Annotated in this window: 44 protein-coding genes, 5 tRNA genes and 3 riboswitches (1 of these 52 cut by a window edge); of the genes, 23 read left to right on the forward strand and 26 right to left on the reverse strand. The window is 60.2% G+C overall.

The window, feature by feature from the left end; all coding sequences use genetic code 11:
• The first annotated feature begins 67 nt into the window (after positions 1-67).
• Positions 68-973, forward strand: a complete 906-nt coding sequence (locus AB5Y71_RS07635) for a TIGR01777 family oxidoreductase (RefSeq protein WP_201942380.1) — start codon at positions 68-70, stop codon at positions 971-973.
• A gap of 127 nt (positions 974-1,100) precedes the next feature.
• Here AB5Y71_RS07635 and AB5Y71_RS07640 read toward each other — a convergent pair whose 3' ends face one another.
• Both AB5Y71_RS07640 and AB5Y71_RS07645 read right to left on the reverse strand, forming a co-directional pair.
• The gene (locus AB5Y71_RS07640; RefSeq protein ID WP_368171313.1) at positions 1,101-3,548 is read right to left on the reverse strand and encodes an ABC transporter permease; all 2,448 of its coding nucleotides are present in this window, start codon (positions 3,546-3,548) and stop codon (positions 1,101-1,103) included.
• Between the two features lie 36 nt (positions 3,549-3,584).
• The gene (locus AB5Y71_RS07645; RefSeq protein WP_098970368.1) at positions 3,585-4,280 is read right to left on the reverse strand and encodes an ABC transporter ATP-binding protein; all 696 of its coding nucleotides are present in this window, start codon (positions 4,278-4,280) and stop codon (positions 3,585-3,587) included.
• A 56-nt stretch (positions 4,281-4,336) separates the two neighbouring features.
• On the opposite strand from AB5Y71_RS07645, the gene AB5Y71_RS07650 reads away from it, so the two are divergent.
• The gene (locus AB5Y71_RS07650) at positions 4,337-4,948 is read left to right on the forward strand and encodes an arylesterase (protein ID WP_118854665.1); all 612 of its coding nucleotides are present in this window, start codon (positions 4,337-4,339) and stop codon (positions 4,946-4,948) included.
• Between the two features lie 182 nt (positions 4,949-5,130).
• On the opposite strand, the gene AB5Y71_RS07655 is transcribed toward AB5Y71_RS07650, so the two are convergent.
• Entirely contained in the window at positions 5,131-6,075 is a 945-nt protein-coding gene (locus tag AB5Y71_RS07655) for a chemotaxis protein CheV (RefSeq protein WP_005335238.1), read from the reverse strand.
• A gap of 139 nt (positions 6,076-6,214) precedes the next feature.
• Entirely contained in the window at positions 6,215-9,211 is a 2,997-nt protein-coding gene (locus AB5Y71_RS07660; protein ID WP_201942604.1) for a glycosyl hydrolase family 18 protein, read from the reverse strand.
• Positions 9,212-9,360: 149 nt separating this feature from the next.
• Positions 9,361-9,443: riboswitch (cyclic di-GMP riboswitch) on the reverse strand.
• Between the two features lie 293 nt (positions 9,444-9,736).
• On the opposite strand from AB5Y71_RS07660, the gene AB5Y71_RS07665 reads away from it, so the two are divergent.
• Positions 9,737-11,926, forward strand: a complete 2,190-nt coding sequence (locus tag AB5Y71_RS07665) for an ExeM/NucH family extracellular endonuclease (protein ID WP_368171314.1) — start codon at positions 9,737-9,739, stop codon at positions 11,924-11,926.
• A gap of 171 nt (positions 11,927-12,097) precedes the next feature.
• Here the strand turns inward: AB5Y71_RS07665 and AB5Y71_RS07670 are convergent.
• The 8 genes from AB5Y71_RS07670 to AB5Y71_RS07705 all read right to left on the reverse strand — a co-directional run bounded on the left by AB5Y71_RS07670 (position 12,098) and on the right by AB5Y71_RS07705 (position 21,104).
• A tRNA-Ala gene (locus AB5Y71_RS07670) sits at positions 12,098-12,173 on the reverse strand.
• A 34-nt stretch (positions 12,174-12,207) separates the two neighbouring features.
• Positions 12,208-12,283, reverse strand: a tRNA-Ala gene (locus tag AB5Y71_RS07675).
• Positions 12,284-12,331: 48 nt separating this feature from the next.
• Positions 12,332-12,407 (reverse strand) — tRNA-Ala (locus AB5Y71_RS07680).
• 63 nt (positions 12,408-12,470) lie between these two features.
• A tRNA-Ala gene (locus AB5Y71_RS07685) sits at positions 12,471-12,546 on the reverse strand.
• A 28-nt stretch (positions 12,547-12,574) separates the two neighbouring features.
• Positions 12,575-12,650, reverse strand: a tRNA-Ala gene (locus tag AB5Y71_RS07690).
• Positions 12,651-13,440: 790 nt separating this feature from the next.
• Entirely contained in the window at positions 13,441-15,357 is a 1,917-nt protein-coding gene (locus AB5Y71_RS07695) for a glycoside hydrolase family 19 protein (protein ID WP_368171315.1), read from the reverse strand.
• Between the two features lie 79 nt (positions 15,358-15,436).
• Positions 15,437-18,418 (reverse strand): M66 family metalloprotease, encoded by a 2,982-nt coding sequence (locus AB5Y71_RS07700; RefSeq protein ID WP_368171316.1) that lies wholly within the window; start codon positions 18,416-18,418, stop codon positions 15,437-15,439.
• 73 nt (positions 18,419-18,491) lie between these two features.
• Entirely contained in the window at positions 18,492-21,104 is a 2,613-nt protein-coding gene (locus tag AB5Y71_RS07705; protein WP_368171317.1) for a glycosyl hydrolase family 18 protein, read from the reverse strand.
• 99 nt (positions 21,105-21,203) lie between these two features.
• Positions 21,204-21,291, reverse strand: a riboswitch (cyclic di-GMP riboswitch).
• Between the two features lie 314 nt (positions 21,292-21,605).
• Between AB5Y71_RS07705 and AB5Y71_RS07710 the strand changes: the two genes are divergently transcribed.
• A complete protein-coding gene (locus AB5Y71_RS07710; protein WP_368171318.1) occupies positions 21,606-22,841 on the forward strand; it encodes a diguanylate cyclase in 1,236 nt (411 codons plus the stop codon).
• A gap of 127 nt (positions 22,842-22,968) precedes the next feature.
• Here AB5Y71_RS07710 and AB5Y71_RS07715 read toward each other — a convergent pair whose 3' ends face one another.
• Together AB5Y71_RS07715 and AB5Y71_RS07720 are read right to left on the reverse strand one after the other, a co-directional pair.
• On the reverse strand, positions 22,969-25,563 hold the full coding sequence (locus tag AB5Y71_RS07715; protein ID WP_368171319.1) for a glycosyl hydrolase family 18 protein: 2,595 nt from the start codon (positions 25,561-25,563) through the stop codon (positions 22,969-22,971).
• A 102-nt stretch (positions 25,564-25,665) separates the two neighbouring features.
• Positions 25,666-25,753: riboswitch (cyclic di-GMP riboswitch) on the reverse strand.
• A gap of 234 nt (positions 25,754-25,987) precedes the next feature.
• A complete protein-coding gene (locus tag AB5Y71_RS07720; protein ID WP_368171320.1) occupies positions 25,988-29,443 on the reverse strand; it encodes a NahK/ErcS family hybrid sensor histidine kinase/response regulator in 3,456 nt (1,151 codons plus the stop codon).
• 215 nt (positions 29,444-29,658) lie between these two features.
• Here AB5Y71_RS07720 and AB5Y71_RS07725 point away from each other — a divergent pair, with 215 nt between their 5' ends.
• Genes AB5Y71_RS07725 through AB5Y71_RS07735 form a run of 3 tightly spaced genes read left to right on the forward strand, consistent with a single transcriptional unit; the run spans position 29,659 to position 31,649 of the window.
• Entirely contained in the window at positions 29,659-30,207 is a 549-nt protein-coding gene (locus AB5Y71_RS07725; RefSeq protein WP_368171321.1) for a DUF2975 domain-containing protein, read from the forward strand.
• Positions 30,208-30,214: 7 nt separating this feature from the next.
• A complete protein-coding gene (locus AB5Y71_RS07730) occupies positions 30,215-30,424 on the forward strand; it encodes a helix-turn-helix transcriptional regulator (protein ID WP_005348179.1) in 210 nt (69 codons plus the stop codon).
• A 7-nt stretch (positions 30,425-30,431) separates the two neighbouring features.
• Entirely contained in the window at positions 30,432-31,649 is a 1,218-nt protein-coding gene (locus tag AB5Y71_RS07735; protein WP_368171322.1) for a hypothetical protein, read from the forward strand.
• A gap of 76 nt (positions 31,650-31,725) precedes the next feature.
• Here the strand turns inward: AB5Y71_RS07735 and AB5Y71_RS07740 are convergent, their stop codons facing one another.
• Both AB5Y71_RS07740 and AB5Y71_RS07745 read right to left on the reverse strand, forming a co-directional pair.
• Positions 31,726-32,880, reverse strand: coding sequence for a 3-phenylpropionate MFS transporter (locus AB5Y71_RS07740; RefSeq protein ID WP_368171323.1), 1,155 nt, complete (start codon positions 32,878-32,880; stop codon positions 31,726-31,728).
• Between the two features lie 285 nt (positions 32,881-33,165).
• Positions 33,166-35,271: a TonB-dependent hemoglobin/transferrin/lactoferrin family receptor gene (locus AB5Y71_RS07745; RefSeq protein WP_368171324.1), complete on the reverse strand. Its 2,106-nt coding sequence runs from the start codon at positions 35,269-35,271 to the stop codon at positions 33,166-33,168.
• Positions 35,272-35,464: 193 nt separating this feature from the next.
• Here AB5Y71_RS07745 and AB5Y71_RS07750 point away from each other — a divergent pair, with 193 nt between their 5' ends.
• The 3 genes from AB5Y71_RS07750 to AB5Y71_RS07760 are packed head-to-tail and all read left to right on the forward strand — an operon-like array spanning position 35,465 to position 37,437.
• Positions 35,465-36,436 carry a ChaN family lipoprotein gene (locus AB5Y71_RS07750; RefSeq protein ID WP_368171325.1) on the forward strand — a complete coding sequence of 324 codons (972 nt, stop codon included), beginning with the start codon at positions 35,465-35,467 and terminating at the stop codon, positions 36,434-36,436.
• A 25-nt stretch (positions 36,437-36,461) separates the two neighbouring features.
• Positions 36,462-37,016: a cysteine hydrolase family protein gene (locus tag AB5Y71_RS07755; protein WP_005348211.1), complete on the forward strand. Its 555-nt coding sequence runs from the start codon at positions 36,462-36,464 to the stop codon at positions 37,014-37,016.
• Positions 37,017-37,053: 37 nt separating this feature from the next.
• Positions 37,054-37,437 (forward strand): hypothetical protein, encoded by a 384-nt coding sequence (locus AB5Y71_RS07760; protein WP_330125659.1) that lies wholly within the window; start codon positions 37,054-37,056, stop codon positions 37,435-37,437.
• An 86-nt stretch (positions 37,438-37,523) separates the two neighbouring features.
• Here the strand turns inward: AB5Y71_RS07760 and hutZ are convergent, their stop codons facing one another.
• Positions 37,524-38,081: a heme utilization protein HutZ gene (gene hutZ / locus AB5Y71_RS07765; RefSeq protein ID WP_005335257.1), complete on the reverse strand. Its 558-nt coding sequence runs from the start codon at positions 38,079-38,081 to the stop codon at positions 37,524-37,526.
• Positions 38,078-38,590, reverse strand: coding sequence for a heme utilization cystosolic carrier protein HutX (gene hutX / locus AB5Y71_RS07770; protein ID WP_005362516.1), 513 nt, complete (start codon positions 38,588-38,590; stop codon positions 38,078-38,080). Before hutX ends, hutZ begins: the two co-directional genes overlap by 4 nt.
• Before the next feature lie 170 nt (positions 38,591-38,760).
• On the opposite strand from hutX, the gene AB5Y71_RS07775 reads away from it, so the two are divergent.
• From AB5Y71_RS07775 to pepE, 5 genes are all read left to right on the forward strand, one after another.
• On the forward strand, positions 38,761-39,612 hold the full coding sequence (locus AB5Y71_RS07775) for a hemin ABC transporter substrate-binding protein (RefSeq protein ID WP_368171326.1): 852 nt from the start codon (positions 38,761-38,763) through the stop codon (positions 39,610-39,612).
• Complete coding sequence (locus tag AB5Y71_RS07780) at positions 39,609-40,640, forward strand: FecCD family ABC transporter permease (RefSeq protein ID WP_368171327.1); 1,032 nt, start codon at positions 39,609-39,611, stop codon at positions 40,638-40,640. Before AB5Y71_RS07775 ends, AB5Y71_RS07780 begins: the two co-directional genes overlap by 4 nt.
• 11 nt (positions 40,641-40,651) lie before the next feature.
• The gene (locus AB5Y71_RS07785) at positions 40,652-41,476 is read left to right on the forward strand and encodes a heme ABC transporter ATP-binding protein (protein ID WP_368171328.1); all 825 of its coding nucleotides are present in this window, start codon (positions 40,652-40,654) and stop codon (positions 41,474-41,476) included.
• A gap of 232 nt (positions 41,477-41,708) precedes the next feature.
• Complete coding sequence (locus tag AB5Y71_RS07790) at positions 41,709-43,070, forward strand: endonuclease/exonuclease/phosphatase family protein (RefSeq protein ID WP_368171329.1); 1,362 nt, start codon at positions 41,709-41,711, stop codon at positions 43,068-43,070.
• 244 nt (positions 43,071-43,314) lie between these two features.
• The gene (gene pepE / locus AB5Y71_RS07795) at positions 43,315-44,052 is read left to right on the forward strand and encodes a dipeptidase PepE (protein ID WP_368171330.1); all 738 of its coding nucleotides are present in this window, start codon (positions 43,315-43,317) and stop codon (positions 44,050-44,052) included.
• Between the two features lie 120 nt (positions 44,053-44,172).
• Here pepE and AB5Y71_RS07800 read toward each other — a convergent pair whose 3' ends face one another.
• The 3 genes from AB5Y71_RS07800 to dnaB form a co-directional block, all read right to left on the reverse strand.
• On the reverse strand, positions 44,173-44,592 hold the full coding sequence (locus AB5Y71_RS07800; RefSeq protein WP_244776604.1) for a secondary thiamine-phosphate synthase enzyme YjbQ: 420 nt from the start codon (positions 44,590-44,592) through the stop codon (positions 44,173-44,175).
• Positions 44,592-45,665: an alanine racemase gene (gene alr / locus AB5Y71_RS07805; RefSeq protein WP_064340761.1), complete on the reverse strand. Its 1,074-nt coding sequence runs from the start codon at positions 45,663-45,665 to the stop codon at positions 44,592-44,594. The genes AB5Y71_RS07800 and alr overlap by 1 nt, the downstream gene beginning before the upstream one ends.
• A 191-nt stretch (positions 45,666-45,856) precedes the next feature.
• Positions 45,857-47,251, reverse strand: a complete 1,395-nt coding sequence (gene dnaB / locus AB5Y71_RS07810) for a replicative DNA helicase (protein ID WP_026035132.1) — start codon at positions 47,249-47,251, stop codon at positions 45,857-45,859.
• A gap of 363 nt (positions 47,252-47,614) precedes the next feature.
• On the opposite strand from dnaB, the gene AB5Y71_RS07815 reads away from it, so the two are divergent.
• Positions 47,615-48,475 (forward strand): Tim44 domain-containing protein, encoded by an 861-nt coding sequence (locus tag AB5Y71_RS07815; RefSeq protein WP_368171331.1) that lies wholly within the window; start codon positions 47,615-47,617, stop codon positions 48,473-48,475.
• A 427-nt stretch (positions 48,476-48,902) separates the two neighbouring features.
• Here the strand turns inward: AB5Y71_RS07815 and slyD are convergent, their stop codons facing one another.
• Together slyD and AB5Y71_RS07825 are read right to left on the reverse strand one after the other, a co-directional pair.
• Positions 48,903-49,574, reverse strand: coding sequence for a peptidylprolyl isomerase (gene slyD, locus AB5Y71_RS07820; RefSeq protein ID WP_100645229.1), 672 nt, complete (start codon positions 49,572-49,574; stop codon positions 48,903-48,905).
• Positions 49,575-49,717: 143 nt separating this feature from the next.
• The gene (locus AB5Y71_RS07825; protein ID WP_005335287.1) at positions 49,718-49,921 is read right to left on the reverse strand and encodes a YheV family putative zinc ribbon protein; all 204 of its coding nucleotides are present in this window, start codon (positions 49,919-49,921) and stop codon (positions 49,718-49,720) included.
• A 39-nt stretch (positions 49,922-49,960) separates the two neighbouring features.
• Here AB5Y71_RS07825 and AB5Y71_RS07830 point away from each other — a divergent pair, with 39 nt between their 5' ends.
• The 3 genes from AB5Y71_RS07830 to AB5Y71_RS07840 all read left to right on the forward strand — a co-directional run bounded on the left by AB5Y71_RS07830 (position 49,961) and on the right by AB5Y71_RS07840 (position 52,726).
• Entirely contained in the window at positions 49,961-50,620 is a 660-nt protein-coding gene (locus tag AB5Y71_RS07830; RefSeq protein WP_368171332.1) for a hypothetical protein, read from the forward strand.
• A 153-nt stretch (positions 50,621-50,773) separates the two neighbouring features.
• The gene (locus AB5Y71_RS07835) at positions 50,774-51,673 is read left to right on the forward strand and encodes a chemotaxis protein (RefSeq protein ID WP_005335289.1); all 900 of its coding nucleotides are present in this window, start codon (positions 50,774-50,776) and stop codon (positions 51,671-51,673) included.
• Between the two features lie 66 nt (positions 51,674-51,739).
• Entirely contained in the window at positions 51,740-52,726 is a 987-nt protein-coding gene (locus tag AB5Y71_RS07840; protein ID WP_368171333.1) for a hydrolase, read from the forward strand.
• Here the strand turns inward: AB5Y71_RS07840 and AB5Y71_RS07845 are convergent.
• A complete protein-coding gene (locus tag AB5Y71_RS07845; protein WP_368171334.1) occupies positions 52,705-53,856 on the reverse strand; it encodes a membrane-associated sensor domain-containing protein in 1,152 nt (383 codons plus the stop codon). The two genes, AB5Y71_RS07840 and AB5Y71_RS07845, sit on opposite strands and share 22 nt — an antisense overlap.
• A 97-nt stretch (positions 53,857-53,953) precedes the next feature.
• Here AB5Y71_RS07845 and AB5Y71_RS07850 point away from each other — a divergent pair, with 97 nt between their 5' ends.
• The 3 genes from AB5Y71_RS07850 to AB5Y71_RS07860 are packed head-to-tail and all read left to right on the forward strand — an operon-like array spanning position 53,954 to position 55,650.
• On the forward strand, positions 53,954-54,178 hold the full coding sequence (locus AB5Y71_RS07850) for a YheU family protein (RefSeq protein ID WP_005335298.1): 225 nt from the start codon (positions 53,954-53,956) through the stop codon (positions 54,176-54,178).
• A 52-nt stretch (positions 54,179-54,230) separates the two neighbouring features.
• Positions 54,231-55,100, forward strand: coding sequence for a phosphoribulokinase (locus AB5Y71_RS07855; RefSeq protein WP_005335299.1), 870 nt, complete (start codon positions 54,231-54,233; stop codon positions 55,098-55,100).
• A 16-nt stretch (positions 55,101-55,116) separates the two neighbouring features.
• A complete protein-coding gene (locus AB5Y71_RS07860; RefSeq protein WP_255909555.1) occupies positions 55,117-55,650 on the forward strand; it encodes a DUF4136 domain-containing protein in 534 nt (177 codons plus the stop codon).
• Positions 55,651-55,791: 141 nt separating this feature from the next.
• Here the strand turns inward: AB5Y71_RS07860 and AB5Y71_RS07865 are convergent, their stop codons facing one another.
• Positions 55,792-56,088: an MliC family protein gene (locus tag AB5Y71_RS07865; RefSeq protein WP_005348285.1), complete on the reverse strand. Its 297-nt coding sequence runs from the start codon at positions 56,086-56,088 to the stop codon at positions 55,792-55,794.
• Between the two features lie 93 nt (positions 56,089-56,181).
• Positions 56,182-56,586 (reverse strand): OsmC family protein, encoded by a 405-nt coding sequence (locus tag AB5Y71_RS07870; protein WP_005362569.1) that lies wholly within the window; start codon positions 56,584-56,586, stop codon positions 56,182-56,184.
• A gap of 300 nt (positions 56,587-56,886) precedes the next feature.
• Between AB5Y71_RS07870 and crp the strand changes: the two genes are divergently transcribed.
• Positions 56,887-57,255: the 5' portion of a cAMP-activated global transcriptional regulator CRP gene (gene crp, locus AB5Y71_RS07875; protein WP_005335304.1), read on the forward strand. Its footprint extends 270 nt past the window's final position; only the first 369 of its 639 coding nucleotides appear in the window; it begins with the start codon at positions 56,887-56,889; its stop codon lies beyond the right edge, outside the window.

Here is a 57,255-nt window from a genome sequence, read left to right on the forward strand (position 1 = left end):
CTCGTCCACTTGTTGCAGGAGGACGACGCCATTAGAGTAGAGCAAACGGCAGCAGGAGCGTGCAGCGATGAAGATTCTTATAACCGGAGGGACCGGCTTTATCGGCCGCAAGCTGGTTGCCCATCTCAAGGTCAATCACGAGGTCGTGGTATTGAGCAGGCAGGGGAGCCGCGCTTACTCCCTGCTCGGCCACGATATCAAGGTATTGGATAACCTCGACCGGCTTGATGACCTCAATGACGTGGATGCGGTGATCAATCTGGCCGGTGAACCCATCGCTGCCGGACGCTGGAGCGAGTCGCGCAAACAGCTGCTCTGCGATAGCCGGTGGCTACTGACCGAGCAACTGGTCGATCTCATCAAGCTATCCAGCACGCCGCCCAAGGTGCTGATCAACGCCTCCGCCATCGGCTGGTATGGCAGACAGGGCACCGAAACCCTCGACGAGCAGTGCCGCTCTCCCAACGACGAATTCACCCACCAGCTCTGCCAGCAGTGGGAGACCCTGGCGCAGGAGGCCCAGAGCCGCCAGACACGGGTCTGTATCGTGCGGATCGGGCTGGTGCTTGGCATGGATGGCGGCGCCCTACCCAAAATGCTCCCCCCCTACCGACTCGGACTCGGCGGCCCCATGGGATCGGGCAGCCAAATGATGAGCTGGATCCATGTGCAGGATCTGGTACGCGCCATGCTGTTCTTGCTGGATCACGAAGAGTGCAGCGGCATCTTCAACGGTACTGCGCCCCATCCGGTCAGCAACCGGGAGTTCAGCCAGACCCTTGCCACCACGCTGCACCGTCCGCACATCTTCTTCGTCCCGGCGCCGCTGTTGCAACTGGTGATGGGGGAGGCGGCAGATCTGCTGCTGACCGGACAAAAGGTGATACCAGCGCGGCTGCAACAGGCCGGTTTTCACTTCAGCTATCCCGAACTGCCGAGCGCCCTCACCAATCTGCTGCGTGAGCCCCGCTAACTCACACCCGCTCGCTGCGTCTACTCGTCAGCACCTCACATAGCAAGCAGCCCGGCCAATGGCCGGGCTGCTTGTTTATTGTGGCTGCGCTATTGCACCTTGTGTGCATCGGCTCGCGCTGGCGGGATTACAACAGTCCCTGACCCAGCCCCCGCAGCCGATCGCTCAGGGTGCCAGCCAGCAGCTGGCGCTGCATCCCCTGCCCCGCCAGCGTCACCAGCAAGGCCCCCAGCGTCGGCAGGCCGAGCCAGATGGCCCAGTGGAACTGCCACTGCCCCTCGAACCACCACCACTGCAGGCCAAAGGAGCAGAGCTCCACCACCATGGCGGCACAGAGCCCCGCCAGCGCACCACTGGCCACCAGCTCCCAACGCAGCATCTTTTTCAGCAGTTCGCTGCTGGCACCCAGGGTGCGCATAAGCAGCAGTTCTCGTCGACGCTGGGCCATGCTGGCCTGGGTCTGGGTCAGCAGCACCAGCAGTGCGGCCACTGTCACCAGCCCCAGCATCAGCGCCAGCGCCCGGCTCACCTGCTCCGATACCTGAGTAAGCCGCGCAATCAGGTCATCCACATCGATAAGGCTCACCGTGGGGTGACGGCGGATCAACTCCACCTCGGCAGTGCGCCCCGCCTCGGGCAGCCGGTAGCTACCAAGCCAGGTTCGGGAGAAGGGTGCCAGCAGATCCTCGGAGAAGATCATGTAGAAGTTGGGACGCATATTGTCCCACTTGATGCTGCGCAGACTGGTGACCCTGGCGCCAAAGCTGCGCCCCTCGATGGTAAAGGCGAGCATATCCCCCAGCTTGATATCGAGTCGCTTGGCCAGCTCGCTATCCACCGATACCTCGCCGGGCCCGGCAAGCCACTTCCCGGCCACCAGCTTGTTGTCGATTGGCAGGGTTGCCGTGGTAGTGAAGTTGAGCTCCCGATCGACCCCCTCGCGGCCACTACTGGCCCCCTCGCCCACCGCCTCACCGGCGATATGGGTCAGCCTGCCGCGCACCATGGGGTAGAAGTCGGAAGTATTGGCCCCGGCTGCCGCCAGCTCGCTCAGGATCCCCTCCCGCTCGTTCTCGGCCACATTGACCAGAAAACGGTTGGGCGCATCAACCGGGAGACGGGCCGAAAACTCATCCAGCAGATCGACCCGGGCCGCCCAGAGCAAGCCAAAGAGCATCAATGCCAGCGCAAAGCCCGCCAGCTGAAACAGGCCACTGCTGCGCTCGCGCGACAGGTGGGCCAGAGCCAGCCGCAAGGCATGAGGCCCGCTCACTCTTGCCCCCAACCGCAACATCAGGGCTGCCAGCAGGGCCAACAGCCCCATCAGCAAGCCCATGCCACCCACCAGACCCAGCGCCAGCCGCACATCGGCGGTAAAGCCCCAGACCAGCGCAAACAGCCCGAGCAGGCCGACCGGCAGGGCCAGCCAGGGGGGAATACCCGCCTCCAGCTCCCGGCGCAATACCCGCAGCGGCGGCACTTTCAGCAGCCGCAAGAAGGGCACAAAAGCGAGCAGCAGGGTGATAAAGAGCGCCACCGCCACCCCCAGCGCAAAGGGGCGCCAGGAGGGGGGCGGCAGATCCGGCGGCAGCAGGTTCCCCAGCAGTTGCAAGGTGATCCACTGCATGGCTGTGCCCGCCACCAGACCCAGCAACGCACCAATCAGCGTCAGCGACAGCAGCAGGGTTCCCATCAGTTGCCAGAGCGAGCGACGAGATGCCCCCAGGGTCTTGAGCAGCGCTACCATATTGGTCTGGCGCTCGGCAAAGTGGCGCACCGCAATCCCCATCGCCAACGCCCCCAGCAACACCCCGCTTAGCGAGGCGAGCCGGAAGAAACGTTCGGCATTGGCCAACGAGCGGCCCACTTGGGATTCGCTGTCATCCGGTTTGATCCACTTCTGTCCGGCCTGCAATTGCGGCAGCAGCCATTGCTCGTAACGGGCCAGCGACTCTCGCGGCCCCTTGAACAGATAGAGCCACTGCTGGCGGCTGCCGGGGAGCAGGGCGCCGGTCGCCTCGATATCGGCACTGTGGATCAGCGCACGCGGCGCCAGCAGGAAGGGGCTGAAGCCCTGATCCGGCTCCTCGCCAAGCAGGCCTGCCACCTTGAGCACCGTATTGCCCACCTCCAGCTTATCCCCCGTTTTGGCCTTGAGCAGCTGCATCACCCGGGCGGAGAGCCAGACCTCGCCGGGAGCTGGGGCGCGGGCAGGTTCCAGAGTGAGCTTGCCGTAGAAGGGAAAACCATCGGGCACGGCCCGAATGGAGGCAAGCTGCAGCGCATCACCGTGAAACAGCATGCTGTTGAAGCTGACGGTGGTCTGCACCGCCAAGCCATCCTGTTTCGCTCGAGCAAGCCAGCCATCCGGCAGAGCGGCCGCGGTGCGCAGCACCCGATCCGCTCCGATAAAGTCGCGGCCCGACGCCTTGAGTCCGGCATCGAGCCGATCCGCCACCAATGCCACACTCAAGACACACGCCACGCTAAGCGCTAGCGCCAGCACAAACCAGCGCAGCTCGCCGCTGAAACCTTCCCGGCGAAGCAGTCGCCATCCCAATCGCCACTGCATCATCCCTTGCATCTCCCGCCTGATCCGCAGCTCACCCCGTTACACCACACCATGGGCCACCTCGCGATCCAGTCTGCCCGCCGTCATGACCACTTGCCGCTGGCAGCGTTCGGCCAGCTGATGGTCATGAGTCACGACCACTAGCGTAGTGCCGTGCTTGCGATTGAGTTCAAACAGCAGCTCGATAACCTTCTCGCCGGTCTTGCTGTCGAGGTTGCCGGTCGGCTCGTCCGCCAGCAGCAGGCTTGGACGGGTCATAAAGGCGCGGGCGATGGCCACCCGCTGCTGCTCACCGCCGGAGAGCCGTGGCGGCAGATGGTGCAACCGCTCGCCAAGCCCGACCGCGGCCAGCAGCTCGCGGGCTCTTGGTTCGCAATCCCGCTCCCCGCGCAGCTCAGCGGGCAGCATCACATTCTCGAGCGCCGTCATGGTCGGGAGCAGCAGGAACGACTGGAACACAAAGCCGATCTGCTCGGCGCGCAATCGGGCCCGCCCCTCCTCATCCAGCTCGCCAAGGGATTTGCCGAGGATTTCGATATCTCCCTGACTCGGCAGATCGAGCCCGGCCAGCAGCCCCAGCAGAGTGGACTTGCCGGAGCCGGAGGCGCCGACCAGCGCCACCGTCTCGCCGCTATTGACTTGCAGATCGATCCCTTCAAGGATGGTGAGGCTTTCCTGGCCGAGGCGAACCGATTTGCCGAGGCCCTTGACGACAATAATGGGGGTTGAACTCATGCTCTGTATCCTTTGTTCCAATCCCTTGATGACAATCCACAGCGGGAGTTGAATTGATGGTGCGTATTCTGTTTGCCTTGTTCGTTGGCCTCGGCAGCCTGCTCTCGTCGACTCAGGCCCAGACCCTGCTGGTGCTGGGAGACAGCCTGAGCGCCGGCTATCAAATGCAGGTTGAGCAGAGCTGGCCTGCCCTGCTCAACCAGAAATGGCAGGAAGAGGGGGGCAAACACACCCTGCTCAATGCCAGCATCAGCGGTGAAACGACCCAGGGGGCGCTGGCCCGTCTGCCCGCTCTGCTGAAGGAGCACAAGCCGGACTGGCTGCTGATCGAACTGGGAGGCAACGATGGCCTGCGCGGCTTCGCACCGACCATTACCCGCCAGAATCTGGCCAGCATGATCGCGCTAGCCAAGGAGCAGCAGACCCGTGTGGTGTTGACCCAAATCCAGCTGCCCCGCAACTACGGTGCCCGCTATCTGCGCCAGTTCGAACAGATCTTTCCCGAGTTGGCCCAAGCTAACGATCTGCCCCTGCTGCCCTTCTTTATGGATGATATTGCGCTGCGCCCTGAACTTATGATGAACGATGGTATTCATCCCACCCCGGCGGCCCAGCCCCAAATCCGCGATAAAGTCGCCCGCTTTATGGAGCCGCTGCTCAGCCAATAAGCCCGCCGTCTATCGCCAATATCCCATAACAAAATATCCCGCCAAAATCGGTTGTTTTGAGTGGTCGACGATCTCTGCGTGGCACCTTGATCCAACCAATCCATCGCCAATACCCAATAACAACACATCCCGCCGAAGCGGGATGTGTTGTTATTGATTTAGCATAACCGGCAGGCAACTTCTCAGCTTTCCAGCACCTGACGCAGCCGCTCCTGGGCCACGCCGACCAGCAAGTCGGGCTGGAATTTGGAGATAAAGCGGTCGCACCCCACCTTCTTGACCATGGCTTCGTTGAAGTTGCCGCTCAGGGAGGTATTGAGGGTGATAAAGAGGTCAGACATACGCGGATCGCTGCGTACCTCGTGGGTCAGGCGGTAGCCGTCCATCTCCGGCATTTCGGCATCGGTGATCATCAGCAGGATCTCATCGGTCACCTTCTTGCCAGCATCGCACCACCCCTTGAGCAGGGTCAGCGCCTGCAAACCATCCTGACACTCGATCACCTCAAGCCCAAGCTGGCCCAGGGTCTCGCGCACCAGATTGCGGGCGGTGCTGGAATCATCGACGATCAGCACCTTGCGGCCATGCATCTCGGGCAGGATCTCCCGATCCAGCACCTCCTCGGAGATGCGGATGTCATAGGTGATGATCTCCGCCAGCACCTTCTCCACATCGATGATCTCGACGATCTGATCCACTCCATCTTCGGGAATGCGGGTGATGGCGGTGAGGTAGTTGGCACGCCCGGCAGAGCGCGGTGGCGGCAGGATATCCTTCCAGGTCATGTTGACGATGTTGGCCACCTGCCCCACCAGAAAGCCCTGAATGGTGCGGTTGTACTCGGTGATGATGAGGTTGGATTCACTGTCGATGGGCATGGGGCGCATACCGATGGCGCTGCGCAGGTTGATCACCGGGATCGAGGTACCGCGGATATTGGCTACCCCGCTGATATTGTGATGGGAGCCCGGCATCTTGCTCAGATGGGGCAACTTGACCACTTCCCGTACCTTGAAGACGTTGATGGCGAACATCTGACGGGTGCCGAGACGAAACATCAACAACTCGAGGCGGTTTTCACCCACCAGTTGAGTTCGTTGATCAACGGAATCCAATATACTCGCCATACGCTGATATCCATCTGATTATTAATCGACTCTATTATAGAGGCTGCCCGCCAGGAAAGGCAGGCGCATTTTCAACCAGAGCGACCAACCAGACAAAAAAAGTGAGGCCGAAGCCTCACTTATCTCATTGATTTTAAAATCAATAGCTACAGACAGACTTCCAGCTGCCATCGGTTGCCTTGGGCTCGCTGCTGGTCCACCAGTTCGCCTGCCACACGGCCTTGTTATGGGTGATGCGATCGCCGCCATTGGCATGATCCCCCTGCGGCCAGCTCGGATAGGCCTTGTAGGCCGCCGGATTGACGTTCTGGCTGCTGCAGCTGGTGCCCGGATTCTCGCCGCCACCCGAACCCAGCACGGCCTCCGGCAGGGTCGGGAACTCGGCCTTGAGACCAATGGTCTGGCTGCCGCTGATGATGCGCATACCGCTCGGCACGCCAGCGGCGGGCAGGTAGTAGGTCATGGCGACTTCAATCTCGGCCCCCGGTGCCAGAGTCTGCCAACCCGGCAGGTTCATGGCGACCTTGTGGAAGTCCTTCTCATTGGCAATGCCTTCCGAATTGTCGTTGCCACCGCTCTCCACCACTTTCAGCCCCATGCCACTCTGATCCGTGATGGTGTCAGAGGTGGAAGTGGGCACCAGAAACTCGATGCGCGCGCCGCCCGGAATGGTCTGGGTCGACTTGTTGACCAGCTTGAGTTTCGGGTTGATCGGGTAGTTGGAGTCCCCTTCCTTGAAGCCGGAGAGGCTGACCTGGATGTCGAGCTGGGCGCTCGGCGCGGCCAGATCGTTTTGCTTGGTGTTGTACGGAGTTGCCTTGGCAAACTTCTCGTAAGCCAGGGTGGTCAGGGTGCTGCCCATGCCGTACTCGTTCTTGGCCGGATCGAAGGCGTAGTCACCCGCCATCTCCCAGAACATCACGCCACCCAGACCGCGCTTGATGATGTAGTCCAGCTTGTGGCCCATGGACTCTTCATCTTCGGTTGAGAGGAACACCTTCTTCTCTTCGTTCCACAGCCAGGGCGCGTGGGCCTTGTCATCGTAGTAACGCACATACTTGCCCTGCATCACGTGAGCCGGATTGTTGGGATCCAGACCCCAGGCAGTGCCATAACTTGGCAATGTGGTGATGCCGAGGCTGGCCGCATTCTCCAGGTTCTTGGCATGCCACATGGGCACGGCGCCACCGCCGATCTCCTTGCCGTTCTTGTCGAGATCATGCCAGATGTTGTCGATGCCGACCGCCCCGTTGCCGCACGGAATGGTGCTGCCACCTGTGCCCGGCTGGCACTCGTTCTGGCTCGGCAAGGCCGCCTTGCCGCCCAGGCCGTGGGTACCGCCGCTCACCCCCTGCCAACCGCGGGTGTAATAGGGCACACCCACGTTGATCTTGCCGGCCGCCAGGGCGCCGCGGAAGTAGTGAGCAGACCAGGCCGCATTCAGATAGCCGATGCCGCCAAACTGGGTCTGGGTATAGACGCCCCAGTGGGAGAGCTCGGGGTCGGCATTGTTGTCGAACAGGGCCGCGTTGTGACCGACAAAGTGGTTCCAGGCACCGTGGAAGTCATAGGTCATCAGGTTGACGTAATCGAGGTACTGGGTGACCTGGAAGTTCTCCATCCCGCGCAGCAGATAGGCAGAAGCCGGTGAGGCGATGGTCAGCATATACTTGCGGCCATCTTCGTTACCAGCGTTGTCGAGCCGCGCCCGCAAGGTCTTCATCAGCACCTCGTAATTGGCAAACAGCTTGGCCCGGCACTGGTTGGAGAGCGGGAAATCATTGGGGTTGCCCGCATCCTTCATCGAGGTGGGGTATTCGTAGTCGATATCGACCCCGTCAAAACCGTACTGGCGGATAAAGCTCACCGCCGAGTCAGCCAGGGTGTTGATACCTGCAGTATTGACCGAGCAGTCACCCTTGGTAGTGGCAGTGTAGAAACCGCGCGTATCGGCCCAGCCCCCGACCGAGATGAGGGTCTTCACGTCCGGATACTGCTTCTTGTACTTCGACAGCAGGTTGAAGTGGCCCTTGTAGGCAAATTCAGGATCCATCTCGGCACCCGGCACGCCATCCCAGGTCATCTTGGTGGCTGCATCGTCCACCTTGATGGTGTGGCTCTGCTCATCCACCGCCGCGAAGGCGTAGTTGATGTGGGTGATCTTGTTCCATGGAATATCGCTCACCAGATAGGCGGGCAGGCCGTTCTTGCCGGTGCGCCAGGAGGTGAAGTAGCCGATAACCCGACGGGCATGGTCATCCCCCATGCACTCGTAACCATCCGGACGATAGATCTGGCGAATGTCACAAGAGAGGTTGCCACCGGTGGGCGGCAGCGCGGCCTCCTCGACATTGACGGTCACCGCCGCCGACTCACCGCTCAGATTGCTCTTGTCAGTGGCCACCAGCTTGAGGGCGGCACTGCCTTTGGCATCCGGTGTCCAATTCACCTGCCAGGGGGCAGTGGTATCTTCGCCCACCTTCTTGCCGTCGACATAGAGCTCGACTTTGGTCACATCGTTGTTGGCATCTGTGACGTTGCCGCTCACCGCCACACTGCGACCCAGCGTCACCTTGACCCCATTGGCCGGGCTGCTGATGCTCGCCTTGGGCGCCTCTGGCGCGACCACGGCGGCGACGTTGAAGCTGGAATCCGCCTCGCTCAGCACCTTGCCGTCTTTATCCAGCGCCCGTGCCTTGAGGGTATGGCCTCCCACTCCGGCGGCGCTCCAGCTGGCACTCCAGGGCGAGGCGCTCGCCGTGGCAACCAGCTTGCCGTCGACAAGATATTCCACCCGGGCCAACGCCGTCACCGGGCCACTCAGGGTCACTGCCAGCGCCACGCTGGCTCCTTCATTAAAACTGGAACCGGTAGCCGGTGAGCTGACGGCTACGCCGAGTGCAGGAGGAGGCACCTCGCCACCATAGGGCTTCCAGGCATCTGCCCAGACCACACCGACACCCGGCTCATAGTGATAGGGGGATGCCCCGCACCAGCCTGAATAGGGAAATTCTTTGCACTCGTAGAGGGCACCGACGTTGCTGACGATATCGCCAGCCTTGTAGGCAGTACCGGATTTATAGGCAGGATAAGCGGCCTGAGCCCAGGCGGGCGCAGCCGCAAGGGCGACCAGCATGGCAAGCCTGCTGGGTCTGAAGAGCTGTTGCATATTGTTATCTTCCTTGTTTTGTCTTGGCATTGGTCACCAAGGCAAAGAACAATCGCAACCTGCATGATGGGCGCAGACAACTGGCAATGGACCTGCCACAAAAACCACCCCTCACCCAGGGAAACCCCGCTATCTGGATCCACGATCGAGACCGGAAGCATTGCGCCCCGGCATCACTGCCGGTTTGCCCTTTACCTGGGTTCCGTGAGGAACGAACCCAGTATAGGAAGGCGACAAGATCCCCTCAATCTTTATTCTCAAAGAGAATTATCCCCTGCCACGAAAGCGTCATGATCACAGGGTTAAAATTGATTGAATTATCAAAAAAATCATATCGTTATTGGGATCATAAAAACGCTTTCCCACACCTTCCCAGATTCGTTTAATGTGCGTTGGCTCACTGGTATGACATGCCAGAAATGTGACAATGCGCGCCCTTGGTCAACGAGCCAAGGCTATGGAATCACTGGCAAAAATAAAAAAGGAACACCTATGAAAGGTACTCGTACCCTGCTGTCGCTGGCCGTGGGGCTGGCACTTGCATCCTCAGGCGCCCATGCGGCATTTGTCTGCCCGTCCGATCCGGCTCAACTCACTCCCATCCCGACCATTCAGGGCACAGGCTCCGCCAGCGCGCTGGCCACCCAGACCGTGACCGACAAGAACGGCAATGTGACCGGTAAAATCAGCACGGGCACCTTCAACGTTCGCGGTATCGTGACGACGCTGGGCCAAAGCCTGACCAAGGGTTTCTATCTGACCGACCCGGTGGGCGATGGCAATCCGGCCACCTCTGATGGCATCTTTGTCTATCTGAACGACAAGGACTTCGCGACCAAATATAAAGACATCAAACCGGGGAGCGAAGTCTGTCTGGAAGCACAAGTGCAAGAGTTTTACGGCGGCACCCAGCTGACCCCGTTAGTCGACAAGGCCACCAAAAAAGCCCACTTGCAAGTCACCGCACAAGGGCTGAATGTGCCGACCAGCGTACTGCAGGTCAATGAAGGGGAGACGCTGGCGCAAGCGCTCAATCGCCACGAAGGGATGCGGGTACGTCTCGACAGCAGCAGTGACCTGCACCTGACCCGCAACTACGGCTTCGACTACAAGGTCTATCGCAACAACGTAGAGTTGGCCCACAAAACCCCGCTGATCAAACCGACCCAACTTCATGTTGCCAGCAGTGCGGACGCTGTCGCACTGGCCACCAAAAATGGCAGCAACCGTCTGGTAGTTGAGTCTGATTACAAAGCACCGGATGGCGTACTGCCCTGGTTCCCGAGCTGGGATGCCGATCAGGGATATCTGCGCATCGGTGATCAACTGACCGGGCTGGAGGGGGTAATCGTCTATAACAAGGATGCGTTCCGTCTGGTAGTACCGAGCGATATCACCCTGACTGCCGGCGCCCTGCTGCGTAGCCCTGAAGAGGATCGTCAAGACGCGCCGGCTCGCCTCGCTGGCAGCGATCTTCGGATCGGCAGCTTCAACGTGCTCAACTACTTCACCAGTCACTCCAGCATCGGCGGCGCACTCAATATCCTGTGCAAGGATCAGGCGGATGCCGACAACGCCAAAGGTTGCAACCGGGGTGCCAAGAGCCAGCCCGAGTTCGAGAAGCAGCGCACCAAGATCGTCAATGCCATTACCGCAATGGATGCCGATCTGCTTGGCCTGATGGAGATGGAGAACAACGGCTTCGAGGATAACTCGGCCCTCCACAATCTGGTGACCCGCCTCAACGAACAGCAGAAGGATGCGAGCAAACACTACGCCTATGTACGTCTGCCGGTCACTGCCCTTACCGATGGCAAGTTCTTCGGCGGCGACGCCATCATGGTGGCGATGATCTACCGTCCTGCCATGCTCACCCCCAGCGGAGATGCCAGCGTCATCAAGCTGCCGGAGCAGCGCTACACCACTGGTGGTGTGGCCAAGACAGCCGGTCAGCGCGACTCGCTGGTTCAGACCTTCACCCTCGCCAAGAGCAAGGAGCCGCTGACGCTGGTGGTCAACCACCTCAAATCCAAGGGGTCAGGCTGCTACGAAAATGGCGATGGCAAGACAGAACCGGCCGACCTGCAGGGCAAGTGCACCGAGTTCCGGGTCTCTGCCGCCAAGGTGCTGGGTGAGGCGGTCAGCAAACTGCCGGGCCAGGTGCTGCTGGTTGGCGACTTCAACTCCTACGCCAAGGAAGATCCGATCCGGGTGCTGACCGACTACAACCCGGCCACCAGCGAGCGGAAGATCGTATCGGCCTCTCACACCTTTATCGGTGAGCAGTCCTATGAACAGCTCGGTCGCGAAGTGACTCGCAGCTACGGCCTGATCGATCTCAACGTCAAATTCAACAAGGAGAAAGCCATCTCCTACAGCTACGACGGGGAGCTGGGCACCCTGGACTATGCCCTCGCCAACCCGGCGCTGGCCAGCAAGGTGGCTGGTGTCGCCGACTGGCACATCAACTCCTTCGAGAGCTCCCTGTTCGAATACGGCAGCCAGTACACCGGCACATTGCTCAAGTCTGACAACCCCTTCAGTGCCTCCGACCATGACCCCATCATCGTCGACCTGAGACTGGAGAGCGATGCCACCAAACCGGACACCTCCTCAGGCGGTGGTGCTCTGGGACTCGGCCTGCTGGCCCTGTTGCCACTGGCCTGGCGACGTCGCCGTTAACCACTGGCGTATCTGAATAGTGCAAGCAAAGCCCGCGAGTCTCGCGGGCTTTTTCATTCAGGTCATTGGATTTACAAATGAAAGGTGCGGACGTATGGAGAAAATAAATGATGGAGAAAACAAAAAGGCCACCGCGATGCGGTGGCCTTTTTGTTTCTTGTAACAAGAATTTGGTGGAGCTACGCGGGATCGAACCGCGGACCTCTTGCATGCCATGCAAGCGCTCTCCCAGCTGAGCTATAACCCCGATTTATGTGAATGACCGGCAGTCACTCTGAATTTGGTGGAGCTACGCGGGATCGAACCGCGGACCTCTTGCATGCCATGCAAGCGCTCTCCCAGCTGAGCTATAACCCCAAATTCGGTACTGAATGAATGGTTCTGGCGGCCATTCATCCTAAATAATGGTGGAGCTACGCGGGATCGAACCGCGGACCTCTTGCATGCCATGCAAGCGCTCTCCCAGCTGAGCTATAACCCCACAAAGGTCGGCTTGGGTGATACACACCACACTGCCCTGGGCACTTCATGTCAATCAGGAACCTGGTGGAGCTACGCGGGATCGAACCGCGGACCTCTTGCATGCCATGCAAGCGCTCTCCCAGCTGAGCTATAACCCCTTTGATTCCAGATTGTTCGAGGAGAATTTGGTGGAGCTACGCGGGATCGAACCGCGGACCTCTTGCATGCCATGCAAGCGCTCTCCCAGCTGAGCTATAACCCCAACTCACCTCGGCGCTGACGAAGTTATCTCCGGCAACGGAGGCGCATGATAGGCATCACCCGCTTTGCTGTCAACCCTAAAATAACCGCGACTGATTCGTTTAGTCAAAATTGCAGCAGTTCGCTGTTTTTACCAGCAAGGCGCGTGCTATCTCTCTGTTTTATGTCACAAATCGGCTCAAGCACCTATAAAGGAGAGGCCGTGCAGCAAGCCTCTTTCCCCGTGCAACGCCCCCCGCTCTCAGACCTCTCTATGCTGGCTGGTAATCAGCTTCTCCCCCGTCACCTCGGGAAAGCCTTTCCATAAAGGGCATTGCATTTGAAAACCCTTTCCATGATTTTTGTAAATTTACAACACAGAAAGTTGATCTGGCTCACAAATGACCATAGGATCAAACCGTGACCCAGGTCACACACCATAACCATAAATGACAGAGCGATGAGGTAAACCATGTTTGAGAATCTGGCAGTCCTGTTCCACCTGCGCGGTGCAACCACCAAGAACGGCGTTGTAGAGAAAGATGCCTATGCCCCCTCCACCCGTGAATACTACTTCCGCTACGGCAAGTAATTGCTGAAAGCCTTTCACGGAAAATGTAATAAAAAAACAACACACATCATCACACAGCCCTTTCGAGGCGCTGTCCTGTCCGGGCCAGATGTTCCACGGCCAAACCTGAACTCCACCAAACAAGAATGGGGCCCGCAGGCCCCATCCTTTATTGCTCCAGACTGTGATTACACCAGATAGTGCGCTGGCTAATCGGTAAGCCTTGTAACCCTGAAACGGCTCAGAGCTTGATCCAGGCATCGGCCCAGGCCGTACCCTTGCCCGGCTCATAGGCCCAGGCGGCACCGGCACACCAGCCGGTGTAGGGGTGCGGTTTGCACTCGTAGCTGGCACCGCCGTTGCTGACCCGCTCGCCTGCCTTGTAGGGAGCCCCCTCTTTATAGGCCGGATAGTCAGGCGGCGTTACGCCCCCCTCCTCTCCTTTCACCAGCAGGCTATGGGTGGTACTGCGGCTCAGATTACCTTCGTCTGTGACCGTCAGTTTGATCTCCAGCTTGGTATCGCTGGCGGGCTTGGGCAGAGTCAACTCCAGAGTGACCTGATCCAGTGCCGGGGCAGAGGCTCCAGTCGGGATAGTCCAGGCATAGGAGAGCGGCTTGCCTTCCGGATCGCTGGAGTGCTGGCCAGAGAGAGTCACCTTGCTGCCACCTTCGGCCTGCGCCGGGCCAGTGATATTGGCCACCGGCGGCAGGTTGGTGCCACCGCCGTTATCCTCGATCACCACCTCCGGATAGAAGTGCTGAACGCAGCGGCTGTAATCCCCCTCCTTGAAGGCGCTGAAGCGGGTCTGGTAGCCCACCAGTTTGCACGCGTAACTCTTGCCGCCGTTGGGGTTCTCTGCCACATAGCTCCAGTCCTGCTCCCAATAGATGGGCAAGGCACCGGCGCCCTTGTCGTCAAACACCTTCATGTTCTTGCAACCCAGCACCTCATCGGATGGCACCGCTACCCCGAGGTAGTTGGCAAACTCGCGGTAGTAGTTGATGCGATTCTGGGACTGGGCGTGCTCGATCGGGCCGCCGCACTCCACCCCACCGTTGATGATCTGGGTGGTGACCCCGAAGCCCGGCACCAGACCGTTCTGCTTGTCATGGTCATTCGGCTGCCAGGTGCCATCGATGACGTGGAGCATGGAGGGCTTGGGCGGCTGCGGATAGGTATAGAAGAACACCGCGCTAGCGAGGTTCAGCCAGGTGTCGGCCACCAGATCGGGGCGGTCGAGCAGGGTGCGCACCGTACCGAACATCGCCTCGGAGAAGGGGCCGTAGTTGTAGTTGTAGGAGAGCTGTTTGGCGCCGCGGCCAAAGTAGCTCTTGAACTCGCCATTGTCGAACGTACCGCACGGCCACTGCTGACCCTGCCACACATCGGGACGGCACTCGGCGTTGTAACCGCCGCGCATGGTCTCATTCCATCCCATCTCGCGCACGTAGACCAGCGCCTGACGCCACTCGGCTTCCGGGCGCCAGTTTTCATGGCCGCCAGTCTCTTGGGCGAAGTGGGCGAACATGGTCGCCAGGGTCTTGCGGCAGATGGCATCGGCATCGCGGCCATCGCTATAGTCGCTGCACAGGGCCGGGAACTTGGCCGCCGCCTGCAACAGGCCGCGATAGGTGTACTCGGGGGCGCGCAGCGGGAACAGGTAGTTGAACTGGCTCTCGCTCAGCAGGGTTTCGACCCGCTTGACGTTGCCCGGGTTGTCGGCACGGCCCGGCTGCACCGCCTCGACCACCAGATTGTCCCGGGTAGCGATGGAAGCCTTGACCGCTTCCATCGCCGGGAAGTCGGTCAGCGCCTTCTCTTTGGCATCCAGCTCGGCCTGACTCATATAGACGGGGGTAGTGCTGCCATCCGGCGGAGTTGGCGTCGGCGGATTGGGCTTGTCATCGCCACCGGTATCCGGCGGGGTCACTTCCCCTTCGCCGACAAGCTTCCACGGGGTATCCCACTCATTGGCGGCCGCCATGCCCGGAGTCTGACCCGGGTTGACCCACCACTTGGCCTCAAAAACCTGGCCGTTGTAATTGACCTGGCTGCCGCCCGGATAGGATTTGTTGATGTCATATGCCTCGGCCGCCCACAGGTGGCCGCTCAGCATCATGCTGGCAAGCAGAAGGGTGATGCGGTTTTTTTTCATTATTGTTGCTCTCTATGGTTTTGTGGCAAAAGGCGGAGCCCGCCTGAACAGACTCCGCCATCTTCATCATGGACTCAACCTAGGGGCAGCTTGCCGCCCCGACATCCAGCCAGACATCGTGCTTGCCCGGCTCATTGCCTTGAGTCCACCACTTGGCCTTCCACTGACGGCCGTTGTGGTTGGTCAGCTCCCCGCCGTTGTAGGCAACGGTCGCGCTCCAGCCCAGCTCAACCTGACTCGCCAGCGCCCACTGATCGGCGGCGCGGCCCGATTCATTGCCCTGAGTCCAGTACTTGGCACGCCATACCAGCTGGTTGTGGCTCACCTTGTCACCGCCGTTGTAGACCTTGCTGGCCTGCCATGCGGGAACATTCGCCGCTTCCGGATCTGTGGTGTTGCAAGAGCCGTCGACCACGGGCTCCAGCGTCAGCACGACGCGCCCTTCGCTCTGATGTACCCCATCCGAGACGCTCACACTCAGCTCATGCTGCTCGCTGGTGGTGACAACTGGCGGTAACAGACGCAGGTTGGCACTGGTCTCGCCGTCCGCCTGCCAGCCAGCTGGGAAGTGCCAGCGGTAGCTCAGCGCATCCCCCTCGGGATCGCTCGCCTCGGCAGTGATGGTCAGCCACTCACCGCCGATGCCGCCAAGCTGCGCCGGCACGGTCACCACCGGAGGCTGGTTCTCCACCACGCCCTGCTCCAGCGGCCGCCCGTTGACGGTAAAGGAGAGGGTCTGCTGCGATGGCAACAAGCTCTGCTGTACCAGTGTCTGGCCACGGCACTGGATGGTGGCGCGACCGGGCTCGCTGGCGGTGGGCAGGTTGATGTGGAACTTGTTCATGACGCTGCTCGCCGCCCGGTGATTGGCCAGCCTGAAGCGCTGCAGACCATCGCGGGTCTCCACCTGCAACTGGCAGTCATTGCCGGACAGGGTGCGGCTGTCATCCGGATAGGTGAAGCCGTAGGCGCCGTGCAGTGCCGGATAGATATAGCTGCGCAGGGCTCCTTGCGGATCGTAATAGCCCACCAGGGTGGTCACCGGCACGCCGAACTGCTCGGGCTTGCGCGCAACCTTGGTATCGATAGGGGAGACCTCCACCCAGCTCTGGCCATCCGAGGTGAAGCTCTTCTTGAAGCCCCTGCTCACCAGGATATCCTTGCCGTTGATAAAAAGGTGGCTGTTGTAACCGGCCCCGTGATCGATGGTCAGACTGCGCCCACGGTTGTCCGCAGAGGCAATCGGCACCCGGATATCACGGGTCCAGCGACCATCCCACATGGCGACCCTGACCAAGCCGTAATCCGCCAGCAGGGCACTCAGTCCTGCCTCGCTCAGGGCATCCATGGGGGCATCGACCTTCTCGATCCCCTCGATTGTGTGCTGATAGGGCTCCATCCTGGCCGTCGCACTGTTCCACTTGCTAAAGCCGGTGGCCGAGTTGGCATCGAACACGGCCTTGCTCTCCAGGAAGCGCTGAATGATGGCGGCGGAATTGGGGGTATAGAGGGTGAAACGGTTGGCACCGGAGAGGGGGCGGCCGCCCGCCATCGCATCGTGGCCAAACTTGCGGCCATCGAACGGTGGCTGGCACTGGTCATCCAGACAGGCATCCTCATTGGTGCGGGTCGGCGAGAAGTTGGGGATGAAACGGTGTTTGTCACTGTCCCAGCCCCAGCTGGAGTTGAGCTGATCGGCACTGCGATGAACCGAGCCGCGGAAACCATCCACATAGTGGCCAAGGCCGAAGTTATGGCCCACTTCGTGGCTGAACTCGTTGCCCAGCGAATCATCCAGCGTGACGATGCCACCGCCACCGGAACCTCCGTGCACCTGAACTCCATTGGCATACTTGCCGCGACTGTTGTGCGCCGTAAGCTGGGCCGCAACAAAGGGATGGCTTCCCTCCCCTTCACCGGCACTGCTGTTGATGCCGTAGTTGGCATTGTCGATACCGTGGGAGATAAGCTCCTTGCCGATGCGCTGACGCATGGTGCCGCCATGCCAGCCCCCTTCGCTCGGGTCAAAGTCGGTCAGCAAGGTGCCGTTGGGCAGCATCACCTCAGGCAGGGAGAGCGGTGCATACTGACTGACAATCATCCGGCTGGCCGGAATGGTCTGGAAGTATTCGCGATGGGCCTCCTTGTCATTGGCAAAGGCAAAGCGATCCCGTGGCGTGGTGAGCATGCCGATGTCGATGGTGTGCAGCAGCAGCTCGCCGGGGGCGCCGACCTTGATGTCACGCAGTTCACCACTGAGATTTCCCTGACGAACGGAGAGGTTCAGTCCGGGCTGGATCCACTCGGCAGGCAGCTCGCCACTCCAGGTATCCGCTGCATAGGTGATGCGGTTGTTCTCCAGCTCCCCCTCGCGGAACCACTGCCCATTGGCAAACTTGAACTGCAGGGTCTGGCCACGGGAGACGGTCACCTGTCGCTCACCATAGAAGGCTGTCGAGTTATAACCGGCGCTGGAACTGATCCGCACCATCTTGCCCTCCAGCTCCGGGCTCACGGGCAGGTAGATATCCCGAACCCAGCGGCCGTCGGCGGTCTGGATCTCCACCAGCGCACGCCCGGTCAGCCGATCCTTGAGGAAGGCGCCGCTCTTGTCGCTCAGTTTGGCCAAATCAGCACTGCTGCTGATGACGGCAGTGGTGCCGCTCTCCGGGATGAAACTCACTCCCCCGGCAGGAGCTCCCGCGAGGTGGTAGACAGTCTCTGGCAGCGCCGATGGCGGCGACAAGGTCAGGGTGCCCAGCAGCTTGCCGCTGCCGTCACGGGCCTCCACCGTTATGGGGGTCACCCCATCGGCCTGGAGTGGTTTCACCAGCAGCAGGCTCTTGCGCAGGCTGGTCAGGATGGGGTGGCGATCCCCCTCCTTGGGATGGGAAGGCAGGATCTGGCTCTGGACAAACTGCACGCTGGCAGCCAGGCTACCCGCCAGATCGCTTTGCGGTGTCGTGTCATTGAATATCAGGGGCGAGGTGGTGGCAGACAGGGGGCCAGCCGCCAGGGTTGCCATGATGAGGGCAGCGATTCGGGTCACATTTGTGGTCATTGTCGGGTTCTCGTTCATATTGCTACCGGGAATGAGGGGCATGTCGCCATGCCCCGTCATCGGTGAGGAGGCCTCAGTTACAGCTTGCTGCCCCGATATCCAGCCAGACATCGTGCTTGCCCGGCTCATTGCCTTGAGTCCACCACTTGGCCTTCCACTGACGGCCGTTGTGGTTGGTGAGATCCCCGCCGTTGTAGGCAACGGCAGCGTTCCAGCCCAGATCAACCTGACTCAGCAGCGCCCACTGATCGGCGGCGCGGCTCGGCTCATTACCCTGAGTCCAGTACTTGGCCTGCCATACCAGCTGGTTATGGCTCACCTTGTCACCGCCGTTGTAGACCTTGCTGGCCTGCCATGCGGGAACATTCGCCGCTTCCGGATCTGTGGTGCTGCAAGAGCCCCCCTCACCACCTTCGTTGATTGGCGTGACGGTGAGACGGGTGGCCGCGTTGGCATCGAGTGCGCCATCGGAGACGGTCACAGAGAGGTCATAACCGGTTTCGGTATCCACCGCCGGGCCGGTGACCACCAGGGTGGCGCTGTTCTGGCCGGTCGCCGTGATACCGGCAGGCACTTGCCACTGGTAGATCAGCTCGTCGCCATTGGGGTCGGATGCCTTGGCGGTGATGGTCACCTGCTTGGCCTCTTCCACCTTGACGCTGGCAGGCAAAGTCACCACCGGAGGCAAGTTGGGCTGCGGCGCCTTGTTGGTCACCACCACCTGATCCCTGGCAGTCAGTTGATGGTCATCGGTCACCGTCAGCTCGAACACCAGATTGATGTCGGCGGACACTGCATCGAGTACAACCCGAGCCTTGGCCTGAGTGGCATCAAGTAGAGCGGCCTGCGGGCCGGAGACCTGCTTCCAGCTATAGGTGAGGTGGCCATTTTCCGGGTCGTGGGAGGCGGAGCCGTTCAGCGTCACCTCGGTCGGGCCAGTGACACTCAGATCGCTGCCCGCATTGGCGACTGGCGGCTTGTTGGCTGGCGGGGTAACCCCTTCACCGTGACCGAGACCTTCGTGCATGGCGTTAAGGATGTCGCCATTGTCGGCATCGATCTCCCATGAGAAGAGCCCGCCCAGCTTGTTGGCCAGCACGTATTGGCCTTTCGCCTTGACCGAGCGCTCGTCGTCATAGGTGATCAGCTCGCCGGTGGAGGGCTTGAACAGGGTGGCAGCTTCGGCAGTCTCGTCGTAGTTGTACTCCCAGCCTGCGCCCATATGACTGTTGACGATGTGGCGATAATCCAGCACGCCATCTTCCCAGGTGCCCTTGATCTTGCCGGTGGCGGTGCCGGTGAAGGGATCGTTGCCCTGATAACCGCTCACCCCTTTCCAACCGCGACCGTAGGCGGCGGCACCGATCACCAGCTTCTCGGGGTCGACCCCCTGCGCCAGCAACTGCTGCACCGCTGCATCAGTGTTGTAGCGCTTGTTGGCCGAGCCGTTGGTAGCCTGATAGAGGTTGGCCTGATGACCCAGGGAAGTATTGCTCCAGGCACCGTTGTAGTCGTAACTCATCACGAAGAGGTGGTCCATGTACTGCTGGGCAGCCTTGTAATCCACATCCTCAATCTTGTCGTAACCGGCACCGATGGCAGAGGTGAGCTGATAGGTGCGACCGGTCTCGGCCTCTAGCTCGTCGAGCATGGCGCGCAGATCCTTCATGATCAGCACATAGGTTTCACCATCTTTGGTCTTGTCCCCCAGATTGGGGTTGGCACCGTCGCCGCCCGGGAACTCATAGTCGATATCGACACCGTCGAAGAACTTCCAGGTCTGCAGGAACTCTTTGACCGAGGCGACGAACACGTCACGCTTGGCCTTGTCATGCATGAAGAAGAAGGGGTCGGAGAGGGTCCAGCCACCGACTGAGGGGAGGATCTTCAGGTCCGGATAGGCCTGCTTGAGGGCCATCAGATTGCCGAAGTTGCCCTTGTAGGGCTCATCCCAGGCAACCAGTGACCCCTGCCCTTTTTGCAGCGCGGCCCAGGGATCGTGAATGGCGACCTGGAAATCCTTGCGCCCGGCACAGGCACGTTGCAGCGCCTGGAAGCTGCCGGCAATCTCTTTGAGGCTGTCGTTGAGGCCATCACCGCCACAGATCGGGGTGAAGCCATAGAGGATATGGGTCAGGTTCTGGGCTGGCAGCTTGTCCACGGTGAAGTTGCGATCATAGACCCCCCACTCCACATAGTAGGTACCGACCACCTTGCCGGACTTGTTGACATAGGGTTTGTTATTCTCCTGCAGGGCAGGCTTGAGCGGCGCAAGGTGGCTGCCATCGGTATCGGCGACCACGATCTCCTTGGCATCAGACTGGGTACAGCCATCGCCGTTGCACAGCGCGACCTGCATCTGATAGCGGCCCCCCTTGTGCACCTTGAAGGTGGCGGTACCCGCGGCGGAAGAGGGACCGGACCACACCTCCTTGCCATCCAGCAGCACCTTGGCACTCTGGCCAATATCGCCGTTCCAGAGATTCCAGGTGACGGTCACATCGGCGCCATCCTTCACCTTGACCAGCTCGTTATAAGCGGTCGCGGACTGGCTGACTTCGACGATGGCAAACTTGGTAGGACCCCAACCGATGGCGGGTTTGCCGGGCGCTGCCGCATAAGCGGCGGAGGAGGCGAGCAGGGTACCGACCATCATGGCCAGCAGTGCAGGTTTTGGACTTAGCATATTGCTTTCCTTTTCGTTATTGGAAAAACGAAAGGGCAACGCAACACGACAGGTGACACAAAAACGGCCACCCCTTGGCAAAGGCAGCCTGCATTCTACTGTGGTGGCCCCGCTATCCTAGGTCGTCTTGACCCTTAGACCGGAAGCTTTGCGTCCCGACTTTTCAATCGGTTTGCCCTTGTCACAACGTTATTTCTGGCGATAAATAATCGCCGATTGACTGTAGGGTAATTCTGATAAGTAAGCAAATCGGACCATTGCCAGCCCACCAGTTACCAACCCCGACAATTAGCCACTTTCAAGAAATTAATGTTTAAAAAACAGCCGGATATGCAGACCTACTCTCATCACCTCCAACCAGATACTTCACACCATTTTTTGATCTGCATCACACCAAATTGAGAAAAATCAATGAGTAAGAACAATATGCGACAAAAGACCCATCTGTATCGCAACTAATGAATTTATAATCGCCGCTTTGCATGGCCAGCAGGTGTCTTCATGCCCAGCGAATTGCCCTCACGCACCCGGTTATCCAGATACGACAAATTTGTTCGTTTGACGATTTATGCCTTGCCACTGGCCGGGATGATCTGGCTTATCAACAGCCTCAATGGCTGGCAAAGGGCGCCGCTTGCCAGCACCTTGCTAGTCCAGAGCTACCTTATCTGCACCTTCTGGCTCTATCGCCACTACCGCTACCATCTGCACCGCCAGTGGCAGCATCTGAGTGAGGCGCTCAAGATCAACGAAACCACCGCCGAACTGGCCCGCAACTCGGCGCAATACCAGACCGAAGAGGCCTTTCTGGAGGATCTGCTCAGACGAGCCGTGATGTTGATCCCGGGAGCCGAGATGGGCTGCCTGATCAAGCTGCTGCCGGGCACAGGCATGTTGAGATATGAAGCGGCCATCGGCATGGATCTGGTGAAACTGCGGCGGATCAATCTGCCGCTGGAGCACACCTTTCAGTACAAGCTGACTCAGGGGCGTTGCAACAAAACCTTGCTGATCAACGACCTGTCGAAGATAAATGCCACCATGCCCCTGTCCGAACAGGACAGAGAGCTGCTGGTCAACTGCACCGACCTACCCATCCAGGCTACGCTGGCGACCCCGATCCATATCGATGGTCAGCTCTACGGCATGATCAATATGGACAGCAGCAAACGTAATGCCTTTACCCGCTACGACAGCCACCTGATGGCGATTCTGGCGCGGGATATTCGCCACGCCATCACCATCTATCAGCAATCCCGCCGCATCTATCAGCTGGCCAATACCGACCAGCTGACCGGGCTCGCCAATCGCCAGCAATTCGAACTCGCTCTGCAAGCACAGCCGGAAGGCACCCTGCTGCTGATCGACATGGATAATCTCAAGCAGCTCAATGACAGCAGTGGCCATTTAGCGGGTGATCAGGCCCTGCGCCTTATCGCAGATGGCATACGCCAGCACTTCGGTCAGGGGGTGATTGCCGCCCGCTTCGGCGGGGATGAGTTTGTGCTGCTCACCACTCTGACACCGACCGAGCTGCAACAGGCGATGGCCAGGCTGACGACCATGCTGGCCAGCGCCTCCCCCACTATCTCGTGCAGCATGGGGATGGCCCCCTATCGCGGCGACTTTGCCGCTGCGTTTGCCAGAGCCGATGCCGACATGTACCAACACAAGCGGCACCACAAAGAGCAACGTGCGGCACAGATGCCAGCTATCGGGGAGAGCATTAATCACTAGGCAAGAGTGAGCACTTTGCAGGGACACGAGAGAAGCTGGGGGAAACCGGTTGGCAGACCCGCCAGAATGTGGCGAAGCGGGGAGAAAAAACGGGGCATGACTGGCATGCCCCGCCACCATTCAATGCTTATTTACAGCTGGCGGCTCCCACATCCTGCCAGACGTCGTGTTTGCCGGGCTCATTGCCCTTGGTCCAGTACTGCGCCTTCCACTGACGGCCGTTATGGGTGGTGAGCTCGCCACCGTTGTAGGCCACATTGGCATCCCAACCCAGTTGCACCTTGCTCACCAGCAGCCACTGATCCGCGGTGCGGCTAGGCTCGTTGCCCTGGGTCCAGTACTTGGCCTGCCACACCAGCTGGTTGTGGCTCACCTTGTCGCCGCTGTTATAGGTGCTGGCCGCTTTCCAGACTGGCCAGTTGGCCGCATCCGGATCGGTCGCCGTGCAACCACCGCCGCTGCTGGCCGGTTTGACCGTCAGACGGGTTGCCGCACTGGCATCCAACCCACCGTCGGAGACGGTGACGCTCAGGTCATAGCCGGTGTCGCTGGTGACGTTCGGGCCAGTCACCACCAGGGTGGCGCTGTTCTGACCCGTTGCGGTGATGCCTGCCGGCACGCTCCACTGATAGGTCAACGGATCACCGTTCGGATCAGAGGCGGTCGCCTTGATGGTCACCTGCTTGCCCGCCTCCACAGAGGCCGTGGCAGGTACACTCACCACCGGCGCCAGATTGGCCTGCGGCGCCTTGTTGGTCACCACCACCTGATCCTTGGCACTCAACAGCTGGTCATCGGTCACCGTCAGCTCAAACACCAGATTGATGTCGGCAGTCACCGCATCGAGTACAACACGGGCCTTGGCCTGAGTGGCATCCAGCAGGGCAGCCTGCGGGCCGGAGATCTGCTTCCAGCTGTACCTGAGCGCGCTGTTTTCCGGATCGTGGGAGGCCGAACCATCCAGCGTCACCTCGGTCGGGCCGGTCACCTTGAGGTCACTGCCCGCGTTGGCCAGCGGCGGCTTGTTGGCTGGTGGAGTCGTCCCCTCGCCGTGGCCCAGCCCCTCGTGCATGGCGTTGAGGATGTCACCGTTGTCGGCATCGATCTCCCAGGAGAAGAGGCCACCGAGCTTGTTGGCCAGCACATACTGCCCCTTGGCCTTGACCGAGCGCTCGTTGTCATAGGTGATGAGATCACCGGTCGCCGCCTTGAACAGATAGGGCGCCTCGGCCACTTCGTCATAGCCCTGCTCCCAGCCAGCCCCCATCCGGTTATTGACGATGTCGCGGTAATCCACCACCCCGTCCTCCCAGGTCCCTTTTACCTTGCCGGTCGCCTTGCCGGTGAAGGGGTTGTTGCCCTGATAACCACTTACCCCGGTCCAGCCACGGCCATACATGGCTGCCCCGACCACCAGCTTGCCGGGTTCAACCCCCTGCGCCAGCAGCTGATTGACCGCCTTGTCGGTGGTGTACTTGGTATCGGGATCCCAGCTCGCCGCATAGAGGTTGGTCTGGTGGCCCAGCTCGGTGTTGCTCCAGCCACCGTTGTAGTCGTAGGTCATCATGAAGATGTGGTCCATGTAGGGCTGGGCCGCCTTGTAGTCCACATCCTGGATCTTGTCGCCCCCCGCCCCGATGGCCGAGGTGAGCTCATACTGGCGCCTGGTCTCGGCCTCCAGCTCGTCGAGCATGGCCCGCAGCTCCTTCATCAGGGCCACATAGGTGGCACCATCGCTCGGGCTGCCCAGTTTCGGGTTGGCCCCCTGTCCGCCCGGGTACTCCCAGTCGATATCCACGCCATCGAAGAATTTCCAGGTCTGCAGGAACTCTTTTACCGAGCCGACGAACACATCGCGCTTGGTTTTGTCACCGAGGAAGTAGAAGGGGTCGGAGAGGGTCCAGCCGCCGACCGAGGGGAGGATCTTGAGGTTCGGATAGGCCTGCTTGAGCGCCATCAGAGCGCCAAAGTTGCCCTTGTAGGGCTCATCATGGGCGGTGAGGTTGCCTTGCGGCATCTGGATGGCGGCCCAGGGATCGTGCATCGCCACCTTGAAGTCGGCGCGACCGGCACACGCCCGCTGCAGCGCCTGGAAGCTCCCTTCGATCTCCTTGAGGCTGTCGTTGAGGCCATCCCCGCCGCAGATGGGGGTGAAACCATAGAGGATATGGGTCAGGTTCTGGGCCGGGATCTTGTCCACCGTAAACTTGCGGCCATAGACCCCCCACTCCACATAGTAAGTCCCCACCACCTTGCCGGACTTGTTGGCGTAGGGCTTGTTGTTCTCCTGCAGCGGCGCCTTAAGTGGCGCCAGATGGCTGCCGTCGGTATCGGCAACCACGATCTCCTTGGCATCAGAGAGGGTACAGCCATCGGCGTTGCACAGCGCCACCTGCATCTGGTAGCGCCCCCCTTTCTTCACCTTGAATTTGGCGCTGCCCGCCGCGGCCGAGGGGCCGGACCACACCTCCTGACCATTGAGCAGCACCTTGGCACTCTGGCCCAGATCGCCGCTCCAGAGGTTCCAGTTCACCTCCACATCGGCGGCATCCTTTACCTTGACCAGATTGTTGTAGGCAGTAGCCGCCTGATCGACTTCAACGATGGAAAACTTGGTGGGGCCCCATCCGATGGTGGGCTTGCCGGGCGCCGCAGCATAAGCGGACGAGGCGCAGCACAGACCGACCGCGAGGGCCAGCATGGTAGGCTTTGGACTTAGCATTTTTATATTTCCCTATTTCGTTATGTTGGCAACGAAAAGGGCTACGCCCTGACAGGTAACGCAGACGGCAGTGCGGCCTCTTGGCAAAGGTGCACAACAACCTGTGGTGGCCCCGCTATCTCAAGTACGGCTCATCCCTGGACCGGAAGCTTTGCGTCCCGATCTTGCGATCGGTTTGCCCTTCGGTTACTTCATTTGCGATGCAAAAAATCGCATCCCGACTATAGAGTGAGCCAATCCGGTCTGCCACTGTCGGCGTTCACCGACAGTGGCAAGCCAATACTGTAACTGGCGGCGATTGCGCAGGAAGATGAAGATATCTTCGCCAATAAATCTCTGTTTTCGGCATTGATCCATGACCAGGGTCCACGGGATCATTGCGCGGTTTTGTGAGCCGGTTCACGGCTAGCCGCCTCGGATGTGGCTAGCGCAGCAGCAGACTGTTCATCAGGGCCCGCAGTTTGAGTGGTTTGACCGGTTTGCTGATGTAGCCATACCCCCGCTCGCGGATCTGCGCCTGCAACTCGCTCTTGCGATCGGCACTGATGATGATGCCTCCCAGCTCGTCGCCACACACCCGTTGCAGGGCAGCGAGCGCCTCCAACCCGGTCTTGCCGTCGTCGAGGTGGTAATCGGAGAGCACCAGTCTCGGTACAAACCCTTGTGCCACCAGCGCCTCGGCTTCGGCCAGATCGACGGCGCAGCGCACCTCGCAGCCCCAACGGCCGAGCAGGGTGCTCATGGCGGTCAGAATGTCCCGCTCGTTGTCGATACAGAGCACGGCTACACCTTCCAGCTGGCTGTCACGCACCACCGGCGCCGCCAGCTGATGAGCCGTGACCGGCCGGGTCGCCAGATTGAGGGTCACCGCAAAGACCGATCCCTTGCCCGGCCAGCTCTGCAATGTGAGCTGATGACCGAGCACCTGCGAGATGCCGCGGGCGATGGCGAGCCCCAGACCCAGCCCCTGCTCCTTGGCGGTGCGGGAGTGATCGAGGCGGGAGAACTCGTCGAAGATCGCCTCCTGCTTGTCCTGCGGGATGCCGGGGCCGTTATCCCACACCTCGATGCGGATCTTGTCACCCATCCGGCGGCAACCAAGCAGCACCCTCCCCCCCGGGTTGTAGCGAAACGCATTGGTGAGGAAGTTCTGCAGCACCCGGCGCAGCAGCCGCACATCGCTGTGCACCGCGTGCTTGCTCTCCACCACCGAGAAGTGGATCCCCCCCGCCTGTGCCAGTACGCCAAACTCCGCCTTGAGGTTGTCGAGCAGATCGCGCAGGGCAAAGTCGAGCTTCTTGGCCTTGAACTTGCCCGCTTCGAGCCGCGAGATATCGAGCAGATCGGTGATGAGATCCTCGGTCGCCCCCAGCGCATCATCGATATGGCGGGCAATGCGGGCCTGCTCGCCAGCATCGGGCAACATCTCCAGCAGGGAGGAGGTAAACAGCTTGGCCGCATTGAGGGGCTGGGTCAGATCGTGGCTGACCGCCGCCAGAAAACGGCTCTTGGATTGATTGGCCCGCTCCACCTGCTGGTTCACCAGCAATAGTTGGCGGTTGAGTTCGGAGAGCTCACGGGTACGCTCGGCCACCCGCGCCTCCAGATGTTCGTTCGCTTCGCGCAGCACCCGCTCCGCATCGCGAAACGGGGTGATGTCGGTAAAGGTCATGACAAAACCACCGGCGGGCATGGGGTTGCCCTGCATCTCGATCACCCGCCCGTCCGGGCGCTCCCGCGCCGAGATATGGGCGCTGCCGCGCTTCATAAAGGCAACCCGCCGCGCCACGTGATCCTCGATATCACCGGGGCCACAGAGTCCCTGCTGGGCGTTGTAGCGAATGATCTCCTCAATAGGACGCCCAGCCTGAATAAGCCCGGGCGGATAGTGGAACAGCTCGATGTAGCGGCGGTTCCAGGCCACCAGCCGAAGTTCCCTGTCCACCACCGAGATCCCCTGCCCGATATGCTCGATCGCACCCTGCAGCAGACCGCGGTTGAAGCGAAACACGTCGGAGGCCTCATCGACAATGGTGGCGATCTCCTCGAGCTGCATGTTGCGCCCCTGCAGGGCCGAGGCGAGCACCAGCCGCGCCGACGAAGTGCCAAATACCCCCGCCAGCAGCCGCTCGGTGTGGGCAATCAGCTCGGCCGAAGCCTGCATCTGCGGAGCAAGGGTGCCGCCCCGCTCACCAGCGAAGCGACCAAAGGCGCGCTTGACCCGGCTTGAGCCGACAAAGCGGGCCGCCAGCATCTCCAGCTCCTTGACCGAGACCCGCGCCTGATAGAGGGCGGCGGTATCGCGGCTCGGCTTGCCGACAAAGTTGGCGGCCTGCAGCCGCTCGCTCACCGCAGGGCGCGACAGCAGCGAGCCCGCCACATAACCGAGCAGGTTGAATAGCAGGCTCAGGAAGATGCACCAGGCTCCGAGACTCAGCTCGCGAAATGCGGGCCAGTCCGGCGGCGCCAGCAGTTCAGCCAGCGGTGAACCGACCAGCAGTCCGCTCTCCACCAGTAAGGTCACGAACCAGAGGCTCACCCCGAGGCTCAACCCAAGATAGACCCCCTTGCGATTGCCATGACGCCAGTAGAGGCCGAGCAGCAGGGCCGGCGCAAACTGGGCCACCGCGCCAAAGGAGAGATAGCCGATGCGCGACAAGCTGGTGAGATCGCCGAGCCACAGGTAAAGCCCCCAGGCCGCCAGCAAGATCAGCAGGATGGCGCCACGGCGCACCTGCAACAGCAGCCGCACCAGCCGCTCGTCGCGCCCCTGCCGCCAGAAGCGGCGCAGCAGCACCGGCAGCACCAGATCGTTGCTCACCATGATCGCCAGTGCGATGGTGCAGACGATCACCATGCCGGTGGCCGCCGAGGTGCCGCCGAGAAACGCCAGCATCGCCATGCCATCGAAACCGAGGGCCATCGGCAGACTGATCACATAGGTGTCGGAGGCCATGTCAGCCCCCACCCACTGCTTGCCCGCCAGTGCCAGCGGCCAGATAAAGAGCCCCATCACGAACAGGTAGAGCGGGAAGATCCAGCGCGCCCAGTGCAGATCCTGCCCCTGATTGTTCTCCACCACAGTCACATGAAACTGGCGCGGCAGGCAGATGACGGCGCACATCGCCAGCACCGTATAGATGGCAAGCTCCAGCAGGTTGCCGGGGCTCACCGCCACCACCTGCGCAAAGAAGTCGCGGGTCACCTGCTCGTGAGCCTCGCCCGGTTTGCTCAGGATCAGCCAGAGGGCAAAGCCCCCCACCGCGATAAAGGCCAGCAATTTGACCACCGACTCGAAAGCGATGGCCACAACCATCCCCCTGTGGTGCTCGGTGGCATCAAGATGGCGAGTACCGAACAGGATGCTGAACAGCGCCAGCAGCAGGGTGACCCCGAGCGCCAGCTCGCTGGTATTGCTGGTCGGGCTGATGCCGCCGCTGTTGACCATCAGCAGATCCAGCCCGGTGACGATGGCTTTGAGCTGCAATACCAGATAGGGGAGGATCCCCATGATGGCGATGAGGGCGATCACCATGGCGAGCCGCTGGGATTTGCCGTAACGGGCGGCGATAAAGTCAGCGATGGAGGTGATGTGCTCGCGCTTGGCCACCAGAATAAGGCGGGCCAGCAGCCGCCAGCCAAACAGAAAGACCAGCATGGGGCCAAGGTAGATGGGCACCGGCGACCAGGGGGATTCACTCGCCTGCCCCACGGTGCCGAAGAAGGTCCAGGAGGTGCAGTAGACAGCCAGCGACAGGCTGTAGAGCAGCGGTTGCCCCTTGAGACGGTGCCGTTTGTGCTTGTCTGCCACGAAGGCGATCAGAAACAGCAGCCCCAGATAGGTGAGCGACAATCCGATCAGCAGCCATCCCTGGTGCATCGATAACTCCTTGTCCATGTTGAGTTTTTGTATACAGCCTCGCCAGTCTAGAGAGGCAGCAGCCAAAAGTCATCCCCTTCGGACAGATTGAAATTATCGTTTTTCAATAAGTTTTATCTTGACTGTATATCGCAAAACAATAAACATCGCCGATGTGAATATTGATAAACGATAAACTTTACCTTTCAGATAAAACCATCACAGTGAGGAATGAGATGATCTCCAACAAACTCAAACGCTCGAGCATGCTGATCGAATGGCTGCTACTGCTGGCACTGCTGGCGACACCTTTGATCACCTTGCTGGAGGTGTGGACCCCCTTCGGTGGCGCCGATTTTCTGCAGGAGAAGCTCAACACCATCTTGAGCCGTCCCGGCATCAATCCTGCCGACTATCCCCTTCACTTCTCCACCCGGCTGCTCGGCACCCTGGTGCAGCTGTTGCCGGATCTGGTCTTTATGATGATGCTCTGGCAACTGCGTCAGCTGTTTCGCGGCTACCGCGCCGGTCTGCTCTTCACCTTCGAGCAGATCCGCCGCTACCGGCAGATCGGACTGCTGCTCTGTACAACCTTCCTGGTCGAATTGATCCTGACCCCCTTGCTGGATACGGTGCTCACCATGAGAGGCCCGGAAGTACTCGGTACCATAGCGCTGAGTACCTCCGATTTCCGGGTACTGCTGGCGGGACTGATCGTACTGGCGCTGGCACTGGTCATGCGCGAGGCCAAACTGCTGGCCGATGAACAGCAACTGACGGTGTGAGGATCCTATGCCCATTATCATCCGCCTCGATGCCCTGCTGGCCGAGCGCAAAATGACCGCCCGCGAACTGGCCCAGCGCATCGACATCACCGAGGCCAACCTCTCGATCCTCAAGAATGGCCACGCCAAGGCGGTGCGCTTCTCCACTCTGGAGGCCATCTGCCGTGAACTCAATTGCCAGCCCGGCGATCTGCTGGGCTACGAGCAGGAGCGCTAACCCCCTTATGAGTCGTCATATCACCCTGTTTGCCCTGTGGCTGCTGCCGCTGTGGGCCTGCGCTGGCAATGACGCGAACGGCCCCCGCTACCTTATAGAGCAGGGCGCCAGCGCCAATGTGCTGCAAGTGCGCCTCACCATGCAGGGCAAGCCTCCCTTTACCCTGCTCCCCGCTCGTCAGTTGCCGGGCAGTGCCACGCTGGTTTCCCCCGCGCTGGTCTGCCTTGCAAACAACCAGCCGGTTGCCCTCAACCAGCCCTTCTCCTGCAAGGAGATCGGCTGGCAGATCACGCTCACCCCCCCTCCGACAGTGGGTGCAGATGCCTCGGCCCAACAGTCGCTGCTGTTTGCTCCCAACCAGTGGCTATTGACCGAGTGGGGTAACTTTGTGCGCCAGATGGGGAGCCGCCAAGGAAAGGTTTGTCTGCCGGATGGCAGCTGCCAACCACTGCCGGATGTCAACCAGCCGCCGCTGATCCTGCCGTTTGGTCTGGACACTGTGCCCGTCACCAAGCCGGATCCGCGGCTGGTGCTAAGCCATGACGAGACCGCCAATCAGCTCGATCTGTCGGCCTTGCAGCAGCAACTGAATGAGATCATCGACTATCTGGCCTTCCAGCTCGATGTGGATCCGCCCACTCACCCGTGGCAACTGGTGTGGCTGGGGCGGGATGTGGCGACCCGCTCCCTTGGCGGCGCAGCCGGAGATCAGGTGTTTGTCGCCAACTACCCCACCGAGGCTGGCAAACCGACGCCACAGGCCCCCTTGCGCCTGCTGCGCACCTCGGCCCACGAGGCGGTGCATATCCTCAGCGCTCGCCACTCTGCTCCACAACCCACCTGGGTCAATGAGAGCCTCGCCGAGTACCTCGCTATCAAAGCGCTGCGCCGCTTTCGGCTGCATCAAGTCACGGCGGTCAACGAGCTGGCCGAGCGGGGCAAACAGCTGCCCCATAGCGATAGCGGCCTCTATCGGGCAGCTCGCGAGGTGCTGACGGGCGATCGCTCCTACTACCCGCTCTTTTACGTCAAGGGGAGCGCCTTCTGGGAAGCGCTGGAGCGGGAGCTGCAGCACAATGACGTGACGATGGCGCAACTGCTGCCCCAACTGGGCTGGCTGCCGGATGGCCGCTTTGATGCCGCCTCCAATGAACTGCTTGCCGGCACCATCGGCTCGGATACCTGGCGCCGCCTCAGCCGCCTCTATCTGGGCGAGCAGCAGTAACAGCGCAACCGCGACAACGAAAAAGGGATAGCCGTGGCTCTCCCTTTTGTTAGGTGATGATTCAAATAGACAAATATCAGGCCGGAGCCCTCTCCTGCGCAGACGGCGCAAAGGGGCGCAGCCGCAGGAAGAAGACCGGCAAGACCACCAGCACCATCAGGAAGAAGATGCCGCCGCCGAGAGGCTCGAACAGCACGCCGCAAAGTGCCATCAGAGCCGCCACCGTCATGCCGAGGCCGAGGGCCGCATAGAGCGCCTGAGTCGGGATCAACTGCTCGGCGGGCAGCTGGCGAGTCATAAAACGCACCGCCCCCAGATGACTCATGCCGAACGTCACCGAGTGGAGCAATTGCCCCAGCACCAGCACCCACAACTCGGTCGAGGCACCCAGCAATACCCAGCGCACCACGCAACCGATGGCACCGGCGATAAAGAGGCTCTGGGCGCCAAAGCGCTGCAAGAACCGCTTGTCAGCGGCGAACATGCAGATCTCCGCTACCACCCCGAGCGCCCAGAGATAGCCGATGATGGTGCCGCTATACCCTTGCGCCTTCCAGTAGATGGCGCTGAAACCGTAATAGGCGGCGTGGCTCCCCTGCAGCAGAGCGGTCAGCAGCAAGAAACGACGTACCGGTGCGCTGCGCAGGGTTGCCAACAAAGAGGCCTTGGCCCGCTCGCCCTGACTATCCTGTGGCGCCGGATAGAGCGGCAGCCAGCTGAGCAGCAGCATCAGCACCAGCCCCGCCACCATGGTGTGCAAAATCCAGTCACTACCGAAGTTGCCCACCAGTGCCCCCACCAGCGTCGAGGCGACAATAAAGGCAAACGAACCGCACAGCCGCACCTTGCCGTAATCGAGATGGGTCTGCACCACCATGCGGGTCGCCAGCGCCTCTCCCACCGGCATCAGGGTCGGATAGATAAAGTTCGCCAGCAGGGTCAAGCCCACCAGCCACCAGAGGTTATGACTGAGATAGAAGCCGAGAAACGCCAGCAAACTGAGCAGGGAGAGCAACCGGGTAACCGGCAACAGATGGCCCGCCCCCTTGATCTGCCCCATCACCATCAGGTTGCCGGCAAAGCGGATCGCCATCCCCGCCCCCAGCAGCAGACCAATCATCTCGGCGCTGACGCCCACCCCCTCCAGCCAGAGCGACCAGAACGGCAAGTAAGCACCGTAGACAAAATAGAAGGCGCCGAAAAAGAGCGCTAACCAGGAAAACGCGGGCATAGATCCTCTGCAACCGGATGACGGGAGCAGAATGATAACCCATCCGCCCCCGCAGATCCCGATGGAAACCCTGCGCAGAAAACGAAAAAACTTCAATAAAATTGAACTATTACCGAAGAGGTGGGGTCTACCTGGTAACACCTCCTCCTGGTTAGTGTTGCAATCCTTCCACCCGCCTATGGCGGGTTTCTTTTTTTAGGCAAACCTCTGCTCCATCGTCACAACATGGCGGCGACAAAAAAGGGGCCGAAGCCCCTTTGATCATCTGCGTCTGTTGTTTGCTCTTTAGAATACGTATTTGACCCGTGCACTCAGGTTGCGGCCCGGTTCGGTCATCAGGCTGTTGTCGGAACCTGCATCACGACCGGCGATGCGCTCGTAGCTGGTGTACTCCTTGTCAAACAGGTTGAAGACCCCGACGTTGAGCTGCAGGTCGGTCATCGGGTTGAACTGGGCGTACATATCTACCACACCCCAACCGGCGCTCTTCACATAATCGTTGCCTTTGCTGTCTTTACGGACTTTGTCCATGTCGTCAGCAAAGCGCAGCGCTGTGTTGAAGTTCCATTGGGCCTGTTCCAGACGCACACCGATCGAGCCGTTGAGCGGGCTCAGGCTGTTGATGTAGTTGCCATCCCCATCCTTGCCTTCGATGTAGGCGAGGTTGCCCCAGACATTGACGATGTCGTTGAGCCAGTAATCCGCCTTGGCTTCGACCCCTTTGGTGGTCGCCTTGCTCAGGTTCTGGTACTGATAGACGGCGGTGCGCCCCTCTTTGCCCACTTCCACCATCTCGATGAAGTCTTCAAACTTGTTGTAGAAGCTGGCTACTTCATAGCTGAAGCCGTTGCTGCTGCCACGTACACCAAGATCGATGCCGTCGCTGCTCTCCGGATTGAGGTTCGGGTTGGGCTCGATGCGATAGCCGTAAGCCTGATGGTTCAGGGTGGAGAAGGCGCTGTCATACATGGGGGCCTTGAAACCGTGGCTGTACTGGGCGAACAGGTTGGCCGCCTCGTGGGCCTTGAACACCAGACCCAGCTTGGGTGACAACTCCCCTTCGGAGAACTTGTGCAGCTTGTCGCCTGTGTAGGCCGGATCGTTGTCCGGGGTCATCCGGTAGTAGTCATAACGGGCACCCGGGGTCAGCACCCAGCGCTCGCCAAACTTGATCTCGTCAAAGGCCCACAGGGCACTGCGCTCGCTGGTGGTAGCCGGGAAGCTCAGCTCGTTGTAGCCGACAAAATCACCGGGAGTCGTCGGCCCCTTGTAACGGGTACGTTCGTTGTCGGTGTGCTCGTATTCAGCCCCCCAGGCCAGGCGGTGGTTGGCGACCGCCTTGTGGAACTGCAGCTGGGCGCCGATGTTCTTCTGGTCGAACACGTTGTGATCCAGCGAGTTTTTGGTCACATAGGGGTTGCCGGGGCTGACCGGATACTTGGATGAGGCGTACTGATCCAGCGTCTGCTTGGTGCGGGCGAAATAGACCTTGCTATCCATCCGATCGGCCCAGCCTTGATTCAGCGCGATGCCGTGATCCAGCACCACTGAGAGGTTGTCGGTCTGCTTGTCGGTGATGGGCTGATCAAAGACACGGGCAGTGCCGGTACCGACCTTGTTGAGCTTGACCGCATCCGGCTCCTCGCCATCGGTCAGGTAGTCAACGGTCAGCTTGAGGAACTGCTCATCGGAGAGGTTCCACTTGCTCTTGAGCAGCAGGGCGTGGGTACCGATATCGAAGTCGTTTTTGGTGGAGTCGAAATTCTGGGTCACACCGCCATCGCGCCAGGTGTAGCGCAGCAGGTTCTCCACTTCACCAGTGCGCAGGGCGCCGGTAAAGCCCGCCATCTTCTGGTGGCTGCTGGAGGCGTAACCGCTGGTCACATCCAGATAACTATCCTTGCCCTTGAGGAAGTCGCGCGCATCCTTGGTGGTGATGGCAATCACGCCACCCAGCGCATCGGAGCCGTAGGCGGCAGACGCCGGCCCCTTTGCCACTTCTACCTGCTTGATCATGTCGGTATCGAAGTAGCTCTGGCCAACACCGCCCTTGCTGTAGGCATCGTTCTGGCGCACACCGTCGCGCACCACCTTGACTCGGTTTTCCCCCATGCCGCGGATGATGAAGGTCTGCGCATCCCCCTGACCGCCGAGCACGGTCACACCGGGTTCATAGCGGAACAGGTCAGCAACGTTGGTGACGACCTGCTCTTCAATCTGCTTGGCGGTGATCACCGAGATGGGGCCGGAGACATCTTCCAGTTTTTGCTCCATCCGTGAGCCGCTGACGACCACGACTTCATCCGCCTTCTGGGTGGCAGCAAAGACCTGGGAGGAGAGACCGGCCGCCACGGCGAGGGCAACCAGAGAGAGTGCGTTATGATGGGTCACAGCGAATCCTTATTGAGAACTATTATCAAACAGGCCGCATATTACCCGGCTCCCGACAAAGATCAACAAGAAACGAAATCATTCTCATTTGTTTTGAACCAAATTGGTTTTACACTGTCGCCCTGTGTTGCCCTTATTCTCTATTAGCCCCCCGAGATGCACCGGCATCCGGGCATATCAGCCGTGAGATCCCATGATTAGACGACTTCCCCAGCTCGCCCTGCCGCTGCTACTGGCAGCCTGTGCCACCCCCACCCAACCGACCCAGTCATCACAGTTGCAGACGCTCTATGACTACCGGCTAAGCGGCGAAAGAGAAGCAGACCTGACGCTGGAGCAAGCAATCGCGCGCATTGCCGACGCCGACATCATTCTGGTGGGTGAGCTGCACAGCCATCCCGCCGTGCATCTGTTGCAATCGCGCCTGCTGAGCGGGCTCTACACCGCTGGCCAGCAGCACGGTCGGCCATTGGCCCTCTCCATGGAGCAGTTCAGCCGCGCCGATCAGAAGACGCTGGATGCCTATCTGGCGAACCAGATTGGTGAAGCGGCCTTGATCCGCGAAGGCAACGCCTGGCCCAACTATCCGAGCGACTACCGTCCGCTGGTGGAGTTTGCCAAGGCTCACCAGATGCCGGTGATCGCCGCCAACGCCCCCAAGCCGCTGGTGAGCTGTGTCGGTCAGGAGGGGGCTGAGTGGCTCGACAAACTGCCAGCCACACGTCGCAGCCAGCTGGCCCGCCAGCTGACGCTGGGGGATGACCCCTATCGCCAGAAATTTATGGCCTCCATGCACCACGGCGATGCCGACAGCAACGCCCGCCGCTTCGCCGCCCAGACCAGTTGGGATGACACCATGGCCGAGAGCATGGTGGATTATCTCGCCAAGCACCCGGGCCAGCAGATCATGCATATCGCCGGCAATTTCCACGTCGAGGGGGGGCTTGGGCTCGCCAGTCGCATCGCCAGCCGCAATCCGGCCCTCAAGGTAGCGCTGGTCGTCCCCCGTACAGATGAGACCTCTGTTGCAGATCCCGCAGCCGATGTGCAGGTAACCATCATGCCGCTGCCTAAGCGCTGGCAAAACAGTGACGAGATGAAGCAAGATATGGGCGCGCTGCATCAATCCCGCAGTCGTGACTGCAGCCAGTGGCTGCAACCCTAATCTTCAAGGAAACGGCGGGTAAAATATGGATGTGTTACTGATCATCGATGTGCAGCAAGGCTTGTTCAACGAGCCCCGTTACCGCCAGGAGCAGGTGCTGGCCAATATCAATCGGGCTGCGGCCCATGTCAGACAGCAACAGGGACGGGTCATCTATATCCAGCATGACTCGCCCCCCGGTACCGAACTGGAACCGGGCACCCCGGGTTGGCAGTTGCACAGTGCGCTGCAACCGGCCAAGGGAGAGAGCCGGGTGCGCAAAACGGCCTGTGACAGCTTTCTCGATACCGAGCTTGCCTTCCTGCTGGCCGAGCAGCCGGTCGATCGACTGATCCTCTGTGGCTGCGCCACCGATTTTTGCGTCGATACCACAGTGCGCAGTGCGGCCTCCCATGGGTACGAGGTGCTGGTGTTGAGCGATGGTCACACCACCGCCGATCGCCCCCACCTGAGCGCGGCCCAGATCACCGAGCACCATCACTGGATGTGGCGCCACCTCAGCCTGCCGGAGGGGCGCAGTGTGACCCTGCTCACCACCGACGAGCTGCTGGCAGTAACACCCGCCCTGCAGCCGTGCTAATCTGCGAGCCTCGCCTCGTTTCTCACTGGAGTCTGTCGTGCGCCTGTTGTCTGCCACCCTGTTGTTGATTGTTCCCCTGCTGTCGGCCTGCTCCAGCTTGCCCGGCCAGAAGTATGACGGGCCGACCCCCCTGTTTCTGACCCACATCAACGAGGAGGGGAGCAAGCGGTTCACCTTTGAAGCCGCGCCCAACGACACCTTGCCGCGCGGCCTCTCGGCGGCCCAGAGCCAGCGGCTGCTGGAGCAGCGGGAGGCGTTACAGGAGAACCTGCTGACCGAGACCCTGGCGACCAAGCAGTATTGCCGCCAGGGCTACATAGTGCTGAGCCAGACCTCCTGGAAGGTGCGGGGAGAGTGCAACGAAACGGCCACCGACGCCGATCGTCGCGCTTTTCCCAACAAGGCCTCCTGGCAGGATTGAACTGGCGGATGAGATAACGCAATAAAAACGGGCAGCCAATTGGCTGCCCGTTTTGTTATGACGGCTGTAGTGGTCGACAGAGATTATCAGACCGGCGCATCGGCCGGGCTGGTTAGCTCGGCACCGTTGTCGATGCGCTTGTGCCCTTCCACCAGATGGACGAAATCCACCAGCTCGTCACCGGAAACCGCGAACGCCTGTCCGAAGCCCTTGACGAACAGCCCCTGTTCCGGTTTGAGGCGGAACAGTTTGAAATCCTTGAGGTTGGAGAGACCCTTGATGATCTCGCCAAAACGCCCCTCCAACGCCGCCACCGCCTTGCTCCAGCGGGCGTCGTCACGGGCCACCACTTCAGCCACCGCATCGAAGGTCAGGCGCTTGCGGGCAAACAGCTCGCGGGCACCGCTCTCATCCTCGATCAGCATCAGGGATACCCGGGGCACCTGTTGCAGGTTACGGGCGTGGCGAGCGATCTCGGAGATCAGCACATAGTAGCCATCTTCCTGCAGCACGAACGGCGCATAACTGGCGTTGGGGTTGCCTTCGCCATCGACTGTGGCGAGCTGCAGGGTGCGGCAGCTGTCGCGAAACTCGCGGATCTCCGGTTGCAGGCGGTTCTGCAGACGCTCCTGACGTTCACTCATGCTTTGACTTCCTCTTGAGAGTTGTGGCGCAGCGCCATGAAACGGGTGACCTGATCGGCCAGCAGCTGGCGTTTCTCGTCGCGACCCAGATAGACCTTGAAAATGCAGCGGCCGGAGTGACCGAAGAACTGGAAGGAGTGCCCCTCCTTGCCCATGAACAGCTTGCTGACCAGCGCAATCCCCGCCACGTTGTCGAGCTTGAGGTGACCATGCAGCTCACCGTCGCGGCCCATCAGGTTGTAGTAGCCGCGTGCGTCCTTGCCTTTCGGGAAGGGGGCTTTTACCTCGAAGATGGATCCTTCTGATTCGACGATGGTGGTCACCGGGCCCCAGTCGGCCAGATCTTCCAGCAGACCTTGTGCGCGATCGGCGGGTAGCAGGGTCACCAGCTCGGCGGGCAGATGGCGAACCACCTCCCATTCGCTGATGGCAAGCTGGGCCGCCAGGGTGGACGGATGAGCGCCGGGATCCTGCTCCAGCAGCGCGTGAATGCGTTGTGCAATGCTCATGTTTTCTCCCTCTGCGGGACCATATTGTCCCGCTGTTTATCATGGCGGCTACTCTAATAAAGCACCGAAACCAATGCAATTGATAATTGCTATCATTATCAGTGCATTTTTTCCAAAGCCTTGATATTCTCGGCGGCACACCCGTTTCATTCACCCCTTCGGAGGTTAGCATGGGCCGTCGTCTTGCCCTCGCCATCACCCTGCTCTGCAGTTCACTCTCTCCCTTCTCTGCCGTTGCCGCCGACGGACAGAAAGAGCGTATCGTCAGTATCGGCCCCGCCACCACAGAACTCATTCTGGCCCTTGGCGGTGAATCGAGCCTGATCGCCACCGATGTCAGCAGCCCCTTGCCAAAAGGGTTGCCCAAGGTGGGTTATCACCGGGCGCTGGCCGCCGAAGGGATCCTGAGCCTCTCCCCCACCCGACTTGTGGGCAGTGACGAGATGGGGCCGGCCCCGACCCTGGATCAGCTGCGCCGTGCCGGGGTCAAGGTGGAGGTGCTGGATACCGCGCCGACTCTCGCCAACCTCAACCAGCGTATCGACACCCTCTCCAGCCTGCTGGGCGATAAAGCCGCTGGCGATCGCCTGAAGGCAGAGATCCAGGCCCAGACCGAGCAGCTGGCGGCGCAAGCCAAACAGAACAAACCGCTCAAGGTCGCTTTCCTGCTGCTGCACAAGGGGCAACCCACCAGCATCGCCGGGGGGGACACCACCGCCAGCGCGCTGATTTCGCTGGCAGGCGGCATCAATCCGGTCGCCGAGTTGCGCAACTACAAGCCGGTATCCGCCGAATCCCTCATCGAGATGCAGCCCGATCTGGTACTGGTCAGCGGTCGTGACTGGCAGCAATATGCCGATCCGGCCAAGGTGCTGGCAGAAGTGCCCGCCCTGGCCGCCACCCCGGCTGGCAAGCGCAACGCCATTCACGCCATCGACGGCCACGCCCTGCAAGGGGGCCTGAGCCTCAACTCCCTGCAACAGGCGAACCAGATCGCCCAGTGGATCAAGCAGGGGTCATGATGCGGTTACCCCTCTCCTGGCTGCTGGCCTTCACCACGGCCGCACTGGCACTGTTGCTGCTCGGTTCGCTGGCAACCGGCCCCATGACCCTCACCCTGGGCGAGAGTCTGCGGGCGCTGTTTGCCGGGCAGGAGAGCGGGATTGAGTCACACAAGCTGCTGATCGTGCAGGAAATTCGCCTGCCGAGAACCCTGCTCTGCATCGCAGTGGGGGGGATCCTCGGGCTCTGTGGCGCCGTGATGCAGGGGCTGTTTCGCAACCCCCTGGCTGACCCCGGCATCATAGGTGTCTCCGGCGGTGCGGCGCTCGGTGCGGCGCTCGCCATCGTGCTGCTGGCCCCCCTCGGCCAGCAGCTGCAAGCCACCATCGGGGTTGGTCTGCTGCCGCTGCTCGCCTTTCTCGGCGGCGCGCTCACCACCACTCTGGTCTATCTGCTCGGCACCCGTGAGGGGGGCACCTCGGTCACCGTCATGCTACTGGCCGGGGTCGCCATCACTGCGCTCTCCGGTGCAGTGATCGGCCTGCTCACCTATCTGGCGGACGATCAGATGCTGCGCAACCTGAGCCTGTGGCAGATGGGAACGCTGGCGGCAGGCAAACCGGCCGATGTGGCGCTGGCCCTGCTCACCCTGACGGCCCTGCTGTGGCTCTTTATGCGCGATGCCAATCCCCTCAACGCCCTGCTGCTGGGTGAAGGAGAGGCTCGTCATCTTGGGGTCAATGTGCAATCCCTCAAGCGCCGCCTGATTCTGCTCACCGCAGCAGGCGTCGGGGTGGCGGTGGCGGTAGCGGGGATGATCGGCTTCGTTGGGCTGGTGGTGCCCCATCTGGTGCGCCTGCTGGCGGGCCCCAACCATGTCAGGTTGCTGCCACTCTCGGCCCTGCTTGGCGCCGCCCTGCTGCTGGCAGCCGATATGCTGGCACGCACCCTGCTGGCCCCGGCCGAGCTGCCGGTGGGCATCATCACCGCCCTGCTCGGCGCTCCCTTCTTCATCTGGCTGCTGATAAAAGGCCGCCGCGCCCTGTGATACGGACTGTTATGCAACCACTCTCATCCTCACTCTCATCCTCACTCTCCTCCCCCCTGTTGAGCTGCACCCGACTCAGCCTGCGCCGTGGCCAGCGCCAGATCCTGGATGGGCTCAATCTCGACCTCGAGAGCGGCACCCTCACCGCTCTGCTCGGCCCCAACGGGGCGGGCAAGAGCTCGCTGCTCAAGTGCCTGACCGGCGAGCTGGAATATGAGGGTTCCATCACCCTGTTTGGCGCGGATCGCCGGCAGTGGGACAGCAGCCAGCTGGCCCACCGGCTCGGGGTATTACCGCAAAGCTCCTCACTCAACTTCCCCTTTCTCTGCGAAGAAGTGGTCGCCATGGGGCGTTTGCCCCACAGTGAACCGGCGGTGCGGCGTGACGAGATTGTGGCTGCGGCCATGACCCATGCCGGGGTCGAGCATCTGGCCAAGCGGCTCTATCCGGGGCTCTCCGGCGGCGAGCGGCAGCGGGTGCAGTTTGCCCGGGTGCTGGCGCAGATTTGGCAGGCCCCCTCTCCGACCGAGCAGGCCGAGCAACCCCGCTTGCTGCTGCTCGACGAACCCACCTCGGCGCTGGATCTGAAATACCAGCATCAGCTGCTCACCATGGCGCGCGCCCTCGCCAGCCGCAATACTGCTGTGCTGGTGGTGCTGCACGACCTCAATCTGGCGGCGCGCTATGCCGATCGGCTGGTGATGCTGGAGCGGGGGAAACTGATGGCCGATGGCACGCCTGCCGAGGTGCTGACCCCCGAGCTGATTGCCCGTCTCTATGACTATCCGGCACAGGTGATCCACCACCCCGAGAGCGGCCTGCCGATGGTGGTGTGACAAATTCAGAGTACGGTAATGGTTGGCAGCGCGCGCTATTCATCCCGAAAACTGCAGCGTATAAATCGGTTTTTCACACCCCATGTCGCCCTGCTAACATTCATCATCGCCAGATATGTGGTGTGAATATCCTCACACTTTACTCAGGCAAAATCCCCGCAGCATCGCCGTCTACTTATAATGGCGCCGCCTCACAGAAGGCATAACTCATTGATGCTACGGAATAATTAAAATGAAGAATATCAACAAGACCCTACTGGCTGCCGCCATCTCCCTCGGGATACTGGCTGGCTGCAACAGCGACAACGACTCAAAGGCAGCTGATCCCATGGTTCGTTTTGCCACCTTCAACCTCTCTTTTGACCGCACTGCCGCCGGTATGTTGACAGGTGAGCTGGCGCTGACCCGCACCGAGCAGGATGCCCTGCTGGCCCGCCTCGCGGAAGGGAGCCTGAGCGGCGCCACGGAAACCAAAGCCAAGAACGTGCAGCAGATCCGCAACGTGGCGGAGATCATCCAGCGCACCCGCCCGGATGTGTTCCTGCTCAACGAGTTCGACAACGACGGCAAAGGCGAGAGCACCGCCGATCTGAAAGCCTTCAACGACAACTATCTGGCCCACGCCCAGCACGCAGAGGTGACGGCCATCAGCTATCCGGTGATGCAGAATTTCGCCACCAACACCGGCCTGATGAGCGGTTATGACCTCAATCTGGATGGCAAGGTCAACAGCGGCCCCGACGATGCCTGGGGCTTTGGCAACTACCACGGCCAGTATGCCTTTGCGGTGATGTCCAAATACCCCATCGACACCAAGCAGATCCGCACCTTCCAGAACTTCAAGTGGAAGGATATGCCGGGCGAGCAGAATCCCATCATCGATGACTGCAACAACCCCAATGCCAAGATCCCGGCCAGCCGCCAGTGTGGCGATGCCTGGTATTCAGACGCAGCCTGGCAGCAGTACCCGCTCTCCTCCAAGAACCACGCCGATGTGCCGGTACGGATCAAGACCGAGAAGGGTGAAGAGGTGATCCACTTCCTGATCTCCCACCCGACCCCGCCAATCTTTGCCAACGCGGCGCGTCACACCGTCAAGCACAACCGCGCCGAGATCGCCTTCTGGAACGACTACGTCAAGGGTCTCAACTACATGACCGATGACAAGGGCACCAAGGGTGGACTGGCCAAAAACGCCAAGTTTGTTATCGCGGGTGATCTCAACGCCGATCCGCTCACCGGTGACGGCGACCTGACTGCCATTCAGGATTTGCTAAACAACCCGCTGATGAATCAGGCCATCACCAATGGCACCCTGATCCCGGTCAGCGAAGGGGGCCCGGAGTGTGTCAGCAAGGGGGTCGACTGCAAACGCAACCTCACTCGCCCCAACCCGGAACGGATCACCAACTCCAGCGTGCTGCAGCTGGATCACGTCATCCCCTCCGCCAACCTCAACGCGGTCAAGAGCGGCGTCTTCTGGCCTGCCAGCTTCGAGGCCGGTTATCACTTGGTCTATGATGCGAAACTCGGCATCGCCAAGGGAGTCAGTTCGGATCACCGCATGGTGTGGGTCGATCTCAAACTCGACTAACCCTGCCATGACCCCGCTGCGGCGGGGTCTTTTATTGGAGATGGTCAGCGAGCTGAGCGCTGCTTATTAATCCACCAGTTGGCATTGAGTTATCCATCCATAACTCCTCCATAGCCGTTGAATGGGCCTCGCGATCACAGAACTACCTCGCCAATGGTGGTAGCATGCCTCCTCTTGCCATCCGGCCGCACGGCGGATCCGGTGGCCCTCCCTCCTCCGCTTTCACTTTTTGAGGAACGATTTGATGGAACTGCTTCTGCTTAGCAACGGTAAAGCCAACGAATTTCCGGGTCTGCTCGGCTGGGCCCGGGATCGGGTTCAAAGCCTGCTCGCGCGCAAACAGGTCAAGCGCATCCTGCTGATCCCCTACGCGGTGATCCGCAGCGACTGGGATGCCCGTGCCAACGAGCTGCAGGAGAGTCTGGGAGTCGATGCCATCAGCATCCACCACTTCGATGACCCGGTTGATGCCATCAATCAGGCGGACGCCATCTTTATCAGCGGCGGCAATACCTGGCGCCTCAACCAGATGCTGCATGAAAACGGCCTGATCGTGCCGATCCAGCGTGCCGTGCGCGAACGGGGCGTCCCCTATGTAGGCTGGAGCGCCGGTTGTAACGTGGCGACCCCGAGCATCCGCACCACCAACGACATGCCGGTCTGCAACGCCGCCGTGCTGCCCGCGCTGGGCCTGTTCCCGCTGCAAATCAACCCGCACTATCTGGATGCCAGCATCAGCGGACACATGGGCGAGACCCGCGACGAGCGTCTGGCTGAGTTCTGCGCCATCAACCCGAGCGAATATGTGGTGGCCCTGCGCGAAGCGAGTCTGCTGCAAATCACCGGAGAAAACGGCAGCGAACGTCTGGAGTACTGGAGCGCCCGCGAGCAAGACTTCAAGATCTTCAAACATGGTCAGGAGCCGCAAGCCTTTATGGACGCCGCCCCGCTGGCCGAGCTGACCCCCTTCAAGGTCGGCTAAGCCACGAAGAGCGCCGAACCACTGGCAGGCAGATGGCTCACAGCAACGTAGCAAAAAAAGAGGGATGGCTCGGCGCCATCCCTCTTTTTTATCGTCATCTTTCAGCTGGTTGCAGCCTGATTACTCACCCTGCAGGGTCACCAGCACCTTGCGGGCACCACCATCGACGCGATGTTCGCCAAGCCAGATCCCCTGCCAGGTGCCAAGTGCCAGCTGACCATCGCGAACTGGCAGTAGCAGGCTCACCCCGAGCAGGGAGGATTTGATGTGGGCGGGCATGTCGTCCGGCCCCTCATAGGTGTGGCGATAGTAGGGGGCATCCTCCGGCGCCAGCCGGTGCAGATGAGCCTCCATATCGCTGCGCACGCTGGGGTCGCAATTCTCGTTGAGGGTGAGCGAGGCGGAGGTGTGTTGCAGCAGCAGGTGCGCCATGCCGACCCGGTAATCCGCCAGCATCGGCAGTTTGGCCACCAGCTCGTCAGTCACCAGATGAAAGCCCCGTGAACGGGACTTCAGAGTCAGCAGGCACTGCTGCCACATCAGACGTATTCCATAAAGACGCGGGAGGTGAGCTTGGTGATGAGCTCGTAGGGGATGGTGCCAATCTCGTCGGCCACCCGCTCTACTGGCAGCCCCTCGCCCCACAGTACCGCCTCGTCACCGGCCTTGTCGGTTGCGCCGGGCCCAAGATCTACCGTGCTCATATCCATGGAGACACGCCCCACCAGCGGCACGATGCGGCCGTTGATCAGCACGGAAGTGCCATTGGGCGCCATGCGCGGATAACCGTCACCGTAGCCGATGGCGATCACCCCGAGCCGAGTATCGCGATCCGACACCCAGTTGGCGCCATAACCCACCGGCTCGCCCGCCTTGTGATCCCGCACCGCAATCAGCTGGGTCTTCAAAGTCATCACCGGCTGCAGGTCATAATCGGCCGCTATCGTGTTGGGGAAGGGCGACACGCCATAGAGGATGACGCCGGGGCGCACCCAGTCGCAGTGGGAGTCCGGCCAGGCCAGAATGCCCGCCGAGTTGGCCATGGCCCGCTCGCCCGCTAGCGGCGCGGTCAACTTGCTGAAGAGGTCGATCTGCTCGCGGGTGGTGGGCTGCTCCAGCTCATCGGAGCGGCTGAAGTGGGTCATGATGTTGAACGGCTGTACCACGTTCTTGCACTTGCCGAGTCGTTCGATAAAGGCGGGCATCTCGTCGGCACGCACCCCGAGGCGGTGCATGCCGGTGTCGAGCTTGAGCCAGGCCACCACGGGCGCTGGCAGCTCGACTTGCTCCAGCGCTTCGAGCTGCTCCCAGGTGTGAACCGCCGTCTGCAGGTTATTGGCCGCCAGCACCGGCAGATCGTCGGCGGAGAAGAAGCCCTCCAGCAGCACGATGGGCTTGACCACGGCGCAGGAGCGCAGCATCAGCGCCTCTTCGATTCGGGCCACCGCATAGGCATCCGCATCCACCAGGGTGCGGGCGACCGGCAGCAGTCCGTGGCCATAGGCGTTGGCCTTGACCACAGCGATGATCTTGCAAGCGGGGGCGTGGCGCTTGACCACGGCGAGGTTGTGGCGCAAGGCCGCAGTGTTGATTTGGGCAGTAGCCGCTTTCATGGTTTTCCCTTACGAGGGCACAAATGGTCTCCCCCTCATCGGGCAGAAGACCGCCACTCACTTATCGTCGTCGAAGGCCGGACCGGCATAATTGTCGAACCGGGAAAACAGGCCCTGAGCAGCAGCCAATGACTGGCTGTCGATCAGGGCAGTCGTGGTAATGACGAAACCGCCATCACCTTGGGTTTACATCAATAGTCGTCGTCAAACGCCGGACCGGCGTAGTTGTCGAACCGGGAGAACTGACCCTGGAAGGTGAGGCGCACCCGGCCGATAGGGCCGTTACGCTGCTTGCCGATAATGATCTCGGCAATCCCCTTGTCCGGGCTGTCATCGTGATAAACCTCATCACGATAGATAAACATGATCAAATCCGCATCCTGCTCGATGGAGCCCGATTCACGAAGATCCGAGTTGACCGGGCGCTTGTCGGCCCGCTGTTCCAGGCTTCGGTTCAGCTGGGAGAGCGCCACCACCGGGCACTGCAGCTCTTTCGCCAAGGCCTTGAGGGAGCGGGAGATCTCGCCGATCTCCAGGGTACGGTTGTCAGATAGCGCCGGCACCCGCATCAGCTGCAGGTAGTCCACCATGATCATGGATAGGCCACCATGCTCGCGTGCCACCCGACGGGCACGGGAGCGCACATCGGTCGGAGTGAGGCCGGAGGCGTCATCGATATACATCTTGCCCTTTTCCAGCAGCAATCCCATGGTGGAGGAGAGGCGTGCCCAATCCTCGTCGTCGAGCTGACCGGTACGCACCTTGGTCTGATCGATGCGACCGACCGAGGCGAGCATACGCATGATGATCTGCTCGGAGGGCATCTCCAGCGAGAAGATAAGCACCGGCTTGTCGGCGGTGAGGGCCGCATGCTCGCACAGGTTCATGGCAAAGGTGGTCTTGCCCATGGAGGGACGGGCCGCCACGATGATCAAGTCCGAACGCTGCAAACCGGCGGTCATCTTGTCGAGATCGTTGTAACCGCTCGATACCCCGGTCACCCCGTTGTGGGGGGTCTTGAACAGCTCTTCAATCTTGTCGACAGTCTGCTCGAGGATCAGCTTCAGGGGCTGGGGCCCCTCGTTGGCGCTAGTGCGCTGCTCGGCAATCTTGAATACCTTGCTCTCGGCAAGATCCAGCAGATCGCCGGAGGTACGGCCCTGTGGCTCGTAGCCTGCTTCGACTATCTCGTTGGCGACCGAGATCATCTCCCGCACCACCGCTCGCTCGCGCACGATTTCGGCGTAGGCGTTGATGTTGGCGGCACTCGGGGTGTTCTTGGCGATCTCCACCAGATAGGCGAAGCCACCCGCCTCTTCCAGCTGTTCGGAGCGTTCCAGCTCCTCCTGCAGGGTGATGAGGTCGATGGGGTTGCCCGCGTTGGAGAGGCGGGTCATGGCCTGGAAGATCAACCGGTGCGGACGGCTGTAGAAATCCTGATCGATCACCCGTTCGGCAACCCGATCCCAGGCATCGTTATCCAGCATCAGGCCGCCCAGTACGGACTGTTCGGCCTCAAAAGAGTGGGGAGGAACTTTCAGCTGTTGTGTCTTGGCGTCTTTTTTCGCCGTCACTTGCTCTGCCATACACATAAAAACCGCAGCGGGAAGGGGACGGGAATTTTACAAAAGAAAGCCAACTACGGCGAGCCCTATCTGGCGGCTCATACCATCATAAAGGGCCAAACCAGAGTCTGCTCTACCTTGACCATTTTGATTTTGCTTCGCATTTTGCGCTCCTTGCGACTCAATCTTCTGCTTTTCATCCGGTTTACTCCTCTTGTTCGACGCCTTATCGCGGCAACCTCGTTCATGAATAATTCATGCCAGAGGTGATATTGATGAATACAAGCTGCGACACAATTAGGGACAGGCAGCCTGCCATGCGCCTTGCTGAGCTTGCCAAAGCGGAGCATGCCCCACCCACAGACGAGAGTGAAAAGAGTCAAAATGAAAAAGATGCTGACCCTGTTTGCCGTGATCCTGGCCATTGGCCTGGGGGCACCTCACGCCGAAGCCAAGAAATTTGGCGGCGGCAAATCCTTTGGTAAAAGTTACAAAACTGCGCCGGCCCAGCCTGCGGCCAAACCGGTCGACAACAAGAATCCGACACTGAATGCCCAGACTCCGCCGAAAAAGAGCGGCATGATGGGTGGCCTGCTGGGCGGCCTGCTGGCCGGTGGCCTGTTTGCCTACCTGCTGGGCAGCGGTGCCTTTGAAGGTCTGCAAGGAATGGACTTCCTGCTGATCGCCCTGCTGGCGCTGGGTGCCGTCTTCCTGATCCGTACCCTGCGCAAGGGCAAGGTCGCGACGCCACAGCCACAACAGGCAGCCTATGCGGGCTACCAGCCACCGCAATCCGCGACCCCGCAGCAGTTTGAGCAGAGCAACAGCGCACCGCAAGCCACCGGCTTTGCCGACAGCGACGTGCCGTTCCGCCTGCCGCCAGGCTTTGACATGAACAGCTTCCTGGCCGGTGCCCGCGATCACTATCGCACCCTGCAAGAGGCGTGGAACAAGAACGATCTGGGAAAAGTGCGCGAATACGTCAGCCCCGAGCTGTTTGAACAGCTCAAAGCCGAGCGCGCCGAACTGACTGGCGACCAGCACACAGAAGTAATGTATGTGGATACCCAGCTGGTACGCGCCGACTATGGCAGCGACTGGGCTCAGGTGAGCGTGCGCTTCAGCGGCCGCTACATGGACCGTCAGGAGCAGGTCGAAGAAGACATCAAAGAGGTGTGGCACCTCGAACGCGATCTGGCCAAGAACAATGCCCCCTGGCATATCGTCGGTATCGAGCAGCTGTAAGGCTTCGCGCCTATCAGTTAGTCACTAGGCAATAGCCAGTCAGTTAAGCCTGACTGGCTATTTTTTTATGGGGCACAACGAGACCAAATAGAGACTGACGCTGGCTCGCTACAGCTGTTGGGGCATGAAGTAACTTGTTCATATTGTGCTTATGATGACACCGATTTGATGACTCGTTTGCAGATGACGTTTGCGCTCCGCACAAAAGCCCCATTGCGGAACCGAGAGGGAATAATGTTGAGCATTAACCAAAAATAAGCAGCCCTGTTAGCTTGGGAAAAGCCGCGAGCCTATTTGACAGACATAAAAAAATCCGAAGCCAGAACAACCGGCTTCGGATTTCATCATCCAAGGAGGGGCAATTAATGAGCATTAATTGCTCGGTATGACTCCTACGGCAAATTTTTTATCATCGGCGTGGCCGTGATCAGTGGTGATGGCCCTTGCCACCACAACCGCCGCCACCGCAGCAGCCGCCGTGACCATGGTCATCACCGTGGTCGTGGCCATGATCGTGACCGTGGCCAGCACCGCCGCAGCAACCGCCGTGGCCGTGATCCTCATCGTGGTCGTGACCATGACCACCACAGCAGCCGCCGTGATCGTGGTCATGACCGTGATCGTGACCGCAACCACCGGCACCGTGAACGTGGCCGTGGGCCAGCTCTTCGGCAGTGGCAGCGCGCACGTCCTTGATCTCGACCTTGAAGCCCAGGGTTACGCCTGCCAGCGGATGGTTGCCATCCACCTTGACGAACTCTTCAGACACTTCAACCACGGTCACCGGACGGTGGCCATCATCGGTTTCAGCCACAAAAGTATCCCCTTCGGAGACTTCCATGCCGTCGAACAGCTCGCCCGGTACTTCTTGTACCAGTGTCTCGTCATATTCGCCGTAGGCCTGGCTCGGTGCCAGAGTCACTTCGAAGGCTTCACCTACCGCGCGACCTTCCAGCTCGGCTTCCAGGCCTGAGACCAGGTAACGGGTGCCGTGCAGATAGACCAGCGGCTCTTTGCCGACAGTGCTGTCGATGACTTCACCGTGCTCGTCGGTGACTGTGTATTCCAGCGTAACCACGCTCAGAGGAGCTACTTTCATGTCAGGATCCTGCGGATAGAAAAAAACGGGCTCAGAATACCCTAAAAAGCGGGCCGCGCATATGCCGTGCCGCGCCACTGAGTGACGAAAAAAACGGCAACAGCGTCAGCGAGGAGACCTGCATTCCACCCGCCGTTGCCTTATCAGGGGCGAAACACCCCGATCACCTCTTCCGCCTCGCGAGTCTGCTTGTCGACCTCGGCAGGCGTTTGTACCTGGGTATCGCCACAGGCGACGCAGGTCACCTTCTCGACTCCATGCTCCAGATACAGCATCATGTTGTCCAACTTGCCGCACGCCGGGCAAACTGCACCGGCAATGAAGCGTTTTTTACGTCTGGTTTCCATATTCGTTACCTCCAGGCAGCATCATATCAGGGTTTTTACATGCATCACGCCATCGAGTATCACCATTTTTCCTGCCAGGGCCTGCACGCCGGCAACCGCAAACGAACTCCGGTCGGGCAGCTGTTGCGGATCACCCGGGGCGCCGCACTGCTGAGACTGGGCCAACATGAACTGTTGCTGCCGGCAGGCAGCAGCTTCTGGCTCTGCGCCGATGCCCTCGCGGCCTTCAGCCCCCTCAGCGGTTGCGAGTACGATCAGCTGAATGTCTCTTTGCGCGTGGCTCAGCCGCAGCAAGCAGGCTGGCTGCTGGCCACCCCGCTGCTCGATGCCCTGCTCGACTCGCTGGCCCGATGGCAACGTCCGAAAGAGTGGCAAGGGGCCTACGGTCAGCGACTGCAGGTGATCCTGGATGAGCTGCAACAGTGCGCCATCAGCCAGCAGGGTCACGGTGAGCTGCAAGCCTGCTGGCAAGCACTGGCCAATGACCAACAGGAGTCTCTGCAACAGTGGGCACAACAAGCCGATGCGCCGGTGGAAGGGACTGCATTGCAACAACAGTGGCAACTGCTGCAGGCGCTCAGATTGCTCAAGGGCGGCAGCAAGCCCGCGCAGGTGGCCAGCAAGCTGGGTTATGCCGATGAGGCCGCATTGCAAGCGGCCTGCCAGCAGTGGGGCGTTGGCGAGGATGGAGATCAATAACCGGACGCTGGTGTGAATGCGCGAACTAAATTGGCTGAATGAGTCCAGTTTTTTGCCAGATGGTCGTTAACAAGGAAGGGCCATTCCCCCCGTAATCCTTTATGCTAGAGGCCTGAAGTGACTGCCAACGTTTCGACCAACAGGACATCTGCCATGACGAGCAAAGCCAATCAATCCCAGGGCATGTTGCTGTTTCACCTTTCAGCCAAACAATCCTTTGCCATCGGTACCCTCAAGGTGAAGGAGATAGTGCCCTACACCCAGCTGACGGCAATGCCGCACTCGCACCCGACCGTGTTGGGGGCCGCCAATATGCGCGGCTCCACCATTCCGGTGATCGACATGGCGATGGCGGTGGGCTATCGCCCCATCAGCAAGGAGGAGATGCCCCACTGCTTCATCATCATTACCGACTGCCGCCGCACCCTGGTGGGCTTTCTGGTGCGAGGCATCGATAAAATCACCGAGTGCAACTGGCGCGATATCGAATCGCCCCCTGCCTCCCTCGGTCACAATGTGTTCGTAACCGGCGTGACCCGGGTCAATGACCAGCTGATCCAGCTGCTGGATGTGGAGCTGATCCTCTCCCGGGTCTATCCGGATGATCCGAGCCACCTCTATCCGGTACTGACCGATGTGCAGCGGGAACGGATCAAGCCGATGCGGATCCTGCTGGTCGATGACTCTTCGGTCGCTCGCCGTCAGCTGATGGCCGCCCTCGACTACATCAATATCCCCTATGAGGTCTGCACCAATGGCAAGGATGCACTGACCCTGATGCAGACACGGGCAAGCCAGAAGACCCCAATCGATATTCTGGTGAGCGATATCGAGATGCCGGGGCTCGATGGCTACGAGCTGGCCTTCGAAGTGCAGAGCGACAGCAAACTGGCGGGGGCCTACATCATCCTGCACACCTCCCTCTCCAGCGAGATCAGTGTGGAGCGGGCCCATCAGGTGGGAGCCCATGAGGCGCTGACCAAGTTCGAGGCCAATGAGCTGATCCAGGCCATGCTGCGCGGCGCCGAACATCACGATCGCCTGCTGAAATAAGCCAATGACTGGCGGGAGGAACACGCCTCCCGTCCTCCTTATCTTCGACCCAGACCGACTGACCCCATGCTGACCGAGAGCCACTTCCACGCCCCCTGGTGGGCACGCAATCCTCATCTGCAGACCATATTGCCCAAATGGCTGCGCCGCACCCCTGCCCGTTTTGTGGCGGAGCGGTTTGAACTGCAGGATGGGGACTTTGTCGACCTCGCCTGGAGCGGGGAAGTCAGCCTTGATGAACGGCCGCTGATAGTGGTGTTTCACGGGCTGGAGGGAAGCATTCACTCCCATTATGCCAAGGGATTGTTCGCCCACCTGCAGCAAGAGGGCAGAGAGGCTGTGCTGATGCACTTTCGCGGTTGCAGCGGCGAGCCCAATCGCCACCTGCAGGCCTATCACTCCGGCGCCATCGGTGATGCGCAGGAGCTGATTGCCGAGCTGAGCCAGCGCTTCCCGGGCAAACCGCTGATCGCCATCGGCTTTTCACTGGGTGGCAATATGCTGGTCAATCTGCTGGCACGGGGCTGTCCTGCGGCATTGAAAGCAGCGGTGGTGGTCTCGGCCCCGCTGCAACTGGCGAGCTGCGCCGAGCGGGTCAATCAGGGCTTCTCGAAGGTCTATCAGAACTATCTGCTGCGCACCATGCGCCGCAATTTGCTCAGCAAGATCAGCCAACAGCAGAAAGCGAGTGAACGCTGGCAACCTCAACAAGTGGAGCAGATTGCCACCCTGCGCGATTTTGACGAGCTGGTCACCGCCCCCCTGCACGGCTTTCACAGTGCCAACCACTACTACCAGAGCTGCTCGGGACTACCGCTGCTGGCTCAAATCCCCATCCCTACCCTTATCCTGCACGCCGCCGACGATCCCTTTATGTCACACGCGGCCATTCCCCGGCCGGAGCAACTCTCGCCCACGGTGCGCTATGAGTTGAGCCAGCGCGGCGGCCATGTCGGCTTTCTGCACGGCACGCCCTGGCGGCCACGGTTTTGGCTGGATGAACGGATCAGTCGCTGGATTGCCGAACAGAGTCACTCCTCAACACAGAACTGATTGCGTCCCGACTCCTTGGCCCGATAGAGCGCCTGATCGGCCCGCTCCAGCAACTGGCTCGCCCCTTCGCCGGAGACATTGCTGGCAATCCCCTGACTCACCGTCACCCAGGGGGCAACATCGGACGCCAGATGCTCCAGCTGCAGGCTGGCCAAGCCATCTTGCAGCCGCTGCGCCACGCTGGCCGCCGCCTGACGGTCGGTATTGGGCAGCAGCAGCACAAACTCCTCTCCGCCATAGCGGGCCACCAGATCAGATGGCGTGCGAACCGCACGGTTGAGCGCTTGTGCCACCTCCTTGAGGCATATATCCCCTACCTGATGGCCGTAGTGGTCGTTGAATCGCTTGAAATAGTCCACATCGATCAGGATGAGCGATAGCGGAGCGCCGCTCTCCTGGCTATGGGCCAAAGCGCGATCCAGCTCGATATTGAAATGCCGCCGGTTGGCGACACCGGTCAGAGGATCTTGCTTGGCGAGCTGATCAAGTTTGCGCAGCAGCGTCAGATTTTCATGCTCCCGCATGATCGCCAACTCAAACCAGCGGTGCAGCATGCGGCGGCCGACCTCCAGCGCAATCACGCCAAACAACACGCCAAGCAGGTAAATCTGGGGAAAATCGACGCGTAAAAAGAGTTCCAACCCCACCCCCACCGTCATCGGGCCCAAGAGATAGCCATAAAAAACCTTGCGATCGGGATAAAACGCGATAAGCGCAGCCAGCAGGTTGAGCCGCATGATCCCGTTGGCATAGCTGACCCCTCCCCGCAGCTCCACCTGACCAATCGTGTAGATGTGCAGCGTCCAGAGTCCGCCCCATAGCACCATCACCAGCGCAGCCATCCGTAACCAAAGGCGATCCTGCAGATGGTCACAAAACAGGCTGACAACAGGTAGCAGCAATAGCACCACCATGACCAGGGCCAGCTCACTCTGAAAGCGCCAGGGCAAGCTGTCATCACTGGCGAGCCCGACCTGACTGTAAACCTCGTAGCGTATCGAAAGAAACAATACCACCAGCCAGTTCAACAACCAGAACCACACCATGCCTCGGGCAATCGCCTCTCGACGTGCACTGTCCAGATGCTCAGTCAGGGTTAACGGCGCGCTGCGCTGCGCTTCAGACAACATCTCTCAGACTCCGGTGAAAAGGTAAAAAGTGATTGCATTCGCGGGATTCAACACAACAATAGCCTGACGATCACCTCTTTTGCTGTGAGACCTTTAAATGATCATTCCCTGGCAAGAACTGGACGGCGACACCCTGACCAACCTGATCGAACACTTTGTGTTGCAGGAGGGAACCGAATATGGAGAACAGGATGTACCGCTTGGTGTCAAAGTCGATGCAGTGAGAGAACAATTACAGCAAGGCAAAGCTGTCATCGTCTATAGCGAGCTGCACGAATCGGTGAATATCGTGATGAAAGACCGCTTCATCGAGCAGTCTTGACCCAACCGCAATCCGGACCTTATAACGGAATTCCCAAGGAAGAGAGAATCCCATGTCGGCCAAGCACCCCATTATTGCCGTTACCGGTTCGTCCGGTGCCGGCACCTCCACCTCCACCAACGCCTTTCGCTCCATGTTCCATCAACTGGGATATACCGCGGCGGTGGTGGAAGGTGACAGTTTTCACCGCTACACCCGACCGGAAATGGATGTAGCGATCCGCAAGGCGCGCGAACAGGGGCGTCATATCAGCTATTTTGGCCCTGAGGCCAATGACTTCGGGCTGCTGGAGAGCTTTTTCCAGGGCTATGGGCAGGATGGCAATGGCCAGTATCGCCGCTACCTGCACAGCTTTGACGAGGCAGTGCCCTTCAACCAGATGCCCGGCACCTTTACCCCCTGGCAGCATTTGCCCAGCAATACCGATCTGCTGTTTTATGAAGGGCTGCACGGCGGTGTGGTCACCGAGGATCACAATGTGGCGCGCCACGTGGATTTTCTGATAGGCGTAGTGCCCATCGTCAATCTGGAGTGGATCCAGAAGCTGATCCGCGATACCTCGGAGCGAGGGCATTCCCGCGAGGCGGTGACCGACTCCATCGTTCGCTCCATGGATGACTACATCAACTTCATCACCCCGCAGTTCTCGCGCACCCATATCAACTTCCAGCGAGTACCGACGGTGGATACCTCCAACCCCTTCAGCGCCAAGGTGATCCCGAGTCTGGACGAGAGTATGCTGGTGATCCGGTTTCGCGGTATCAAGCAGGTGGATTTCCCCTACCTGCTGTCGATGATCGATGGCTCATTCATGTCGCGGATGAACACCATTGTGGTGCCGGGTGGCAAGATGGGCTTCGCGATGGAGCTGATCCTGCGCCCGCTCATCCAGCAATTGATCGAAACCGGCAAAATAACCTGATTCAAAGGAGTTCACGATGCGGCTTGCTTATCTCTTTGTGGCACTGCTCGCCCTGCTTGGCGGTTGCAGCAGCGGGCCAGCGGCCCCCACGCTGGAGTCCGGCACCATGCTGGTTCGCCCGATGGGCAACTGGACCTATGGTGCAACCCCGCGCTACGCCCTGGCCGAACAGTATCAATTTGCCGGTGAGTTGGCTGAAGGGTGGCTGGAGCCGATGCAGCAGGCGGTAAGCCGGGAGCTCAATGGCAAGGGATGGCAGAGTGCACCGCTCGATGAGGCGGATCTGTGGGTCGCCATCGGCGTCGCGGGCGGCAAGGATATGAGTGACGGCGAGATTTTCGCCCGCCTTGGCATGACACCCGGGGTATATGCCTCGGCCAACCAGCGCAAAGGGTCGCTGGCCATCGTGCTGCTCGATCGTAAAACCCAGAAAGCAGTCTGGAGCAGCATCATCCAGCTGACCAGCGACGTGAGCATTGCAGACAGCCAGCGTCAGGCACTCAGCCAACAGCTCGCGGCCGAGCTGCTCAATCGCGTCCCCACCAACTAGCGCTTGTTTAGTGATAACGGATGGATAGAAAAACGGCTTGCCTCCCGGCAAGCCGTTTTTTGTGGTCTCAACCTCTTGACCCAATCCGGCCTAGGCCAGACTCGGGCACAAAGCCGCACACCTTCAGCTATCTGTGGTCACTTATTTAAGCGTACAGGTCAACAGTGTGACCCCTTTCTGGGTGAGAAGAGCTTGTTTCTCCTGATTCCAGAAGGTGGTCAGGCCGTCAGAATATTTGGCGCCAGACTCTGACTCCACACGCGCCAGCTTGTGATAAACCCCGGCATAGGGGAACTGCACCATATCGGCCTGGGCATCATAGGTAACGGCCAGCATCTCTTCGCCACACTGGTATTGGCTGTATTGATACTGGGTAGGTTGCGGGCTGCTGCACGCCGCCAGGCCCAAAAGGGGAAGCAGAGCGATCAATTTTTTCATTGCACTTTCCTTATGTAATGGCTTTATGTCATGGCCTTGTGCAGTGGCCTTACGTAACGGCCTTATGCCAGGGTACCAACGAAACTATCGTTATCAAGCTTCAACAATTTGATAACTATGGGTAATTTGTACCGCTTTTTCCAACATCAGGGAAACAGAACAATATTTTTCCATCGACAGATCGACCGCTCTGGCCACCTGTTTCTCTGCCAATCCCTTGCCTGTCACCACGAAGTGCAGATTAATCTTCTCGAAAACCCGGGGCACGCTATCGACCCGTTCGCCACTGACATCGACGTGGCATGCGGTCACCGACTGGCGCGCTTTTTCGAGGATGGAGACCACATCAATGGAGCTGCAACCACCGACCGCCAGCAGGATCATCTCCATCGGGCTGGCCCCCTCACCGGGGTTGGCACCATCCAGGATCACCTTGTGACCGGATTCACTCTCACCCACAAACTTCATCCCTTCCACCCAGCTGACCTTGGCTTTCATCTCGCACTCTCTCCTGTTAATCATGATGATGGATCCCTAGCATAACCCAGTCGCTTATCTCTGCCGAACAGGGGGAGTTGGGATGGAAATAGATCAAAATCAACATCTCCGACCTCTATCTTCCCTAGAATGGCCGGAGCGGCGCAGCAGGCATTACTCAAAGGGCTCTGTCAAAAGCCCGCAAAGCCTTGTCAGCACAGGCAAAGGCTCTTATCCTACTGCGACCAATACAAGGAATGGCAAGATTGGCAGCTTGCCCGGACGCACAAGTCCATAAAAAGACACTACAGAGGAATTCTCATGGTCATTGGCAAACCGCAAAGCGATCCCACCCTGGAATGGTTCTTGTCGCACTGCCACATTCATAAGTATCCCGCCAAGAGCACCCTGATCCATGCGGGTGAAAAAGCGGAGACCCTCTACTACATCGTCAAGGGCACTGTGGCCGTCTTGATCAAGGACGATGAGGGCAAAGAGATGATCCTCTCCTATCTGAACCAGGGCGATTTCCTGGGCGAGATGGGGATGTTCGAGGAGAACGAGAATCCCGAGCGCTCCGCCTGGGTTCGCGCCAAAGGCTCTTGCGAAGTGGCAGAGATCTCCTACAAGAAGTTCCGCCAGCTGATCCAGGTCAACCCGGACATTCTGATGCGTCTCTCTGGCCAGATG

Source organism: Aeromonas sp. R9-2 (assembly GCF_040908025.1).
Classification (GTDB): domain Bacteria; phylum Pseudomonadota; class Gammaproteobacteria; order Enterobacterales; family Aeromonadaceae; genus Aeromonas; species Aeromonas veronii.

Excerpts from the sequence above, each read along its gene's own strand:
- AB5Y71_RS07855 (WP_005335299.1), top strand. The coding sequence starts at position 54,231 with ATGTCGGCCAAGCACCCCATTATTGCCGTTACCGGTTCGTCCGGTGCC.
- AB5Y71_RS07845 (WP_368171334.1), bottom strand. The coding sequence starts at position 53,856 with ATGTTGTCTGAAGCGCAGCGCAGCGCGCCGTTAACCCTGACTGAGCAT.
- AB5Y71_RS07735 (WP_368171322.1), top strand. The coding sequence starts at position 30,432 with ATGAGTCGTCATATCACCCTGTTTGCCCTGTGGCTGCTGCCGCTGTGG.
- AB5Y71_RS07790 (WP_368171329.1), top strand. The coding sequence starts at position 41,709 with ATGAAGAATATCAACAAGACCCTACTGGCTGCCGCCATCTCCCTCGGG.
- AB5Y71_RS07715 (WP_368171319.1), bottom strand. The coding sequence starts at position 25,563 with ATGCTAAGTCCAAAGCCTACCATGCTGGCCCTCGCGGTCGGTCTGTGC.
- AB5Y71_RS07730 (WP_005348179.1), top strand. The coding sequence starts at position 30,215 with ATGCCCATTATCATCCGCCTCGATGCCCTGCTGGCCGAGCGCAAAATG.
- AB5Y71_RS07710 (WP_368171318.1), top strand. The coding sequence starts at position 21,606 with ATGCCCAGCGAATTGCCCTCACGCACCCGGTTATCCAGATACGACAAA.
- hutZ (WP_005335257.1), bottom strand. The coding sequence starts at position 38,081 with ATGAGTGAACGTCAGGAGCGTCTGCAGAACCGCCTGCAACCGGAGATC.
- dnaB (WP_026035132.1), bottom strand. The coding sequence starts at position 47,251 with ATGGCAGAGCAAGTGACGGCGAAAAAAGACGCCAAGACACAACAGCTG.
- AB5Y71_RS07695 (WP_368171315.1), bottom strand. The coding sequence starts at position 15,357 with ATGAAAAAAAACCGCATCACCCTTCTGCTTGCCAGCATGATGCTGAGC.
- AB5Y71_RS07860 (WP_255909555.1), top strand. The coding sequence starts at position 55,117 with ATGCGGCTTGCTTATCTCTTTGTGGCACTGCTCGCCCTGCTTGGCGGT.
- AB5Y71_RS07650 (WP_118854665.1), top strand. The coding sequence starts at position 4,337 with ATGGTGCGTATTCTGTTTGCCTTGTTCGTTGGCCTCGGCAGCCTGCTC.
- AB5Y71_RS07815 (WP_368171331.1), top strand. The coding sequence starts at position 47,615 with ATGAAAAAGATGCTGACCCTGTTTGCCGTGATCCTGGCCATTGGCCTG.
- AB5Y71_RS07800 (WP_244776604.1), bottom strand. The coding sequence starts at position 44,592 with ATGTGGCAGCAGTGCCTGCTGACTCTGAAGTCCCGTTCACGGGGCTTT.
- AB5Y71_RS07840 (WP_368171333.1), top strand. The coding sequence starts at position 51,740 with ATGCTGACCGAGAGCCACTTCCACGCCCCCTGGTGGGCACGCAATCCT.
- AB5Y71_RS07865 (WP_005348285.1), bottom strand. The coding sequence starts at position 56,088 with ATGAAAAAATTGATCGCTCTGCTTCCCCTTTTGGGCCTGGCGGCGTGC.
- AB5Y71_RS07750 (WP_368171325.1), top strand. The coding sequence starts at position 35,465 with ATGATTAGACGACTTCCCCAGCTCGCCCTGCCGCTGCTACTGGCAGCC.
- AB5Y71_RS07700 (WP_368171316.1), bottom strand. The coding sequence starts at position 18,418 with ATGACCACAAATGTGACCCGAATCGCTGCCCTCATCATGGCAACCCTG.
- AB5Y71_RS07780 (WP_368171327.1), top strand. The coding sequence starts at position 39,609 with ATGATGCGGTTACCCCTCTCCTGGCTGCTGGCCTTCACCACGGCCGCA.
- AB5Y71_RS07835 (WP_005335289.1), top strand. The coding sequence starts at position 50,774 with ATGACGAGCAAAGCCAATCAATCCCAGGGCATGTTGCTGTTTCACCTT.
- AB5Y71_RS07705 (WP_368171317.1), bottom strand. The coding sequence starts at position 21,104 with ATGCTAAGTCCAAAACCTGCACTGCTGGCCATGATGGTCGGTACCCTG.
- AB5Y71_RS07830 (WP_368171332.1), top strand. The coding sequence starts at position 49,961 with ATGCATCACGCCATCGAGTATCACCATTTTTCCTGCCAGGGCCTGCAC.
- alr (WP_064340761.1), bottom strand. The coding sequence starts at position 45,665 with ATGAAAGCGGCTACTGCCCAAATCAACACTGCGGCCTTGCGCCACAAC.
- AB5Y71_RS07640 (WP_368171313.1), bottom strand. The coding sequence starts at position 3,548 with ATGATGCAGTGGCGATTGGGATGGCGACTGCTTCGCCGGGAAGGTTTC.
- AB5Y71_RS07825 (WP_005335287.1), bottom strand. The coding sequence starts at position 49,921 with ATGGAAACCAGACGTAAAAAACGCTTCATTGCCGGTGCAGTTTGCCCG.
- AB5Y71_RS07785 (WP_368171328.1), top strand. The coding sequence starts at position 40,652 with ATGCAACCACTCTCATCCTCACTCTCATCCTCACTCTCCTCCCCCCTG.
- AB5Y71_RS07725 (WP_368171321.1), top strand. The coding sequence starts at position 29,659 with ATGATCTCCAACAAACTCAAACGCTCGAGCATGCTGATCGAATGGCTG.
- AB5Y71_RS07870 (WP_005362569.1), bottom strand. The coding sequence starts at position 56,586 with ATGAAAGCCAAGGTCAGCTGGGTGGAAGGGATGAAGTTTGTGGGTGAG.
- hutX (WP_005362516.1), bottom strand. The coding sequence starts at position 38,590 with ATGAGCATTGCACAACGCATTCACGCGCTGCTGGAGCAGGATCCCGGC.
- AB5Y71_RS07635 (WP_201942380.1), top strand. The coding sequence starts at position 68 with ATGAAGATTCTTATAACCGGAGGGACCGGCTTTATCGGCCGCAAGCTG.
- AB5Y71_RS07850 (WP_005335298.1), top strand. The coding sequence starts at position 53,954 with ATGATCATTCCCTGGCAAGAACTGGACGGCGACACCCTGACCAACCTG.
- AB5Y71_RS07755 (WP_005348211.1), top strand. The coding sequence starts at position 36,462 with ATGGATGTGTTACTGATCATCGATGTGCAGCAAGGCTTGTTCAACGAG.
- pepE (WP_368171330.1), top strand. The coding sequence starts at position 43,315 with ATGGAACTGCTTCTGCTTAGCAACGGTAAAGCCAACGAATTTCCGGGT.
- AB5Y71_RS07665 (WP_368171314.1), top strand. The coding sequence starts at position 9,737 with ATGAAAGGTACTCGTACCCTGCTGTCGCTGGCCGTGGGGCTGGCACTT.
- AB5Y71_RS07775 (WP_368171326.1), top strand. The coding sequence starts at position 38,761 with ATGGGCCGTCGTCTTGCCCTCGCCATCACCCTGCTCTGCAGTTCACTC.
- AB5Y71_RS07660 (WP_201942604.1), bottom strand. The coding sequence starts at position 9,211 with ATGCTGGTCGCCCTTGCGGCTGCGCCCGCCTGGGCTCAGGCCGCTTAT.
- slyD (WP_100645229.1), bottom strand. The coding sequence starts at position 49,574 with ATGAAAGTAGCTCCTCTGAGCGTGGTTACGCTGGAATACACAGTCACC.
- AB5Y71_RS07720 (WP_368171320.1), bottom strand. The coding sequence starts at position 29,443 with ATGCACCAGGGATGGCTGCTGATCGGATTGTCGCTCACCTATCTGGGG.
- AB5Y71_RS07655 (WP_005335238.1), bottom strand. The coding sequence starts at position 6,075 with ATGGCGAGTATATTGGATTCCGTTGATCAACGAACTCAACTGGTGGGT.
- AB5Y71_RS07645 (WP_098970368.1), bottom strand. The coding sequence starts at position 4,280 with ATGAGTTCAACCCCCATTATTGTCGTCAAGGGCCTCGGCAAATCGGTT.
- AB5Y71_RS07740 (WP_368171323.1), bottom strand. The coding sequence starts at position 32,880 with ATGCCCGCGTTTTCCTGGTTAGCGCTCTTTTTCGGCGCCTTCTATTTT.